The 57671-nt window shown below is 68.2% G+C and carries 48 protein-coding genes and 3 pseudogenes (2 of these 51 only partly in view); 29 read left to right on the top strand and 22 right to left on the bottom strand.

The features are described from left to right. Both O7617_RS33045 and O7617_RS33040 read right to left on the bottom strand, forming a co-directional pair. Positions 1 to 1439, bottom strand: partial view of a CATRA conflict system CASPASE/TPR repeat-associated protein gene (locus O7617_RS33045; protein WP_282260561.1) — the 5' portion only. Its footprint begins 229 nt before the window's first position; 1439 of the gene's 1668 nt are visible here — the first part of the coding sequence; its start codon is at positions 1437 to 1439; the stop codon falls past the left edge of the window. Then, positions 1420 to 1776: a CATRA system-associated protein gene (locus tag O7617_RS33040; protein ID WP_282260560.1), complete on the bottom strand. Its 357-nt coding sequence runs from the start codon at positions 1774 to 1776 to the stop codon at positions 1420 to 1422. Before O7617_RS33040 ends, O7617_RS33045 begins: the two co-directional genes overlap by 20 nt. Before the next feature lie 78 nt (positions 1777 to 1854). Between O7617_RS33040 and O7617_RS33035 the strand changes: the two genes are divergently transcribed. Continuing rightward, on the top strand, positions 1855 to 4794 hold the full coding sequence (locus O7617_RS33035; protein WP_282260559.1) for a CHAT domain-containing protein: 2940 nt from the start codon (positions 1855 to 1857) through the stop codon (positions 4792 to 4794). Here O7617_RS33035 and O7617_RS33030 read toward each other — a convergent pair. Further along, positions 4772 to 6211 carry a tetratricopeptide repeat protein gene (locus O7617_RS33030; protein WP_282260558.1) on the bottom strand — a complete coding sequence of 480 codons (1440 nt, stop codon included), beginning with the start codon at positions 6209 to 6211 and terminating at the stop codon, positions 4772 to 4774. The two genes, O7617_RS33035 and O7617_RS33030, sit on opposite strands and share 23 nt — an antisense overlap. Positions 6212 to 6507: 296 nt before the next feature. Between O7617_RS33030 and O7617_RS33025 the strand changes: the two genes are divergently transcribed. Further along, positions 6508 to 6636 carry a hypothetical protein gene (locus O7617_RS33025; protein ID WP_282260557.1) on the top strand — a complete coding sequence of 43 codons (129 nt, stop codon included), beginning with the start codon at positions 6508 to 6510 and terminating at the stop codon, positions 6634 to 6636. Positions 6637 to 6966: 330 nt separating this feature from the next. Here O7617_RS33025 and O7617_RS33020 read toward each other — a convergent pair whose 3' ends face one another. Then, positions 6967 to 7350 carry a hypothetical protein gene (locus O7617_RS33020; protein ID WP_282260556.1) on the bottom strand — a complete coding sequence of 128 codons (384 nt, stop codon included), beginning with the start codon at positions 7348 to 7350 and terminating at the stop codon, positions 6967 to 6969. Positions 7351 to 7531: 181 nt separating this feature from the next. On the opposite strand from O7617_RS33020, the gene O7617_RS33015 reads away from it, so the two are divergent. Both O7617_RS33015 and O7617_RS33010 read left to right on the top strand, forming a co-directional pair. Continuing rightward, on the top strand, positions 7532 to 7825 hold the full coding sequence (locus O7617_RS33015) for an NlpC/P60 family protein (RefSeq protein WP_282260555.1): 294 nt from the start codon (positions 7532 to 7534) through the stop codon (positions 7823 to 7825). A 508-nt stretch (positions 7826 to 8333) separates the two neighbouring features. Then, a complete protein-coding gene (locus O7617_RS33010) occupies positions 8334 to 9161 on the top strand; it encodes an aldo/keto reductase (protein ID WP_282260554.1) in 828 nt (275 codons plus the stop codon). Positions 9162 to 9356: 195 nt separating this feature from the next. Here O7617_RS33010 and O7617_RS33005 read toward each other — a convergent pair whose 3' ends face one another. Beyond that, positions 9357 to 9794, bottom strand: coding sequence for a DUF6188 family protein (locus O7617_RS33005; protein ID WP_282260552.1), 438 nt, complete (start codon positions 9792 to 9794; stop codon positions 9357 to 9359). A gap of 118 nt (positions 9795 to 9912) precedes the next feature. Between O7617_RS33005 and O7617_RS33000 the strand changes: the two genes are divergently transcribed. Next, a complete protein-coding gene (locus O7617_RS33000) occupies positions 9913 to 10881 on the top strand; it encodes a hypothetical protein (protein WP_282260550.1) in 969 nt (322 codons plus the stop codon). Positions 10882 to 11154: 273 nt separating this feature from the next. Then, positions 11155 to 11778, top strand: a complete 624-nt coding sequence (locus tag O7617_RS32995; protein ID WP_282260548.1) for an SDR family oxidoreductase — start codon at positions 11155 to 11157, stop codon at positions 11776 to 11778. Between the two features lie 452 nt (positions 11779 to 12230). On the opposite strand, the gene O7617_RS32990 is transcribed toward O7617_RS32995, so the two are convergent. Next, entirely contained in the window at positions 12231 to 12815 is a 585-nt protein-coding gene (locus O7617_RS32990) for a TetR family transcriptional regulator (RefSeq protein WP_282260545.1), read from the bottom strand. A gap of 132 nt (positions 12816 to 12947) precedes the next feature. Here O7617_RS32990 and O7617_RS32985 point away from each other — a divergent pair, with 132 nt between their 5' ends. The 3 genes from O7617_RS32985 to O7617_RS32975 all read left to right on the top strand — a co-directional run bounded on the left by O7617_RS32985 (position 12948) and on the right by O7617_RS32975 (position 15817). After that, positions 12948 to 14447: an MFS transporter gene (locus tag O7617_RS32985; RefSeq protein ID WP_282260544.1), complete on the top strand. Its 1500-nt coding sequence runs from the start codon at positions 12948 to 12950 to the stop codon at positions 14445 to 14447. 521 nt (positions 14448 to 14968) lie between these two features. Then, complete coding sequence (locus O7617_RS32980; RefSeq protein ID WP_282260543.1) at positions 14969 to 15292, top strand: PadR family transcriptional regulator; 324 nt, start codon at positions 14969 to 14971, stop codon at positions 15290 to 15292. Between the two features lie 3 nt (positions 15293 to 15295). Further along, entirely contained in the window at positions 15296 to 15817 is a 522-nt protein-coding gene (locus O7617_RS32975; RefSeq protein WP_282260542.1) for a PspC domain-containing protein, read from the top strand. A 145-nt stretch (positions 15818 to 15962) separates the two neighbouring features. On the opposite strand, the gene O7617_RS32970 is transcribed toward O7617_RS32975, so the two are convergent. The 5 genes from O7617_RS32970 to O7617_RS32950 form a co-directional block, all read right to left on the bottom strand. Then, positions 15963 to 16307 carry a hypothetical protein gene (locus O7617_RS32970; protein ID WP_282260541.1) on the bottom strand — a complete coding sequence of 115 codons (345 nt, stop codon included), beginning with the start codon at positions 16305 to 16307 and terminating at the stop codon, positions 15963 to 15965. Between the two features lie 315 nt (positions 16308 to 16622). After that, positions 16623 to 16757, bottom strand: coding sequence for a hypothetical protein (locus O7617_RS32965; RefSeq protein WP_282260540.1), 135 nt, complete (start codon positions 16755 to 16757; stop codon positions 16623 to 16625). A gap of 82 nt (positions 16758 to 16839) precedes the next feature. Next, positions 16840 to 17343 carry a hypothetical protein gene (locus tag O7617_RS32960; RefSeq protein ID WP_282260539.1) on the bottom strand — a complete coding sequence of 168 codons (504 nt, stop codon included), beginning with the start codon at positions 17341 to 17343 and terminating at the stop codon, positions 16840 to 16842. Between the two features lie 610 nt (positions 17344 to 17953). Continuing rightward, positions 17954 to 18493, bottom strand: a complete 540-nt coding sequence (locus O7617_RS32955; protein ID WP_282260537.1) for an RNA 2'-phosphotransferase — start codon at positions 18491 to 18493, stop codon at positions 17954 to 17956. A gap of 485 nt (positions 18494 to 18978) precedes the next feature. Beyond that, positions 18979 to 19644, bottom strand: a complete 666-nt coding sequence (locus tag O7617_RS32950; protein WP_282260536.1) for a DUF998 domain-containing protein — start codon at positions 19642 to 19644, stop codon at positions 18979 to 18981. A 138-nt stretch (positions 19645 to 19782) separates the two neighbouring features. Here O7617_RS32950 and O7617_RS32945 point away from each other — a divergent pair, with 138 nt between their 5' ends. Further along, entirely contained in the window at positions 19783 to 20982 is a 1200-nt protein-coding gene (locus tag O7617_RS32945; protein ID WP_282260535.1) for a histidine kinase, read from the top strand. Next, positions 20946 to 21608: a response regulator transcription factor gene (locus O7617_RS32940; protein ID WP_282260534.1), complete on the top strand. Its 663-nt coding sequence runs from the start codon at positions 20946 to 20948 to the stop codon at positions 21606 to 21608. The genes O7617_RS32945 and O7617_RS32940 overlap by 37 nt, the downstream gene beginning before the upstream one ends. Before the next feature lie 448 nt (positions 21609 to 22056). Here O7617_RS32940 and O7617_RS32935 read toward each other — a convergent pair whose 3' ends face one another. Next, positions 22057 to 23223 (bottom strand): PucR family transcriptional regulator, encoded by a 1167-nt coding sequence (locus O7617_RS32935; RefSeq protein WP_282260533.1) that lies wholly within the window; start codon positions 23221 to 23223, stop codon positions 22057 to 22059. Positions 23224 to 23538: 315 nt separating this feature from the next. Here O7617_RS32935 and O7617_RS32930 point away from each other — a divergent pair, with 315 nt between their 5' ends. Beyond that, positions 23539 to 23943, top strand: a complete 405-nt coding sequence (locus tag O7617_RS32930; RefSeq protein WP_282260532.1) for a hypothetical protein — start codon at positions 23539 to 23541, stop codon at positions 23941 to 23943. A 148-nt stretch (positions 23944 to 24091) separates the two neighbouring features. Here O7617_RS32930 and O7617_RS32925 read toward each other — a convergent pair whose 3' ends face one another. Next, positions 24092 to 24490 carry a hypothetical protein gene (locus O7617_RS32925; protein WP_282260530.1) on the bottom strand — a complete coding sequence of 133 codons (399 nt, stop codon included), beginning with the start codon at positions 24488 to 24490 and terminating at the stop codon, positions 24092 to 24094. Between the two features lie 424 nt (positions 24491 to 24914). Here O7617_RS32925 and O7617_RS32920 point away from each other — a divergent pair. Further along, positions 24915 to 25520 (top strand): annotated as a pseudogene (locus tag O7617_RS32920) (serine hydrolase domain-containing protein); the annotation flags it as partial. 10 nt (positions 25521 to 25530) lie between these two features. Here O7617_RS32920 and O7617_RS32915 read toward each other — a convergent pair. Beyond that, a complete protein-coding gene (locus tag O7617_RS32915) occupies positions 25531 to 26313 on the bottom strand; it encodes a transposase family protein (RefSeq protein WP_282260527.1) in 783 nt (260 codons plus the stop codon). Positions 26314 to 26425: 112 nt separating this feature from the next. On the opposite strand from O7617_RS32915, the pseudogene O7617_RS32910 reads away from it, so the two are divergent. After that, a pseudogene (locus O7617_RS32910) lies at positions 26426 to 26821 on the top strand (serine hydrolase); the annotation flags it as partial. A gap of 247 nt (positions 26822 to 27068) precedes the next feature. Here O7617_RS32910 and O7617_RS32905 read toward each other — a convergent pair. The 3 genes from O7617_RS32905 to O7617_RS32895 all read right to left on the bottom strand — a co-directional run bounded on the left by O7617_RS32905 (position 27069) and on the right by O7617_RS32895 (position 31465). After that, positions 27069 to 29099 carry a hypothetical protein gene (locus O7617_RS32905; RefSeq protein ID WP_282260525.1) on the bottom strand — a complete coding sequence of 677 codons (2031 nt, stop codon included), beginning with the start codon at positions 29097 to 29099 and terminating at the stop codon, positions 27069 to 27071. Positions 29100 to 29103: 4 nt separating this feature from the next. Further along, positions 29104 to 29421, bottom strand: coding sequence for a hypothetical protein (locus tag O7617_RS32900; RefSeq protein WP_282260524.1), 318 nt, complete (start codon positions 29419 to 29421; stop codon positions 29104 to 29106). A 361-nt stretch (positions 29422 to 29782) separates the two neighbouring features. Beyond that, complete coding sequence (locus O7617_RS32895; RefSeq protein WP_282260523.1) at positions 29783 to 31465, bottom strand: hypothetical protein; 1683 nt, start codon at positions 31463 to 31465, stop codon at positions 29783 to 29785. 667 nt (positions 31466 to 32132) lie between these two features. On the opposite strand from O7617_RS32895, the gene O7617_RS32890 reads away from it, so the two are divergent. From O7617_RS32890 to O7617_RS32880, 3 genes and pseudogenes are all read left to right on the top strand, one after another. Next, positions 32133 to 32375, top strand: coding sequence for a hypothetical protein (locus tag O7617_RS32890; protein ID WP_282260522.1), 243 nt, complete (start codon positions 32133 to 32135; stop codon positions 32373 to 32375). A 281-nt stretch (positions 32376 to 32656) separates the two neighbouring features. Next, positions 32657 to 32818: pseudogene (locus tag O7617_RS32885) on the top strand (IS5/IS1182 family transposase); the annotation flags it as partial. A 317-nt stretch (positions 32819 to 33135) separates the two neighbouring features. Further along, the gene (locus O7617_RS32880; protein WP_282260520.1) at positions 33136 to 33585 is read left to right on the top strand and encodes a hypothetical protein; all 450 of its coding nucleotides are present in this window, start codon (positions 33136 to 33138) and stop codon (positions 33583 to 33585) included. Positions 33586 to 33699: 114 nt separating this feature from the next. Here O7617_RS32880 and O7617_RS32875 read toward each other — a convergent pair whose 3' ends face one another. Continuing rightward, complete coding sequence (locus O7617_RS32875) at positions 33700 to 34608, bottom strand: META domain-containing protein (RefSeq protein ID WP_282260519.1); 909 nt, start codon at positions 34606 to 34608, stop codon at positions 33700 to 33702. Between the two features lie 649 nt (positions 34609 to 35257). Here O7617_RS32875 and O7617_RS32870 point away from each other — a divergent pair. Beyond that, positions 35258 to 35842 (top strand): transglutaminase family protein, encoded by a 585-nt coding sequence (locus tag O7617_RS32870; protein ID WP_282260518.1) that lies wholly within the window; start codon positions 35258 to 35260, stop codon positions 35840 to 35842. Positions 35843 to 35991: 149 nt separating this feature from the next. Here the strand turns inward: O7617_RS32870 and O7617_RS32865 are convergent, their stop codons facing one another. Together O7617_RS32865 and O7617_RS32860 are read right to left on the bottom strand one after the other, a co-directional pair. Then, the gene (locus O7617_RS32865) at positions 35992 to 37197 is read right to left on the bottom strand and encodes a GNAT family N-acetyltransferase (protein WP_282260516.1); all 1206 of its coding nucleotides are present in this window, start codon (positions 37195 to 37197) and stop codon (positions 35992 to 35994) included. A 66-nt stretch (positions 37198 to 37263) separates the two neighbouring features. After that, positions 37264 to 38229 carry an alpha/beta fold hydrolase gene (locus tag O7617_RS32860; protein WP_282260515.1) on the bottom strand — a complete coding sequence of 322 codons (966 nt, stop codon included), beginning with the start codon at positions 38227 to 38229 and terminating at the stop codon, positions 37264 to 37266. 202 nt (positions 38230 to 38431) lie between these two features. On the opposite strand from O7617_RS32860, the gene O7617_RS32855 reads away from it, so the two are divergent. Genes O7617_RS32855 through O7617_RS32825 form a run of 7 tightly spaced genes read left to right on the top strand, consistent with a single transcriptional unit; the run spans position 38432 to position 50291 of the window. After that, entirely contained in the window at positions 38432 to 38689 is a 258-nt protein-coding gene (locus O7617_RS32855) for an acyl carrier protein (RefSeq protein WP_282260513.1), read from the top strand. Between the two features lie 46 nt (positions 38690 to 38735). Then, positions 38736 to 40580, top strand: coding sequence for an asparagine synthase (glutamine-hydrolyzing) (asnB, locus tag O7617_RS32850; protein ID WP_282260511.1), 1845 nt, complete (start codon positions 38736 to 38738; stop codon positions 40578 to 40580). After that, positions 40580 to 44494 carry an amino acid adenylation domain-containing protein gene (locus O7617_RS32845; protein ID WP_282260510.1) on the top strand — a complete coding sequence of 1305 codons (3915 nt, stop codon included), beginning with the start codon at positions 40580 to 40582 and terminating at the stop codon, positions 44492 to 44494. The genes asnB (O7617_RS32850) and O7617_RS32845 overlap by 1 nt, the downstream gene beginning before the upstream one ends. Beyond that, a complete protein-coding gene (locus O7617_RS32840) occupies positions 44491 to 45759 on the top strand; it encodes an MFS transporter (protein ID WP_282260509.1) in 1269 nt (422 codons plus the stop codon). The genes O7617_RS32845 and O7617_RS32840 overlap by 4 nt, the downstream gene beginning before the upstream one ends. Continuing rightward, positions 45756 to 47276, top strand: coding sequence for an amino acid adenylation domain-containing protein (locus O7617_RS32835; protein WP_282260508.1), 1521 nt, complete (start codon positions 45756 to 45758; stop codon positions 47274 to 47276). The genes O7617_RS32840 and O7617_RS32835 overlap by 4 nt, the downstream gene beginning before the upstream one ends. Then, entirely contained in the window at positions 47260 to 49428 is a 2169-nt protein-coding gene (locus tag O7617_RS32830; RefSeq protein ID WP_282260507.1) for a condensation domain-containing protein, read from the top strand. The genes O7617_RS32835 and O7617_RS32830 overlap by 17 nt, the downstream gene beginning before the upstream one ends. A gap of 26 nt (positions 49429 to 49454) precedes the next feature. Continuing rightward, on the top strand, positions 49455 to 50291 hold the full coding sequence (locus tag O7617_RS32825; RefSeq protein ID WP_282260506.1) for an aspartyl/asparaginyl beta-hydroxylase domain-containing protein: 837 nt from the start codon (positions 49455 to 49457) through the stop codon (positions 50289 to 50291). A gap of 107 nt (positions 50292 to 50398) precedes the next feature. On the opposite strand, the gene O7617_RS32820 is transcribed toward O7617_RS32825, so the two are convergent. Continuing rightward, a complete protein-coding gene (locus O7617_RS32820) occupies positions 50399 to 52132 on the bottom strand; it encodes a fatty acyl-AMP ligase (RefSeq protein WP_282260505.1) in 1734 nt (577 codons plus the stop codon). Between the two features lie 195 nt (positions 52133 to 52327). On the opposite strand from O7617_RS32820, the gene O7617_RS32815 reads away from it, so the two are divergent. After that, the gene (locus O7617_RS32815) at positions 52328 to 53935 is read left to right on the top strand and encodes a methylmalonyl-CoA mutase family protein (RefSeq protein ID WP_282260504.1); all 1608 of its coding nucleotides are present in this window, start codon (positions 52328 to 52330) and stop codon (positions 53933 to 53935) included. Here the strand turns inward: O7617_RS32815 and O7617_RS32810 are convergent. Further along, positions 53905 to 54906 (bottom strand): helix-turn-helix transcriptional regulator, encoded by a 1002-nt coding sequence (locus tag O7617_RS32810; protein WP_282264934.1) that lies wholly within the window; start codon positions 54904 to 54906, stop codon positions 53905 to 53907. The two genes, O7617_RS32815 and O7617_RS32810, sit on opposite strands and share 31 nt — an antisense overlap. A gap of 52 nt (positions 54907 to 54958) precedes the next feature. On the opposite strand from O7617_RS32810, the gene O7617_RS32805 reads away from it, so the two are divergent. The 3 genes from O7617_RS32805 to asnB (O7617_RS32795) form a co-directional block, all read left to right on the top strand. Then, positions 54959 to 55378, top strand: coding sequence for a hypothetical protein (locus tag O7617_RS32805; protein WP_282260503.1), 420 nt, complete (start codon positions 54959 to 54961; stop codon positions 55376 to 55378). Positions 55379 to 55422: 44 nt separating this feature from the next. Continuing rightward, complete coding sequence (gene ccrA / locus O7617_RS32800; protein WP_282260502.1) at positions 55423 to 56742, top strand: crotonyl-CoA carboxylase/reductase; 1320 nt, start codon at positions 55423 to 55425, stop codon at positions 56740 to 56742. A 144-nt stretch (positions 56743 to 56886) separates the two neighbouring features. Further along, on the top strand, positions 56887 to 57671 hold the beginning of the coding sequence (asnB, locus tag O7617_RS32795; protein ID WP_282260501.1) for an asparagine synthase (glutamine-hydrolyzing). 1051 nt of this gene lie beyond the right edge of the window; 785 of the gene's 1836 nt are visible here — the first part of the coding sequence; the start codon lies at positions 56887 to 56889; the stop codon falls past the right edge of the window.

The following is a 57671-nucleotide window of genomic DNA, read 5'->3' as shown; positions in this document are numbered from 1 at the left end:
CCGGAGAAGCCGATCGTGCCGGGACCGAACGTTCCGACCGCTGCCGATGCGCGCAGGCGGATGTGGTCCCGGTAGGTCTCGTTGTCAGCCATGAGTTCCTGGCACAGCCCGTCCAGGAGACGAGGTAACGCGTGGTGCAGTTGCTCTGTTGCCGGGAGGATGACTTTCTGGTCATCACCGAGACCCTGTCGGGGCAGGCCGTTCAGGTCCAGGTTCAGCCGGCCGAGGGTGCAGCGCATGATTTCGACGAGCCGCGTCTGCGCCTGTTGCTTGGCCGGGCCGGAGCGGCTGCTGAAGCTGACGATGTCGACCGCGAAGCACATCCGCACGTCGAGCCGGTCGGCGACGGCCGGCGCCGGAGGCGGCGGTGGCGCCACGAGTACGGACCGATGCGGCCCGGTCTGCCGCGACTCGCGCTCGGCCTGCACACGGCGGACGGTGCGCAGTCGCTCGGTAAGGTTCTCCAGGTAGGCGATGTCGTCGGGAACCCGTCTCACGACCGCCTCGGCGACCCGGTCGCCGACCAGCGCGGGAGAGAGCGCCTCCTGCATGTTGACGACCGCGATCTGCGCCGTATGCAGAAGGTCACGCAGATCGGCGAGAGTGCCGGCCAGTGTCAATTCGTCGTCGGCCAGCGCGTCCGTCGGCGGAGGCCGCAAATCGAGGCGGTCGCTGACGGTGGCGTGCAGAGCGCGCAGCCGCGAGCCGTCACCACGGACCCGGGATTCGTAGCGCAGTTTCGCGGCGTGCATCAGGTACCGCCCCAGCGGCGGAATCGTGACACTGCCGTCGGACCAGGTGAAGTCGCTGAGCACCCGGTCCTGGTCCGACCCGGCCAGCACGACTAGCCGCCGGTCCGCGCCGTCCCCGGCCGGCGACGTCTCCCATACGACGAAGCCGTCATCGGTGCGGCGCGCGGAACGCCACCAGCCCGGCGCGTCGCCGGCATCGGCCGGCAGCGCCGCCCTGACCTCGTCGGCGAGGGGCACCGGGTCGGCGTCCGGTGTGGAAGTCTTGCCCTGGAAGATCAGCGTGACGCCGAGCATCGCCGTGGTCCCGTTCACAGTGAGCTGCCGCCACCATTGGGCGAAGTCGGCCCACCCGAACGGGACCGCCGGACCGAGCCGCTCCCGGCCGTCGCCGATCGGCGACGCGAAGACCACCGACAGGTTGAGGACGTCGTGGCTGCGCCGCAGGATGGCCTGGCGGTCGGATCCGAGATCCTGCTGGGCGGCGATGACGTCGAAGGAACCGACGCCGGGCCACCGCGCGGGAAGATCGGTGGCCGGTACGCCTCGGATCGGCTCGGTCATCTGGAGCTCGCTGCGGCACTGTCGCCAGATCCCGGCGAGCTGCCGGCGGGCGGTGTCAGCGTGCAGGCCGTCCACTGGTGCGAAGAGGTGGGCGACGAACTCCTGCTCAGCCGGCCGGTCGGTCATCACGGCCGCCGTCCTGATCTCTGCTGCGGCTCGCCGAACGCGTCGGCACGGCCTTTCCGATCTCGTCCACTAGACGGTTCTGACGTTCTGTGACCGACGGATCGGGCCCGTCGACGTCCTTGGTACCGATTCGGTTGGCGCGGACCGGCCCGTACAGCTCGAGCTGGGTAGTGGCGTCGCGCAGCTCCTCGTCGTCGCCGGCCGCGAACGCCTGCCCCATCTGGTCGAGGATCGGCCCGATCCGCTCCCAGTGTGGCGCGGGCAACCGCCACTGCGGGAGGTCACTGAGCACATCGAGTGCGTCTTCTAGCGTTTCCATATCCCAGCGTCCGTCCACGATGACCCACTGTAGAGGAGGTGCGGAGCACACACGGCACGCAACCATGGACCGTCACTGAAGGTAGCTTTGGATCCCATGACCGCCGATCAGTCCGATGTCGATGTAACAGACGAGTTCCCGGCGGTCATGGAGCTGGTTCAGCGGGCACACCGCGACAGCGATACCTCGACACTTGCCCGCGCCGTGGACCGGCTGACGGCGCTGACCGACCTCGGCGCGGCGCCGGCCGCCCGGGCCGCAGAGCTCGGCTATGCCCTCTACCTGCTCTCCGAAAGGACCGTCGACCCGGGGCCGCTGCCTGCCGCCCAGCGGGCGTATCGCGTAGCCCTGGCCCGGGGGGACCATGCGCGGGCACCACTCTGGCGCACCCATCTCGGCATGTGCCTCGTACGAGAGAGTGAGCGGAGCCACCGGGCCGAGGCTCTCGACGAGGCGTTGCCGCTCCTGCGCTCCGCCGCCGCCGACCTGCCCGGCCACCTCGCCGCCCACGCCAACCTTGGGCTCGGTCTGATGCGCCAGATGGAACGTACCGGCGACGTCACACTGCTCCCCGAACTGCTAGCCGCCGCGCGCACCGCCGGCGACGCTGCTCTGCGCCTGCCATCGTCGCGGGCCCAGATCCTGAGCAACACCAGTAGCGCCCTGATGGCGGCCTGGGAGCTCACCGGGATCCGGGACCACCTCGACGGAGCCGTCGACGCGGGCCAGGCCGCCTGCGATCTCGTACCGGCGGGCGACCCCGCCGTGCCCGGCTGCACGTCGGCGCTGGCACGCGCGCTCCTCGGCCGGGCCATCTTCACGGGTGACCGGACCTCGGCGGCGGAGGCAGCCCGCCGTCTACGCCGCAGCCTGCGCAGGGTGAAACTCGACGACCCCGACCGGCCTATCTACCTCAACCAGCTCGCCATCGCCGGCCGGCTCACGTTCGCCGGCACCGGTGCCCTCGCCGCCCTTGACGAGGCGATCCGCGACTGGGGCGAAGCCGTCCGACTGCTCCCGGCCGATCATCCCGACCGGGACGCGTACCGGGTGAACCGCGCCGGCGCGCTCCGGAACCGGTTCGAGGCGGTCATGGACACCGACGCGCTCGACGAGGCGGTGCGGGAGCTGGAGGAGGTGGTCGCCGGCGATCCGGAACGCGGCGTCCACCTCGCCGGACTGGCCAACGCGCTGCACCGCAAAGGCGTCAGCGCCGACGACCCGCAGTCGCTGCACCGTGCGGCGGACCTGCTCCGGACCGCCGTCGCGCTAACCCCGGTCGGGCGGCCGGAACACCGGGCACACGGGGCCAACCTCGGCGCGGTGCTGCTGGCCAGTGCCCGATTCGGACCCGTCATCGACGAGGCCGTCGACGTGCTCACCCAGGCGACTACCGGCGTAGGCCCCGACGATCCAGAACTCGCCGACACGCTGCTCAACCTCGGTGCCGCCAGAGAGCTGCGGGACGGCCCCGGCGACCTGGAGGAGGCCGCTGCGACGTACACCCGACTCGCCGACACCGAGGTGGCGCCCGCTCTGTCCCGCGCGATGGCCGCCCAGAACCTTGGCCACCTGCGGGCGCGTGCCGCGGACTGGCCCAGTGCCCGCAACGCGCTGGGCCGGGCCGTTGAGCTGCTCGACCTCGTCGCCTGGGCCGGCCTCGACCGTGACGACCAGGAACGCCTGCTGACCCAGTTCCCTGCGCTGGCCACCACCGCGGCCGCCTGCGCACTCGAACTCGACGACCCGGACGGCGCCGTCAAAATCCTGGAACAGGGCAGGGGAGTGCTCTATGCCCAGGCACTGAGCAGATCGGCCGGCACCGACGAGGTGCGCGCCAGCGCATCCGATCTCGCGGACCGCCTCGGCGCGGCCCACGACCTGATCGAGGCGTCGCAGCGCAACGAGCGATCCGCCGTCTACGACCGGCACCGCGCGGTGCGGGAACGTGACGCAATCCTCGCGGAGATCCACCGTACCCCCGGTCTGGAACGCTTCCTTCGTCCGCCGCGCATCGGGGACCTGCGGGCCGGGCTCGGCCCCGGCACGGTCGCGATCATCAACGTGGCTGCTCACCGCTGCGACGCGCTCCTGGTGAACGGCACCTCGACCCACCACGTTCCGCTCCCCGACCTCACGAACGAAGACATCACTCGGCATGCGGCGGCGTCGATCCGGCCCACCGACGCCGGCCTGACGGAGACGCTCGGTTGGCTCTGGGACACGATCGCCGGTCCCGTCCTCGACCGCCTCGACCGGGTTGACCCCACCGGCCACGTATGGTGGATGCCGACCGGCGCGCTCTCCTTCCTGCCAATCCATGCTGCCGGTCACGATGACACGACCCGTTCCGCGCCCCATCGCGTCGTGAGCTCGTATGCACCCACGCTGCGCAGCCTGACGGCCGTCGGCACGCACCGGGTGCCGCAGTGGGCTGCAGTGGTGGCACCGGACGACCCGCACGGTCCGGGACTGCCCGCCTCGCTCCGTGAGGCGGACGAGGTACATCGCCGCCTCGGTGCGGCCGCCGAGCTGGTGTCGGGACAGCAGGCCACCACGGCGCGGGTACGGGACATGTTCGCCGATGCCGACTGGGTGCACTTCGCCGGCCACGCAACGGCGGACGCGGCCCGGCCATCGGACAGCTACCTCACGCTGCACGATGGCCCGCTGCGGGTTCGCGAACTCCTCCGCCAACCGGCCGGGGTGAGGACGGCACGCACCCTGGCCTACCTGTCTGCCTGCTCGACCGTCCAGGGCGGTGCGCGCCTGCCGGACGAGAACATTCACATCGCGTCGGCGCTGCAACTGGCCGGATTCGCCCACGTCATCGCCACGTACTGGCCGGTCCCCGACCCGGTTGCGGGCCGCGCCGCACGGCTGATCTACGACGGATTGCACACTGGACGGCCGGCCCACGCCGTGAACGCAGCCACCCTGGCCCTCCGGGATCGATATCGGGGACGGCCGTCCTGCTGGGCGGCGTACGTGCACGTCGGACCGGACGCCGAGGTCACTTTCCCCCCCACCGGATGATCGCCTCCCGGAGCGCCACAACATCCTCGGCGTCCGTGTCGAACGCCCGCACGAAATCGGGGAGCAGCCCGATGAACATGGCCTGCGCGGCTGTCGCGTCCCCGGCCGTGCCGGTCCAGTGCGCGAGTTCGCCGCGATAGAACAGCAGGTCCACATCGTCGGGGACGGCCAGCCGCGTCCTGAGCCTGACCAGCTCCGCGAAGGCGTCGCGGGCGGTGGCGGCATCCCCGGCCAGGCCGGTCCAGCGCGCGAGCTCCGCGCGCAGGTTCAGGAGTTCCGGGTCGTCCGGGCCGAGCAACCGGGTCAACAGGGGCATCAATTCCGCGAACGCGTCCCGGGCCGCGACGGCATCTCCAGCCACGCCGGTCCACCGGGCCAGTTCCGTGCGGTCGACGAGCAGCTCTGGGTCATCCGGTCGGGTCATCAGCGTCCGCAGCGGCACCAGTTCCGCGTACGCGTCGCGGGCTGCGACGACGTCACCGGACTTGGCTGCCCAGTACGCTCGGTTGGCGAATGCGACGAGGCCGTCCGGGTCGGGTATCGGCCCGTAGGCGGCAGCGACTTCGCAGAGCAGCTCGTGAGCGGCGGCCGGGTCCCCCGCCTCGCCGGTCCAGCTGGCGAGGAAGGTGGTGCCGAGCAGCGTGCGGTGATGGGTCGGCCCGAGCAGTCGCCGCGTGCCCGCGACTACGGCCTCACCCAGCACTCGCGCCTCGCCGAATCGCCCATCCGAGGCCAGCGCGTCACCGACGAGCAGGCACGCGTCGGCCAACACGTCGACCTCGCGTGGATCGCCGCTCTCCTCGGCCACGATCCGGAAGACGTGAGCAGCCGCGGCTGCCACCTCGCTACGCGGCGAGCGGATGATCAGTTTCGCCAGCAGCGCGACGTGCGCCGGCCGCTGACCCGAGTCTTTACCGTCGTGGTTGGCGAATTCGCGAATCTCCGGATCTACCGAAAGCGTCCCCGCCACGGTTCTCTCGACCAACGCCAGCCCGACCAGCCCGTCGATCAACGCCTCCAGATGCGGCCCGGTCAGGCCCGCGAACAGCTCCGAATCGGCCAGCAGTACCGGGTCCAGCAACAGCTGGTACGGCACTGGTGCATCCGGCAGGACGCCGAACAGCCGCAGGAGCGTGTGCGCCTGCCCCAGCCCGTCGTCGTCCAGCCGTTCCAATGCCAGTCCGATCACGGCGTCCCGCCGCAGCCCTGCACCCGCCCGCAGCAGCACCTCGGTCCGATACCCGGTGAAGGTGCCGAGCATCGGCTCCTCAGCACGGCCCTCCTGCGCCCTCGCCAGATAGGCACCGGCCAGCCGGCACAGCAGCGGCACACCATCGAGCTGCGACACCAGCGCAGCGGCCTGCCGCGGCGACCCGGCCTCCGGGCACAACGCGATCAACTCAGGCGGGGTCTGCACGGCTTCTCCATGTTGGACATGTAATCCCCGACTGATGTGGGAGGAGCCGCCCAGATGCTCGGACTTCGCGGGAAGTGCTGGCGCAGCCGCGTGTTGCCGTCAACGTGCACCACGGCGGCCAGCGCGGGGCGGCCCCGCTCTTCGCTGGTGCGGTCACCAGCATATGCGGAAGGTTTCGAGCGCCGACGGGGTCAATGGCGTCAAGCCCTCTCCGCCAGCAGGCTGGGAGCCAACGGGCGCCGGGCCTCGCACTGCTTGACAAGATCGACACGGTCCCGGATCTGTCTCGTCCCCGGGTGCGCCAGCAAGCTGCGGTTGCCGAGCGCCTGCAGGTCGAACTCGGCGCGGCGCTGCCGGGGGAATGTTGCGACGACCCCTTTACTCGGCTGGTTTACACTGTCGGCGACCTGGACAAACGTGCGTGAGCATGCCGCTGGGCCACCGGACTACTGGGGGTCAAGGGGTCGTCGGTTCGAATCCGGCCGTCCCGACTGGTATTCACCAGCGCATATAGAAGATCATGTGTGATCTTGCGGTAACGCTGGCGGTAACGGAGATCGCTTAACGTGGGTTGCATCCCTCGATCCCGTTACTGCGGAGGTGCAGCCGCATGGCTGTCTACAACTACCGCCTCGCCAACGGCCAGATCCGCTGGTTCTTCGTCATCGACCTCCCGCCCGACGCCAACGGGCGACGTCGCCAGCACAAGCGGCAGGGGTTCCCCAACCGAACCGCGGCCAAGACGCCCGCGCCGCCTACGGCGGTGCGGACCTCGGCGCCGACGGCAGCGTCGCTGCCGAGCTGGAGAGCTGGCTCAACGAGCGCGAACCGTTCGGTGCCTCGGTCAACAGGCGCAGAATGGCCTCCTCGTCGGTGTAACTGACGATCCGGTAGCCGAGCAGGTTGGCGTTCAGACGTCCGACGGGCTGCCCGTCCGCCACGCCTGTCTGGCGGCGCAGCTCGTCGTACGCCTGCGCGATCTGGGCTCGCATCGCGACCGCGTCAGCCCCGACGACCTGGGTGCGCCGCTCACTCGAGCCGCGCAGGCCGTGCAGCGGTCGGCGTTCCCCGACGCGTACGCGGAGTGGCAGCCCCGAGGCACGGCAGCTGGTCGTCCTGATCAGCGACGGCATGAACATCGTCTGCACCAGCGATGGCGGGGACGGGTTACCGCCCCCTGGACGACGCCGGCCTTCCCGACGGCTTCCGTCTGCCGGCTGACCCGCAGCTGAGGGCAGTCGTCTCCTCGCCCTTGCCCAGCGGGGCGAGCCCTACGTCTGGGGCGCTGAAGGGCCGGACAGCTACGACTGCTCCGGCCTGATGATGGCTGCCTGGGCCGAAGGCAACTTGCGAATCCCTCGGGTCACGGCCGACCAGGTGCGCAGCGGCGTTGCCGTCTCGTCCCTGGCCGCGATGCGACCGGGGGACCTGATCTTCATCCCCGGCTCGGACGGCACGATGAGCCGACCTAGCTACGTCGGCATGTACACCGGTGTTGATCGGAACGGGCGGCAGTACCTCGTTCAGGCAGCCAAGACTGGTGACGTCGTAAAGGTCGTCGCGGTCAGCAACTGGAGCCGCCAAGTTGCTGCTATCCGTAGGCCGACGCCGTGACAAGTCCTGTACTCGGTCGGATGATCTGCAGCGCGCATGGGGACAAGCTGGGTATGTCCAGCAGCGCCTTGGTCAAGCCGATCCGCTTCTAGCCGATGAGCGTGCGTTGACTGCCCTGCATGTCGATGCAGGCTGCCTTGATGGAACCGATTTTACTTGACCTGGTGGTACGTTGTCCCGAGACATGTCGTCGAGGCTGGACGTCGACACTCACGCCACGCGAACGATCGGCGCCCCCGGGCCGCCGATAAGCGTAGGTGTCCCGGATGGCGGCCCTGCGCGGAATGGTCACGTGACGGGTCGTACGGGATACCCTCCGCGCTCAGGTCATCTGAGCTGCGGCGCCCCGTATGGGGGTCCTTGTTCGGGATGACACAGACCGGGCACCGTTAATGCACTGGACCTCAATTATGGTTGAGGTTTTAGGGTGTGGGTCATGCCAACTGCTGAGACGGGAACGCGTCTATCCACGGGTCGGGATGCTTTCGGCCGTCAGGGATTCGGCGCGATGAGGTTGCGCGATGGATCCGCCGACGGCACTGACCGCGACCCGGTGGCGGTGGTCCACGCCGCCCTTGATGCGGGCATCACGATGGTGGACACCGCAGATGCCTACCAGAATGAAGAGCTGGTCGGCCGGGCAATCCGAGGGCGCCGTGATGAGGTGCTGCTGGCCAGCAAGTTCGGGTTGGTATGGCGAGATGAGCTCGCCGGCGGCTTCGACGTACGGGCTGACCCGTCGTACGTGCGGCAGGCGAGCGAGGCGAGCCTGCGACGGCTCGGTGTCGACGTGATCGACCTCTACTACCTGCACCATCGCAGTGAAAAGGTCCCGATCGAGGAAACCGTCGAAGCCATGGCCGAACTGGTCGATCAGGGGAAGGTGCGCGCTCTTGGCCTGTCCAACGTGACGGCGGACGACCTACGCCGCGCACACGCCGTTCACCCGATCGCGGCGCTACAAGAGCAGTGGTCACTGGTGCAGCGCGACATCGAGCAGGAGCTGCTGCCTGCCGTGGCCGACCTCGGAGTGGTCGTCGTGGCCCACTCCCCGAACGGTCATGGACTCCTCCACCAGCCTCCGAGCGCAGCCGGCGAGCAAGTAGCGAGCGGCCTACGCGCCGCATTGGGCGAGATCGCCAGTAGACACGACACCACGAGCGGGCAGGTCGCACTGGCCTGGGTGCACCACCGGCAGCAGGCACACGGCGTGCCTGTCATCCCGATCCCCGGGACCACCAGCGTCCGCCACCTACGTTCCAACGTCGCCGCGGCCGACCTAAGCCTGTCCCACGACGACCTGCGCCGGCTCGATGCCCTCCGAGCTGCATCGTGACCCGCACACCGTGTCCGATAGCGGATCGTCTTACCGGACGGGTTGGACGGGCTTCATGGGTCAACAGAGCCAGGCTGCCAACTCCCCGGTGACCGAGCCGCGCAATCGCCCACGCTGCCCCCGGACTGAATGAGGATGCAGTCCAAGGTCGGCGTTGGACATCCGCTCATGTCGCTGGTCGTGAAGGCGTGTGCATCACTGTCGGTGTTCGGCTACCCAGTGGGCGAGGCCGCGGCCGGGGACAGCGACGAAGCGGAATCCCCGGAATCCCGGCGGCGGCATACTCGTGACAGTGAACGCCTCGTACTGATCGTCCGGCTCGACGACGAGGACTACGTCGTCGGCGAAGGTCAGAGTCAACCGACCGTCCTTGCGGATCTCGGCGGCCGTGATCTGCGCCTGGTGCCGGTCGAGCAACGGTGCCAGACCTGTCGACGTCGACGGGTCGAACCGGCTTTCGGCGCCGGGTGCGCCGTAGGAGAACTCAGTTTCGATGCGGATCTCGATCCACGACTCGACTATGAGCGTGAATGCAAAGTCGATCCGTAGCTGTGTCACGACGCCGTCGCCGACCGGTAGCAGCCACTTGCCGGTCTGCTCGATCAGCCCGGTGGAGTTCACGCGCTCGGTCATGGACCCATGCTTCTGGATCCTCCAGGTCGTCGCCGAGTATCCGGATCTGCCGAGGCGGCCCAGACCACGACCATGTTCCGGTTGCCGCGGGCGGTAGGTGGTGCGGGATCATGTTGGGGTGGGCAGTGTCGTGGAGGTGCGGAGCCCGGTCGACGTCACGCAGCTCCGCGCCCGGCTGGGTGATGCGGATGTCGTCCAGTTCAGTGAGCCGCTCACCGAGGCCGAGTATCGGTCGGTGGCCGCGCTCCTGGTGGATCAGCCGATGGTCCCACTGCGTGTCTACGGGTTCGATGACGATCTTGCGACGCTGCGGTTCCTGCGTTGGTTTCCACATGTTCGCCGGTTCAGTGTCGCGGGCCTGTGGCACCTGACCGATCTGGCCCCGTTGGATCAGTTGAGCGCTGATGTGGAGTTCCTTGACATCGGCGAGACCCGAAAGTCTCTCAACCTCGCTCCTGTTGCCCAGTTTCGTCGGCTTCGCCGGCTGAGGGTCGTCGAGCACCGGCGTGGTCTTCCCGAGCTGCTGCACGCCAACCCGGGTCTGCGGGACCTGTCGCTGTGGCGGCTCCCCGTCGACCACGTCCTGCCCGTCATTGCCTTGCCACACCTACAGGCCTTGGCGCTGACCCTCGGCTCGTTGACGAACAGCGAATGGCTCACCCAGATCCTCACACTTCGCTACCTGGCACTGCGCCAGGTGCGAAAGCTCAGCGACCTCACTGCGGTGACACGGTTGCGCGCACTGCAGTGGCTGTGGCTGGAAATGCTCACCGTCGAGCGGCTTCCGGACTTCGGCTCCAACACGATGCTGACGCGGGCCGAATGCCTCGGGATGCGTCACCTCCGCCATCCGGCAGCCCTCCAGGGCCTCGCCGCGGCACCACAGTTGCGGGAACTCCTGGTTGCAGCGCCGCATCTGCCAGTCGACGCCGTCGTCCCCTTCGTTGGTCACCCGACACTCGAACGCGCAGAGATCGTGCTGGGCAGCCAACAGCGCGACCGCGACGCCGATGACGTTCTGCGTCTGCCACCACCACGTCCGGACACGCAGTTCGCCGCGATGCACGAGCTGACCCGCATCCTGTAACCCAGGCACCTGCACATCCGCGGGTGACCTGCCCGCTCGGACAGCCCCGCAATTCCTGCACCGACCGCAAAGCCCGGACTGGTCGCGACGATCCGAACGCTCCCCGGCGCCACCGGTCACTCTGGGTGATGTCGCTGCCTGCGGTGAGCGCCGAGGTTGCTTCTCCGGAAGTGCCTGACTAATCTCAACGCTTGTCTAGTTTTTGATTGCCGGTGCGGCTTCCGCCCTTGCCGGGGCCTGCCCGCGATGAACCCACCAGGTTGAGGAATTCGAATGAAGCTGATCGTTTTCGGGGCCAGCGGCGGCACCGGACGCCTCTTGGTCTCCGGCGCGCTCGACCGCGGTTACCAGGTGACCGCAGTGGCCCGCCACCTCGACGGGCTGCCGTCACATCCCGATCTCGCGTTGCAACCCGCCGACGTGCTGGCCGGTGGCCGTCCGTTGCGGGAGATCGCCGCCGGGCACGACGCGGCGATCTCCGCGATCGGCAGCACGGCCCGGAATCCGAACGGCATCTACTCCAAGGGTGGCCAGGCGGTAGTCACTGCGCTGCAGGACGCGCAGGTGCAGCGGTTGATCGTTGTCTCCTCCGGCGGAGTGGAGCCCAAGGACCCCGGGTTGCCCTGGTGGTTCCGGCTGATGATTCCGCTGTTCCTGCGTGAGCTGTACGAGGACATGGGCGTGATGGAGGACATCGTGCGGTCTAGCCGGCTCGACTGGACTCTGGTCCGCGCCGGTTACCTCACCGACAAGCCGGCCACCGGGAGGTTCCGGGTCGAGGACGGGAAGAACCCGCCCGGTGGGTCGCGGCTCAGCCGCGCCGATCTGGCGAACTTCCTGCTCGACCAACTCGACACCAGCCGGTGGAGCAAGGCTGCCCCGACGCTGACCTATTGATCCATCGTGGGTTCAGGTTTCTACGTACGGCGAGAAGGCGCGGCGAGGATTTGATGCGTACGACGGCCAGGCATTCCGAGCAGGCGAGCCCGGAGGATCTGCTGACGCTGGGGGAGGTCACCGCCTGTACCCGATGGCGGTCCCCGCTCTGCGTCTCTATGAGAGCGAAGGGCTGATCGTCGCAGAGCGCAGTGAGGGCAACCAGCGTCTCACCGCAGGGACACGCTGCGCCGCGTCTCGCTGATCCTCGTTGCTCGGTGACTCGGCATTCACCTTGCCGGTGAGGCCAGCCGCTGATCCCCGGCACGCCACGCTGCGTGCCGGGGGGCTTCATGACGCGGTGTGCCGTCGCGCAGCTGCCGACAGGGTGAGCGAGAGCAGTTCGATCAGACGGCTTCAGCATCATTGCAGCCGAGCAGGTGCCGGCGGTCTTGGGCGCCGACGCGTAGGCGTCAGGCTGGCGGGGCGATGACGCTGCGAATGGCCGGGCCGGCCAGGCGCAGGACGTCGTCGAGGTCGGCGTCGGCGATGTAGGGCATCCGCAGCAGGTAGCGCTGCGCGGCGATGCCCATCATCATGGCGCCGGCCAGGGAAGCGCGCAGGTGGGCCTCCGGATCGTCGACGGTCGCGGCGATCGCGTCGACGACCTCGGTGGTGATGTGACGCCGCAGCAGTTCGGCTGCTTCTTCGCTGGTCATGCTCGCGCGCACGAGCACCGCCATCGGACTGTTCGGGTCGGCGGCCCAGCTGCTCAGCATGCCGTGCATGAAGTTGTGCACGCTCTGCGCCGGATCGTCGGCGGTCAGCTCCGCGATCGGGATGCGCCAGTGCACCGCGGCCCGGAACAGCTGCTGCTTGCTGCCGAAATACTGCAGGATCGACGACTTGTCGACCTCGGCCGCCGCGGCGATCCCACGGATCGTGGTGCGCTCGTAGCCGAGCTCGGCGAACAGGGCGCGAGCGGCCTCCAGGATGCGCCGCCGGGTTCGCTCGCCCTTGCGTTCACCCTGCGGCGCCTCTGCGGCGGCCTCGGTCATCGTGCAGCACCTTCCGTACGTCGGCGTCCGATCGTACAAGCCGGCACATCCCTACTTGAAAAACTGGACAACCGTTGAGATATTGTCGCGGCCTCACGAAAACTCAACACCTGTCTAGTTTCGGAGTTTCTGATGTCCATCCCCGCACAGTCGGCTCCGCCGCGCACCTCCACCCATCCGGCCCTCGCGCTGATCGTCATCGCGGCCGCGCAGCTGATGGTCGTGCTGGATAGCACGATCACGAACATCGCGCTGCCGAGCATCCAGAGGGACCTCGAGGTGTCCGCCTCCGGCCTGTCCTGGATCGTCAACTCCTACGTCCTGGCCTTCGGCGGGCTGCTGCTGCTCGGCGGGCGCACCGGCGACCTCTACGGCAAACGGCGGGTGTTCCGGATCGGCCTGACCGTGTTCGCCGGCGCGTCCCTGCTGGGCGGCCTGGCCCCGAGCGTGGAGTTACTGATCGCCGCCCGGGTCCTGCAGGGCCTCGGCGCGGCCGTCATCGCGCCGACCGCGTTGTCACTGATCGCGACCTCGTTCGCCGAGGGCGCCGCCCGTAACCGGGCGATGGGTGTCTACGCCGCGATGTCCGGGCTCGGCGCCACCGTTGGCCTGCTGCTCGGCGGCGTGCTCACCGACTACCTGAGCTGGCGCTGGGTGATGTTCGTTAACGTCCCGATCGGCGTGCTCGTACTGCTCGGTGCCCGCGTGCTGGCCAGCGGCGAGAAGCTGCACGGCGAACTGGACGTGCGCGGCGCGGCCACCGCCACCGGCGGCCTGACCGCCCTGGTCTACGCCATCACCCAGGGCGGCGACCGCGGCTGGACCGACCCCGCCACCCTCGGCATGTTCACCGTCGCGGCAATCCTGCTGACCACCTTCCTGCGCTCGCAGAGCAGGAACCGGCACCCGCTGGTGCCGTTGCGGCTGCTGCGTAACCGCAACCGGGCCGGGTCCTACGTCACCATGCTGCTCATCGGCGCGGCCATGTTCGCCACCTTCTACCTCCTGTCGCTTTTCATGCAGCAGGTCAAGGGCTACAGCCCGGTTCGTGCCGGGTTCGCCTATCTGCCGTTCAGCCTCGGCATGGGGATGGCCGCCGGGATCGGCTCACGCCTGGCCGGCCGATTCGCGCCACGCGCGCTCGCCGGCCCCGGCCTGGTCGTCGCGGCTGGCGGGATGCTCTGGTTCAGCCTGCTCGAACCGTCCTCGTCGTACTTCACCCACCTGATGCCGGCCATGTTCATCACCGCCCTCGGCCTGGGCGCCAGCTTCCTGCCGATGACGCTCGGCGCGATCTCCGGCGTCGACCGCAACGACACCGGCATCGCCTCGGCCATCCTCAACACCGCCCAGCAGATCGGCGGCGCCGTCGGCCTAGCCGTCCTGACCACCGTCTCCACCAGGGCCGCCGATGACAAACTGCCGCACGCCGACGTCGCGTTCTTCCGCGCCCTGGCCACCGGCGACCAGCCTCTGATCCAGCGGGCGGCCGAGGCGCTGTCCCACGGCTACACCGTCGCGTTCGCCTCCGCCGTCGGCTTCCTGCTGGCCGCGCTGGTCATCACCGTCACCACGCTCAACGCAAGCCCCCAGCAGCGCACCGAGGACGCGGTGCCCGCACACATCGGCTGACACGCCCCTGCGGTGTCGCTCCTTCGGCGACACGTACGGGCTGATAAGGCGCGGCGATCGTGCGCGGTCTCCCCGATCGACCGATGCGGCTGCGGGAGCCAGCGCTGGTGCCCAGCAAGGCCCTGGGCTGGCAGCTAATGGTCGGCGGTCTGGTACGAGCCCGGTTTGCGGGAGCAGGTTGGGAGCAATGGGCTGCTGGAGTCCGTCACGGTTCCGTCATCTGAGACGCCGATCCCACGGGCAGCGCCCTGACCAGGCCCTTCAGTTTGGGGACCTCTTCGGCGCACCCGAAGAGGTCGGCCAGTTTGCTCCTGGTCGTCAGTCGAGCGGCGTCCGCTCATGCCGAAGAGCGGTCATCGACTGGAAGTCCAGCGCATGCCCGGATACCTAAATGCTGTAGCGGCCGCCGGTGCTGCCTCGGTTGATGTGAGGGCCCGGCGTGGCCAGCCGTCGGCCTGCGGAACGGAGCCCGCATGAGATCCACATTTGCGATAGGTACCTTGCTGTGCAAAGGTAGCAGCATGCAGTCCGATCCAAAGCTCGTCGCGTTGCGGCGCGGCCTGCTTGAACCACTCGTACTAGCTGCCGTCGAGTCCGAGCAGCGGTACGCGGCGGAGATCCTCGCCGCGCTACAGGAGGCAGGCTTCCCCGCCCAGGAGGGGACCCTGTATCCGCTGCTGAGCAAACTCCGGCGAGACGGGCTTGTGCACCACGAGTGGCGTGAGTCGCCGTCAGGGCCGCCCCGGAAGTACTTCTCCCTCACGGATACCGGCAGCGGCCAGCTCGCCGCGTTCCGCGAGTACTGGAACGAACTGACCCGCATGATCAACACGATTGGACGATGACCCATGGACGAGCGGATATCCATCCGCCTCACCGGGCATGTCGCGGCCTTTCCAGCCACCCGCGAAGCACGCGACGCCCTGCGGCAGTACCTCGATGATGCGCGACGCGCGCTGCGATCCGACCCGGACGCTGACGAGATCGTCCGAGACCTCGAGTCCGCGATTGGCGACCGTTTGAGCACTCTCACGGGCTCGGGCGACGACTCGCTGACCGGTGCCCAGATGGCAGAGATCCTGGCTGAGCTCGGGCCGGTGAGCCCAGCACGCCCCTCGCCGCCTTCCGCCGAGGGGAGGCCGCGTGGCCGGTTCTGGTGCCGGATCAACGAGGGCAAATGGTTCGGCGGCGTCTGCCTCGGCATCGCGGCATACGGCGGGTTCCGCGTCGACTGGGTACGAACCGTCGTGCTGCTGCTGACCATGCTCACCGGTGGACTAATTGCCGTGGTGTACCTGGTCCTGCTGCTCGTGCTCCCCGTCGTCCCGACGGTCACCGACTATGAGCGCCAACGGGACGCACCGCGATAGACCTGAACCGAAGCGCATGGCGAAGCGGGACTCCAAGCTCCGCTGTTGTCGATCAGCAAGCCACCTTGCCACACCCCACCAGGCCTGCCAGCGGAGCTCACCACTACCGAACATGCACTCTTCTGCCGCCGGGCGGGCGCGCTGGTTAGGCATTCTGCTCGTCAAACGGCTCGTCACTCCACCGCCACCACGCCTTGTTGCCATCGATGTGGAGAAGGAACTCAGGAACCTCCTGGCCATCCGGGTACTGAAGCGTCACGGCGTTTCGGACGGCCTCGTACGCGTGCTCCCAGGACTCGACATCTTCGTCGATGCCATCGAGCAGCCGCAGTTCCGCGGCGAAGAGCGGCTGGATCTCCGCGAGCCCTTCCCTCGGGTCGACACGGGCGTTCAGCCACGGGAAGTCGCCACCAGTCACCACGAGATCAGCAAGTACCACGCCGTCGTCGCGCCGGTGCAACCTCCAAGTGCCGCCGTGATGATCGCTCACGATGACGACATTAGCGACCGCCGAAGCTTCTCTGCTGAACTACCCGGCTTCGCCACTGGTCGCACCTCGGCCAGCAGATGCACGCTTCTGCCGCGTACAAGGCGCGGTTACGCGGCCTGTTGCGCCAGGGATCACGGAGTGCCAGCTGAGGGATGGCCGGTCGATGACTTCGACGTACATGATCAGGTTGTCGACCACATCAAGGGCGAGTCGGCCCGGCCGGCCCGGGCTGAGCCCGACGTTTCGATGGCCGGGGCCGTAGGTACCGTCCGGTGGAGGCTGCGTGTAGAAGCTCTGGCAGAAGGCATCGGGCAGTCATTGCTGGGGGATCCGGAGGTCGGCGGCCTGCTCCGCCAGGTCGTCCTCGTCTGCTTCGCGCAGCGCGCTGGCAAGTTCCGCTGCGAGTCGCGGCCATCGGTCGCTGACCAGTGCTGATTCTTCGTGCGTCATCGCTGGCGACGATAGTCGGCGAAACCCTTTTCGTCGCTCTCGTTCTCGCCGCGCGTGTGCGGGTGCTCGGCGTTGTTCACGCTCAGCCGGCCGCCGGCTCGGCGTCCGCTGCGCGGAGGCGCAGCTCGGCTACGAACTCGGAGAAGGTTTCGGTGACCGTTCGCCAGGTGGAAGGCGCAGAGTTGGTCCAAACGTCGCTGGCAATGACCCGTGGATCAGCCGAACTCGTTCGGTAGTCGAGCGCAATCGCGGTGTCGTCACCGGCGTACTGCGCCACGGCGATGAAGAAGGCGCGGTCGACGTCAAGCCACGGGAGTTCGACCGGACCGGTTGCCGTCGGTTCTCGCGCGAATCTGAACAGCTCCGCCGTTTCGTCATCCTGGATCAGGCGGTCGAGCGACTGTGACTCCCGCTCCATCTGCTCGGTGCTGCGGAGAAAGTCCAGCGGATCGTGGAACCAGGGCATGACCCGAGCGACAGCAGGCTGGCCCGGATGGTTCCACCTGCCCTCGCGCAGGAGAACGAGTAGGAGGTCAGGAACAACAAGACCGCGGACCCGAATCGTCGCCGGATAATCGTCCTGCACGCTCGTCCCTTCGTGGTCGGCGCGGGCTCCTCGTCGTCTCGTCGATTATCCGCTCATGCCGCGAAGCGCTCGCCACCGAAAGGTGGTGTCGGCCGGTGTGCGCGGTCCGAACGAGCCGACGAACGGGTGTCGGGGGCGCTCGTGAGAGGTGACATCTGTCGCCGGTAGGTCAGGCGAGCAGGGCCACTGTTGCGCGCCGTCGCGTCCGTGTTGCGGATCGACGCCAATGAAGCGGCTTGCGCTGACGCGGGTGAACGTGTGGCGGGCGTCCCAGTCCACTGTCGCTCGCTGGCGGATCTGTTCGCCGCACCGCCACGCTCGGTGGCGAAAATCGGCGATTGTCGAGTGTCCGTGCACTTGGCCGAACGGCGGGGGTTCCGCGGCGTGTAACCAGGACGCTCAGCTCTTCCAGGCCGCAGCTCTTCGTGTCCGCACGCTGCAGGCCGGCGGCGTGAACCGCGGCGGGGGTGAAGCGGGCCTTCGCAGAGCGGTCCTGTTGGCCGCCGTCTCCTGCTCCCGGCCCGGGGGCGCCGCGCCGGATGTCTCGTGCCGCATCCCGTTCGAGGCCGTACGCAGGCCGCCGGAACAGCGGCCCGGGCCAGGTCGGGGCTCAGTCGAGCAGATAGCCGGCAGGGACCGCGTCGGTGAGCCAGACGCCGTTGGCGCTGCGGTGGAACACGTGCCCGTCGGCGGCCATCGCCGCCGCGTCGATGGTGAGGATCACGACCCGACCGGCCCGTCGGGCGCCGACCCGGTGTGCGGTCTCGGTGTCAGCGGAGAGATGGACGTGGTGCCGTCCGCCGCGGTGCAGGCCGGTGGCCCGGATCGACTCCAGCGCACTGGCGCTGGTGCCGTGATAGAGCCGCTCCGGTGGGGTCACCGGCGGCAGCCCGAGGTCCACCGGGACCGAGTGGCCCTGGTTGGCCCGGATCCGCAGCACCCCGTCGATGCCGGGCTCGACGGCGAACCGCTGCTTGTCGTTGCCGGCGACGACCGCGTCCAACTCGGCCCGCTCGATCCGTAGGGCGGCGAGCAGAGCGTCGACGGGAGTCCAACCGGCCGGGTCGAGCACCAGGCCGGCCCTGTCGGGGTCGTGCCGGAGTGCCTTCGACATCCGTTTGCTCAACTTCACCAGGTGCTCGCGTTCCACGGTGGCATTGTGGTCGATCCTCATCGCTCGAATCGAGAGGTTTCCGACGACGCCGAACCCGACTTTCTCCGGTGGGCCTGCGCCACTGCTCCCAGGACGGCTGCCGCCGGCCGGTCGCACCGTTGATCGGCGGGCTCGGCCTGCCCTTCGTCACCGTGGACCTCGCTCTGCGCGCGGACGCCGCATAGCGGGTCATCGATCTTGGCGACGGGCAGGTCAGCGATCGTCCAACCTTCGTCGAACCTCAAATGATGATCGAGGTCGTGCTTGCCCAGACCCGCTGATCGGCGTTACTGGGTACCACGATTCCGCTCTCACCGCCGACCGAGCGCCCGCGCAGGCCGAATGAGAGCCACACGACCAGCGTGGGCAGCCGATGAGAGAGCGACAGCCCGGGCGCCTGGACCGAAGCCTGGCCGGGCCGCGGTCGCAGGTCAATGAAACAAGTAGCCGATGAGCGCGCATCTGATCGTGTCGAATTGCGCTCAGCCTCCGCGTCGGAACGTGCGAGTGATCACGTGCTGGTGATCTGCTGCCTCACTTGGGTGAGTGGGCGTTGTGCGACGGAGGTGCAGGGCGAAGGCGGTGATCCAGGTCCAGCCGAGTCCGATGGTGAGGCGCTGGTACAGGCCGCGGTATTCGGAGACGGCCAGACCTTGGATGAGTAGAAGCATGGTCACGCCGGCTATTGCGCTGGTCATCGCCCAGATCCAGGACCGACGCCGTGCAGAGTGAAGCGCCCAGGTGAAGGTCAGGAGCGGCAGGGATAGGAACACAACGCTGCCGGCGGCGTTGTGAGCTGTGCCGTGCCAGGTGTGCCGGGCCTGCCCGGCGACGTCGGTGATGAACAGCCCGGAGGCGATGAGGGCAACACCGAACAGCCCAGTGAGAGTCGCCGCGATCCAGGCGGCCGAGCGGGGGCGCAGGGCGCGGCGTATACCGAGGGCGAATGCCACGAACAGTGAGCCGCATACGAGGAAGTTGGTGATCTGGATCCATCCGGTCGACCCGAGTGCCAATTCGCTGGCGGCTTGGCGAATCGGGCGGTATTCGGGCTGTAGCGCGCCGCCAACGAGGATCACGATGACGAACAGAGGCCCGGCGGCGGCGCCGCACGCGAGGAGCCGCCGGGTGGTGACGTTTTCCTTCATGGCTCCATTGGGCGTGCGGGACCGGATTCGTGGTAGCGGCCGCCGTCGGTCGATGTGGCGACGATGGTGGCGGTTCGGAACCTACTTTCGTCGGTATGGGCAGGACGGGGTGCTTGGTCCCGGCCTACCGTTGTCGCCGTGGTGGGAGCCATCTGGAGTTGGACGCAGCCTGTCGTGGAGCGGCATGATTCGCCGAGGCGGCGGGTAGTCGACGCTGTAGTGGCGGCCGCCGCGTTGCTCGCCGGTCTGGTGTTGTTGGCCGGGCCGGCCGGCGACCTGCGGGGCGGCTACGGCCTCGCACCGGTGGTCTTCGCGGGGACGGCCGGCGCGCTGTGGTGGCGCCGGAGCGCACCGGTAACGGTGGCCTGGCTTGCTTTCGCTGGCAGCGCCGTCCTGGCCGCCGTCGAGACCCTCGACCCGGGCGACTCGATCCGGCCGGGCGAGAACACGATCATGTTCCTCACTCCAGCCGCCCCGTTCGCGGCCTACGCGGTCGCGGTCTACGCCGCTCGTCGCGTGTCGGGCTGGGCGGCGGTGGTCGCCCTCGCGGTTGCGGCCACGGCACCGTTGCCGCCGCCCTGGGCGCGGCTACGCTCCGGTCTGGTGCTGCTCGGTGTGCCGGTCCTTCTCGGCCTCTACCTGGCAGCGCGTCGCCGCATGGTCAACATGCTGCGCGAGCGGGCCCGGTGGGCCGAGGCTGATCGGTACGCCGCAGCCGAGCGGGCCGCCGCAGGTGAACGTGACCGGCTCACCGCCGAGATGCACGATGTGGTGACGCATCAGGTCACCCTCATCGTGCTGGAGGCCGGGGCGCTCGGGCTGACCGCAGCCGACGAGGCGACTCGGGTGGCCGCCGAGCGGATCCGAGAGGCCGGTTGCGCGGCACTCGACGACCTTCGCGACCTGGTCCGGGTCCTTCCTGAGCAGCCGCCAGCCCGGGAGCCGGCGCCGATACTGCTGCCCGATTGGCGACCACTGGTAGGCCCGGCGGCTCTGGAGGTGACGGGTACCCCGGTGCCGGTGTCCCCAGCGGTCGGGCAGGCGGTGGTCCGGGTCGTCCAGGAAGCGCTGACCAACGTGAGGAAACACGCGCCGGGTGCCCATGTAGAGGTGGTGGTGCAGTACGAGGACGTCGGCGTGCGAGTCCTTGTCCGCAACGGCGTCGTTCGGTCGGCGGCGGACGCGCGGCTGGCCGCTTCCGGGTCGGGAACCGGGCTGCACGGGTTGCGGCGTCGGGTCGAGTTGCTCGGCGGCACGTTCATGGCCGGGCCCGAGCCTGGCGGCGGTTTCACGCTGCGGGCGTGGCTGCCGGGCGTACAACACGACGGGTCGTCATGATCCGGGTGGTGGTGGCCGATGACGATCCGCTGGTCGGCGCTCACCTGCGGACAATCCTGGCGAGCGCCGGCGACATCGAGGTGGTCGACACCGTGGCAGACGGGGCCGCGGCGGTCGAGGCCGTCATCCGGCACCGTCCGGACCTGGTCCTGATGGACCTGCGCATGCCGGGCGTCAACGGACTGGTCGCCACCGAACAGATCGCCGCGCTGAACCCGGCCCCGGTCGTGGTGGTGCTGACTACGTTCACGGCCGATCGGTATGTGGCTGCCGCGCTGCGCGCCGGAGCCAGCGGGTACGTGCTCAAAACCACGCCGCCGCGCGAGTTCGCCGACCTCATCCGCACCGCAGCCGCCGGCCACACGATCCTGCCGCCCGGTGCGGCCCGGGTCCTGCTGCCCGTCGCCCCGTCGGTGACCCTGCCGAACGGCCTGTCCGAACGGGACCGGGAGATCTTGACCGGCCTGGGCCAAGGCCTGACCAACGCCCAATTGGCGGCCCGACTGCACCTCACCGAAGCCACCATCAAGGGCTACGTCTCGCGGGTCCTCACCCGACTCGGCTGCACCAACCGGACCGAGGCGGCCCTCCTCGCCCAGCGCGCCGGACTCGTCAAGTACGGATAGTCCGAGCCCAGCGGCACGTGGGATACGCTGGTTGACCGCATGATCGAGTGCACGTTCATGCCGCGAGCCGCGTTGCCATGAACGAGGTCGTCAGGTCTGTACCGCGGCGCGCCACAGACGAGACGCCCGGTAGCGAAGCTGCTGGGAGAGTGCCCGAGATTCCTTCAGAAGCCGCCACCGGCCCGGATCTTGCTCAGCTTCGGTCTGCTCGTCCGGCCGCAGGCGGTGTGTTGCCACATCCAGCCGGTCACGGAGTTCGTGTACGCCTCGAGCGCCTTCATCGTGTCAGCCAGGTCGATGTCGAGCGAACTGCAGCTCAGCCGGCGTAGCCCGATTCTCGAGCCCCACAGACCCGTCCGGCGTGCAGCTCGCGACAGGTTTCGATGGGCTTCGGTAACAAGCTGAGCTACATCGGCATGAAGAACATGTAGCTCACCCGGCTGCCGGTCTAGCCGGCGAGGATTCGGGCGACGGCGGTGCTCAGCACGCGTACGCCGCGAGTCGAGCCCGCCTCCAGCCCGGTCAGGTCGCGCACCCGGCTCAGCCGGTAGTCGAGCGTGCGCGGGTGGATGCACAGCGCGGCCGCGGTGTCGAGCCGGTTCATGTCGTGTTGGTAGTAGGCGTCCAGCGTGGCGACCAGGTCGGGGCCGGCGTCGAGTTGCGCCGCCACCACCTGGAGCCACTGCCCGACCTCCGCCAGCCGGGCGGCGCCCAGCTCGGCGAAGACGTCGGTGACCGTGTACGCGTGGCGCGGCACGGCCCGCACCGGTGCGACCTCGCTGACCTGCCGGGCCAGCGCCACGGCGTCGCCGAACGCGCGCACCCGCCCAGGCGCGGTGCCGGCCGCGCACGGCCGGCCGGTCATCGAGGCCACGTCGCGGGCCAGCGCGAGCCCGCGCTCGACCGCCGGCTGCCGGCCGCCCGGCGAGCTGGGGATCAGCGCGACCACCTCGTGCGGCTCCGGCCAGCTCAGCGGCATCCAGTGCGTCTTGAGCAGCGCGCCGGCGAACTCGTCCCGCGCCGCCTGGTCCGGCCCGGGCGACCCGCCGGCCACCCGGACCACCGTCGCGACGACGTGGTCGGGGACCGGCATGTGCAGGCCGCGCGCCAGGTCGGTCGCGCTGTCGTCGCCGGCCAGCAGCATCACCGTCAGCAGCCGCACCTGGGCGACGGTCGCCAGCGTGCGCCGCTGCCCCTCGATCCAGCCCCGGGTGTACGCGCCCTGGGCGGCCAGTCCCGCGGGGGCCAGCCAGGCGAGCGTGTGCATCGTCGCGGCGATGTCGTTCGGGCCGGCCGCCTCGTACACCTCGCGCAGCGTCAGCCGGGTGTGCACGAGCAGCACCTGCCGCTGCGCGGTCAGGGTGAGTCCCTTCTCGCCGCGCTGGCGGCCCATCGCGGCCATCAGGTCCAGATCCTGCACGTGGAACGGCGCGCTGTCCGCCGCGAGGTCGACCGTGCGCTGACGGAGGAAGACCGCGAAATCGAGCATCTCCGACCGCACCCGCGGCACGGCCGCGAGGTTGCGGTATTCCAGCAGCTCCTCCTGGTAGGCGTCCACCGCCCGGCGGGCGTTGTCGGCCACTCGCTGCCGCCAGAGGCTGAACAGACCGCCCATACCGGTCGACGGTAATCGATGCGTTCCGGCCAGGCCGCCCGGTTGACGCGGACCGGACAGCCTTGCGGACATTCACAAGAACCGGGGTACGCCCGCGACCAGGTTCTCGCCCTGTCACGAAGACCCGGCCACCGGCACCCTGGAACGCTTCGCCATGGACGTCGGACGACGGCCCGGCCGGGTCGGGCGCGACCAGGTACGCGCCCCGGCATCCGCAGATCGCACAGCACTCGAAAGGTGGTTCTGGTTATGACATGGCGTAGTCGACCCTCCGCCGGAACACGATCCGGCATTCTCCGCGCATCCAGTCTGCTGTTGGCCGCGACGGCGATGCTCGCCGCGTTCATGGCCGCACCGTCCGCGGCGGTCGCGGCACCCGCGTCGAGCGGCGACGTGGCTGTCGCCGCCATCGGAGCCGAGCGGGCATCGGCGAGCTCCGCCGGCACGTTGAGCGTCACGACGTCGACGGCGGCCGCCACCTCACCGGCGAAGGGCGGCGGTTTCTCGGTGATGTCGGGCTCCTGCCCGTACGCCGGGCAGTACATCGACCCGTGGCTGATCGTGTTCCAGGGCTGCACCCTCACCGGCCAGCCGACGACTGCGGTCAGCGCCCGGTGCTCCAACGGGGCCACCCTGGGCCCCGTGCACGTGCCGCCCGGCGTCTACGACATCTATGTCGACTGCTACCCGGCGTTCTTCAGCTCGCTCACGTTCATCTGATCGGCCCACCCGGCACGGATCCCGTCGCGGGATCCGTTCCGGCGGTGCCGGTCTCAGGGCAGCGCGTCCAGGTGCGGCCAGGTCAACCACACCGAGGTGATCGGCAGGCTCTCAGCCGTCGACTCCCCACCCTCTATCACGCTGCGGGTCAAATCGGCACGTCGGTGTGGATCGCCGGCTGCGCCTGCTGGCCACGTCGGGGCAGCCGGTCGACCGCCGCGATGTGCTGCAGGTACGCCAGCCCGGCCCGCTTCGCGGCGACGACGACATCGACCGGCACAGTGACGTAGCCGTGCGCCAGCAACACCGCCACGCAGCCACCCAGCAGCAGATGAGCGCGGCAGCGGAGGAAAAAGTCGACCGGAGAGGCGTCGGCAACCGGCCAGCCAGTGACGATCAGCGTCGCCGACTCGCGGCCCCAACCGACGGGAGAGCGGGCCGCCTGCAGATGACTACGGCGATGTGCCGCGATGATCGCGCGCGCCGACTGCGGTCCCTCGGCCAGATCGATGATGGGGTCAGACGGGTGAATGAGGTTATGGACCAACCGCACACCTATCGCGTTGGACATGGCCTCGCCCTCCTGCGGGCGGGGACCGGCCAGACAGTGATCGGCACCGGCGGGTCGCCGGGCACCAGGTCCCCACGGGAACCGGCGCACGGCGATGGTTTCTGTCGGTCATAGGCACGGTGGCCCCCGGACCAGCGGGCGTACTGACGATCCCCAGTGCGCCACTGACAGGTCGATCGAACCCATCCCTGACCTGACAGCTTCGGTCAATCGGGCCGATCTGACAGCCACATCTACAGGTCGGGCGTGGTGAGCACAGTGGCGAACCAGACACGACCGGTCACGACTTATCCGGGTCTGACAAACGCTCGTGCTGTCAGGACCGTGTCGCTGTAGTAGCGAAATTCCGCTATAACGAGCAAGCTGTTCCGCTGGCCGACATCGCCCCCTCGGAGTGCCCATGACGACGCAGTTGCGTGACCGTCTCGACCACATACTCCATGCTGGCCAGGTCGGCGGTCTGCACGCCGTCGCGGCGGTTCGCGGTGGTCAAACCGTGCTGGAGGACTACCGGACCGGCGAAGATTTCGCCTGGGGCGACTCGCTGGGCGTCGTCGAGTTCGGGCCCGGGGTCCTGCACGACATCCGGTCCGTCACCAAGAGCGTGACCGTCCTGTTGTACGGCATCGCGCTCGGCGCAGGACTGGTCCCGGCGCCAGCTGAGCCGCTCCTGCCGCGGTTCCCGCAGTACCCCGACCTGGCGGCCGACCCCCGGCGTGCCCGGCTCACCGTCGAACACGCCCTGACGATGTCGTTGGGGGTGGAGTGGCGCGAAGATCTTCCGTACAACAGCCCGGCCAACGCCGAGATCGCGATGGAGCTGGCGCCGGATCGATACCGGTACATCCTGGAGCGGCCGATCCTCGAGCCGCCCGGCACCCGTTGGACCTACTGCGGCGGTGCCACGGCTCTGCTCGGCCGACTGATCGCCGAGGGCACCGGGCAGTCGCTGCCGCAGTACGGGAAGGCCGTCCTGTTCGCACCGCTGGGCATCAACAGCTTCGAGTGAGCCATTTTCATCCTGCGTAGCGGTTGGCTTCGATGTGGTGCAGGACGAGGATGGCCTGCACGATCGCGGTGGCGCGGCGCGGGCAGCAGCGCAGCTTGGTCAGGATCTTCCAGGTCTTGAGCGTGGCGATGGCTCGTTCACCACGGGCACGGATTCTCGCGTTGGCGCGGTTGACCGTCTTCTGTCGGCGTGACAGCTTCGGCCGGAAGCGGCGCCGTTTGAACGGCGTGCGCACGCTGCCCCGGGCGCCTTGGTAGCCCTTGTCGGCGAAGGTCATCACGTCCGTGGTGGTCAGCGCGTCGATGATGCCGTGGACGCGGGCGGCGGTGAGGTCGTGCGTCGAGCCTGGCAGTGCCGGTGAGGCCCATACGAGCCGGCCGGCGGCGTCGGCTACGACCTGCACGTTCACGCCATGCTTCTTGTGCTTGCCGGAGTAGTACGGCTTCTGGTCTGCCACGCGGTCGATCGGGATCAGCGTGCCGTCCAGGATCGCGTAGGCCAGTTGCCGGATGCGCCGCATCGCCGTGGCCAGGTTCTCGGCGGCCGCGGCGAGCAGCACGATCGCTTCCTGCACGTAGCGCCAGGCGGTGGCGACACCGATCTCGAACCCGGCGGCGAGCCGGGTGTAGGTGTCGCCGTTGCGCAGGTGGGCCAGGGCGAGCAGTGCCTGTCGGCCCGGCGCGAGACGACGCCACCGGGATCGACGCTGGTTACGGTGCGCTCGGATGCGGTCGGCGAGGTGGTTCAGGGTTCGGCTGGACAGCGGGATCGTGGAGGGGTAAGACAGCACAGGCGAGGCTCCCGGTCGGGGCATCGGATCTTGGTCGACTGCTGTCTTACCTGGAGCCTCGCCCTCATCGATCTCCGGGCTCGCCGCACCCACCCTGAGCTGCAAGGTCAGCTTGGAAAAGGCTCAGTGGATGACCGGCGCGGACGGAGTGGCCTCCGCCGCGTCCGGGCTGCGACTCGCGCCCCGCGACCTGGCCAGGATCGGTGAGCTGGTGCTGGCCGAGGGCGCCTGGGACGGTCAGCGGATCGTCCCCGCCGACTGGATCCGCACGATGCTCCAGCCACGCCTGCAGACCAGCTGGGGCGCGCAGTACGGCTACCAGTGGTACGTCGAATCCATCGAGGGCCATCGGCTGCTGGCCGGCATGGGCAACGGCGGCCAGCGCCTGTTCGTCCTGCCCGACCTGGACCTCACCGTGGCGGTCACCGCCGGCAACTACGACGACCCCGACCAGTGGCGGACCCCGCTCGCGGTGCTGGAACGGGTCATCCTTCCCGCGATGGCTTGAGGCACCGCGCCCGCCGGTCAGCCCATCGGCAGGGCGCACATCTGGGCCGGACGTCAGCTCACGCGTCCGGTTGGGACAGCTTCTGCGTGCGCCGGAAAGGCACCCGCGTCACGGCACCCGATCGACATCCGGTCATTCGCATGAGCGCGCACCACGTCGGGTCGTGGATGCGCGTCCGGTGGGAGGACCCCCGCCTCAGAGATCCGCTGACGTGGGAGCGCCTACAGATCTTCTTGGCTGCTCTCGATCAGGGCAGCGCGACACCGCTTCGCCCAACGCGGCGGGCCAAATGTTCTATCAGCGTATCGAAGGAATCATCCTTGGGGCTGGCGAGGCGGTCACACCAGGGTAGAGACGGTTGAGATGCCCTCAGGCCCTCCGCTGCCCGCCGAATCGCCGCGAGCAACGCGTCCGTACCGCCGTACGGACGCGGCGCGATGCCAAGCTGCTGAAGGTAACGCGTCGGATAACGCTTGCCGTCGAATAAGGCCGAACCAGGAGCGCTGGTCAGTGCCTCCACCTCGACCAGCAGATCGAGGTAGTCCCGCCGCTCCGCACCCTGCTCGCAGACCAGCTTTGCGTTCAGGGCCAGTTGATTCAGCGCGATCGGCACGTTTCGAGAGTCTATTCCGCTGGCCGGGCGATCCGAAATGGAGACCTGCGCCGCCCAGTACGACGGCCACTGGTTCCCGGATGTCCCGAGTGCGGTGGATAGCTCGGTCCAGGCACCGCGCACATGGTTGGCGTAGTCGCCCCACACGCTGCGGTCGTCCAGCCGAGTCGCTTGGCCCTCCCAAACCTCTGTTATCGCCGCCTGGGGTCGGCCTAGCTCACGAAGCGCTTGGGACAGCGCGATGAAGTTGCTTAGCTCCCGGGGTTCCACGGTGCAGGCAATACGGCATAGGTGGAGCGCGAGCGGGGCGACTAGCTCGCGTGGGAGGCCGCTGTTCATCAAGCGCCGCCCCAGGTCGATCAGCTGGCCGAATCCGGGTCGGAAACCGCTTTGTTCACCGGCTTCCCGTACGTCGCCGATGAACTTTTCGAGACTCGACTCGACCCGCAAATCTGACTCGTCGCTGAGGGCCAACTCCAGCAGCGCCCTCGAGATGCTGGGATGCCGGGCGAAAAATGCTCGCGAGGAGGCTCCTAGAGAGAATTCCCGCTTCATCGGAACCTCGACCGACGGCCGCAACTCCGATTCTGGGATGTCGAGAAGACGCGCAGCGATATCGCGCGGCACGCCCTCGATGCCGCTGACGTCCACGGTGGCGAGAACGACCAGGAATTCCGCCAGGGAAATACCCGGGTCGCCCGGACGAACCGTTGCCAACCTGGACAGCAGCGATAGCAGACGCGGCCGTAGGCGCTCCGAGTCGAAACGCATGGACAGCAGGGCGCCCATAAATGCCTGCCGCCCCTCGGAGGCACGGCTTGCATCGAGCATGCCCTCCGCGATCTTTCCAATGTTGTTACTGGCGAGCCTCGCCGGTCGGCTCGATGAGCAATTGATCCAATTCTCCGCGACGACGCGGGCGTCGGCTGGCGCAACTCCCCCCAACTGGATGGGTGGCAGAACCCGGAAGGACGGTGCCCACCGGTCAGCCGTGCTGAATTTCCAGCCGAGCCGATCGCGCTCCCCGTTCCAGTCCACATCGCGACTAGCCAACAGGAAGTGAATGAAAACATCCTCTTCATGCAGCTTGGTATGAGCAAATCTGTCGATATCCATGAGGAGCGCTTCGGCGTCATCTGAGGCGATGAGAATTGTCCGTTGCGATGCGCGCATGGAGGCCAGGGCATCCGTACCGAGTCGGCCGTCCGCCGTGCTCCGCCAGTAGATCGCGTCGAAGCGATTTTCTTGGACCAGCAGCGCAACGGCCTGCAAAAGGACCGTGGACTTGCCGTCGCCGGTAGCTCCAGCTATGCGGAGCAGGATGCTCCGGTCTTCGAGATCGTCGTTTTGGAACGCGTGGGCGACCTTTGTCACCGCAGGACGAGGACGGAGCTTGGGGTGGCAGACGTCCTTCCAGTCCGGCGCTAGGCCGTCGAAGTAATCCGCAAGGTCCGCCCGTGGCTTGCGGTTGGCTAGAAACTGCGGTGTGATGCGTACCCATCCCAGTAGCGGAGCGGGCGATCCCGGCGGTCGCGGCCTGAGGGCATCAGCGACGTGCTCGATGAGTCTGCCGGCTTCTTCTGCATCAAGGCCTACGCGAATGTCCCCGACCGCCTGATAGTTGGTCGATCCCATTCCGCCGCGCAGGTCCTGATTCGCCTCCACGGCGTTACTTCTTCTCTTGCTTGCTGACCTGTCCGACCGAGATGTTTCCGCCAGCCTGATAGTTGGTGGACCGGCGGCCACCCCTCTGCTTCTGCCGGACCTGGGTCCGTGTCTCGCCCGCATCAGACTTGGGTGCGAGGAAGCCAGCGATCAGTGCGAGAACGCCGACAGAGAGGATCACCAGACCAACAATTCCCGGCCAGCGCCAGAAGGAGCGCGACGATTCCTGTAGGCAGTAGATCAAGTAGCCAACGGTCAGCGATCCACCCAGACCCGAAAACGCAGAGCCCAGCGGCGTCAGCCGATCAAGCCTGGTCGCCATGGGGGAAGTGTACATCGACGCGCAGCAGGGTCGAACGGATGACCTCGCCGGGCATTGACAACCCAGGGAGAGGTCGGACCGGTGCGGACGAGCCCGAAGTGATGTCTCTGGTTTCCGCGGATGGTGGCGGCGTGCCAGCCACGCGCCAGTAGCCGAGGAACGGGCAAGCGCCTCTGACGTGAACAGGCGTTATGTGGCGGTGTCAGCGTCGTGTCGACGTACCCGGTAGTGGTCCAGGCCGACCTTGGTCTTGGCGGTCTGGATGCACTCCTCGATCGCCCACCGGTCCCGGTGATACGGATCGGGTCTTCGTACTGGATGTCGGCCAGGCCGAAGCACCGCGGCGAGGACACGCCCACCATCACTTCGTGGTGGTGTCGATGGTGTAAACCACGTCTGACCCGACGTCGTGGCGGGTGATGCCGGGTACGTCGGGGGTGTTGAGCAGTGGTTCATATGGGGTGCCGTAAACCCGGTCGCGCAGCAGGACGACGCTGCGGATGCCGAGCTGGTGCAACCGATCCAGGGCCTGCTGGCTGGGGAAGGTCGTCATGACGTCGCGGATCGCCTGACGGTTGGGTGTGGTGTAGCTGGCCGCACCGTTGACCATGGTGGGAAAACCGTCGGTCGACCACAGTAGGACGTGGAGGTCGATGCCGTCGTTGGACGGCAACACCATGGTCGGAGCGTGCGCGGAGGCTAGCGCCATCGCGGCCGGCTTGGCCGGGGTTTGGGGGTGGGCCAGGTTAGGCAGGCCCTCAGCCAGCACGAGGACCAGCAACGGAACGGTCAGTAGCCGTGCCTCTCCCACCGACCATTTCGGCTCGGCGCCCCTGCGAGCCACGTCGGCCAGGTGGGTAACCAGGCCGGCCGCGAGGATGGCCAGGCAGATGGTGGGCCACAAGATCAACCGGCCTGGGGTACGGGATCCATCGAACCCGGGCACGTAGAGATAGAGCAGGCGGTAGATCGGCCCGTTCGTGCCCAGCGCGAACAACACTCCGACGACCGCCCCAGACAGCAGCAGAAGCCGTTGCACCAGTGACCAGCGGGATAGGAAGAGGCCGGCGAAGGCCAGTAGATACAGTGCGTACCCGCACAGCAGCACTTTCTCAGTGGGTGCGCCACCAAGAGCGATGCGGGCGTCGGTGTGCAGGGTGCCCCAGGGCAGCGAGGACTGTGGAGCCACGAGAAGTCCGCGCAGTGTCGGGGAGAAAAACGCGACGTAGTCCCAGTCCCGCGTGACATGTGGGTTGAGCTCGCGGACTTGTTGGTACGCGTACGCGAAGTATCCGGTCACCGCGGTGAAGACCAGCCCGCCGATCAGATCACCGACGATCAGCCGGGGGCTGAGGCGTGGGCGGTGGATCAGCCACGCTGTCAGTGTGATCAGGCAGAGGGCAGCGAGGACGTATACGAATCCCAGCCCCACGCCGAAGCCTAGGCTGACCTGCCAGGCCGCGACGAGCCAGCCGGCGAACGCCCATCCCGGCCGGACTCGCTCGGCACGGTAGCCGCGGGTGAACGAGAATCCGTGGCCGCGTGCCAGCATCGCCAGGGCCAGAGTGATACCACCGGTGGAGAGAATATTCAAATGGCCGTCGTGGCCGTAGCGCCAGGGCGCATAGGCGAGGGCAGCCCCGGCTACCGCGGCGGCGACCTTGTTCGCGCCAAGTTGGCGCAGGAGCGCGTAGCCGCCGAAGAAGGCGAGCGCGAAAGCCAGCACGAACAGGATGTTGTAGCGCAGCACGGCGCCGACTACACCGCTGCCTATCAGCCCTGCCGGGGCATAGCCGAGCAGGCTGTCGTTCAGGGCCAGGCCGTACTCGTCGGGATAGAAGGCGTTGGTATCCCACAGGCCACGCAGACCGTGGGTGAGAGCGTGGCCACCCCATCCCACCAGCCATGCCTGGGCCGTCGGGTCACCCGCGTCACCGACGATGGTGTGGGCCGGGTCAGCGATCGGCGCAGTCTTGGCGCCGTCAGTCATCACGCGAACCGCGTACGGCGGAATCAGCCAGATCATCGCGACAGCGAGGAGCACTGAACCGAGGCTCGCGATGCTCAGTTCCCGCCGATGGGCCCCACGGTTCAGCCAGTCCCTCGTGCCTGACCTGGCACGCGCGAGTCGGCCATTTGGTGCAGGCTCGCTGAGAGTGGCGGCTGATGTGGGGCCTCCTGCCGGTGGCTCTACCTGCGTCATGACATTGACCCTCACTGTTGGACCGCCGCAGTAAATCATGAGTAGGGCGGCGTATAGAGTCAAGACCGCGATCAATGCCTTCCAGGTGGCCGGCCTTGCGCGGTTATCAAAGGCGTCTTGTCACGCAGGAGTCGCGATCGGGGGCTCCGCCCCGAACCCCGGCCTCCCCTCGGAGATCGGCGGCCGGGGGATCTCCTCGGTCAGGTACCACGAGGGCTACGCGACGACCCTCGGCCGCGCCAAGGCCAAGCCGCTTCGCGGTCGCCTACGGCGAGCCTTGACACGACTGCGGAACCTCGCGCAGGGACGGGCCTGCCTGACGGAGGAGATCCGGCAGACGCGCCGGTTCCTGCCCATGATGGGCCATCCGTGGGCCAGTAACCGGAGCGCGTAGCGGTCACGGGCGGGCACGAGACGGAACCTTGCGGGCCGTCGCCCGCAGGCGTTTCAGGCAGCACGACCGCTCGAGCACGCACTTCCGAACTGAGGTATCCGTACGTTGCTGGGCGTGGCAGAGGACGAGGTGGTCTTGCGGCTCAACCGCGACGAGGCGCTGGTTCTGTTCGAGTGGCTGTATCGCACCGACGAGACCAGCAACGACTTCGCTGACCTGGTCGAGGATCAGGCGGAGCAACGGGCGCTGTGGAATCTCACCTGCCTACTGGAACGGGAACTGGTCGAGCCGTTCTCGCCGCAGTACGCCGAGCGGGTCGAGCAGGCACGAGCCCGGTTGCGGGATGAGGGTGGGTGACCGTGCCGCGTGCCCGTCGGAACGGGTGCCGAGAGTCAACGGCGGTCGCCCCGTGGACGTGGCCGCCAGCGTGGCGACGCAGGTTTCGCCAGGTCACTGCCGAGCGACTTCCGCCCGTGTCCACACTTCCCAGGCCGTGTGGCTGTACAGCCATCCGTACAGCCAAACCGACAGATCGAGCCGGTAACACTGTCGCGTTATCTGTCGTCGGCGGTGACGGGTGGTCGTCCGCGTGCCGATGACCGGAGGAGGCTCAACGGGTCGTGTGGAAGATCCGCGCCGACGCAGATACGGCCGAGGACATCGACTCGCTGGTCCCGGTCGACTCGACCATCGTGCGAGCCGACCAGCACGCCGCCGGCGCTGAGGGGGCCGGTGAATCCGACGAACCACAAGATCACGCCCCCGGTCGAAGTCGGTGTGGACTGACCAGCACGATTCACCCTGCCTGCGACTGCTTCGGTCGCACTGTGGCGTTCGTGCACTCCGGCGGCAACGTCAACGACTGCACCCGCTTCATCCACGTCATCGCTGCCATCCATGTCGACCAGGCCACCGTCACCGGGAGCTGCGCCTGACCGCCGCCTTCCCCGGCGCGACCCGTTCGATCGGCCCGGCGCAGCGACGCCGTACGCGGTTGTTCGGCGTTGTGCCGGGTTGATTGATCGACGCCACCACCAGCGGCGATCAACTTCGCTGTTCCGTAGAAGGGGACGGCGGGACGGCTCTCAACCAACCCCGTCCCGGAGGAGCGGAATTCATGATGCTGCGCAAGGCGCTCGGAGCGCTGCTGGCGTTGCTGACCTTCGGCACGGTGCTGGTCGTCACGGCGGCCCCGTCGCAGGCAGCGGTGGCCTGCTCGGGCACGGTCACCTACAGCTACGCGTACCCGCCGAGCAAGCCCGTAGTCGAGCTGGTCATCTACTACAACAGCAGCAACGGCGGCACGAACAGCGCCTGCATGTACCACCGCGGCGCGGCGTACGGCTCCTCGGCGCGGACCTCCGTGCAGATCGCCCGGTGCGCGGAGACCTCCGACACCGGCTCGTGCACCCCCACCGCGGTCTCCACCAAGGACGACGCCGACTACCTGTACTACGCCGGGCCGCGCGGAGTGACCGGCACGGCGAACAACTGCGTCGACGCCTACGGCGAGACGGACTGGGCCGGCACCACCTACTGGATCCGCTCCGGTCGCCAGGGCTGTTGAGGTCGGTGACGTACGCACTCAGTCACACCACATCCCGTGCGACACAGCGGCGATCGTCGTAGTGATCGCGCCTGCGTGACAGGCCCTGTGCTAAATGCTGGTACATGACGGCGTTCAGTTCGAGGGCCGCAGCCGGCCTGTCTCGTCGCCGTGGGCGTTGAGAAGCACGAGGGCCTTGCCGTCGAAACCGGCTCGTCTGGCCGTCGTGACCCACTGTTCGATCGGCACGCTGTCGGTGCAGAACGCCAATGTGGCTGCTCGTGCGGTGGCGAGCAGGGTGCCGCCGGCAGCGGTGATCCACCGGCCGCTCTGGTCGTTGCAGCCGTTGGATCCGTGCCATTCCCCGTCGGCTGTGAACTCCAGGTAGGCCGCCTTGTGTCCGTTCTTGGGCGCCCAACGGCCTATCGGCTGGCGCTGGTCGGCGGGAACGAGCGTCGCCGGTAATGCGACGGCTGATGCCAGGGCCCGTCGCGCTTCGTCGGTGACCACCGGTGGCTCCAGCACGGAGTCGGCTTTGTCGGGCTCGGGAGTCGGCGTCGCTCCGGGGATCAGCCGGGCGACCGTTTGCCCTCGTCCGTCCAGAAGGACGGGCAACCCCGCCGCGTCGAACTGGTAGGCGGTCACGCTCCGCAGCCACCCGGGTGTCTCTTGACTGGCCTTCTCACAGCCAGGAGTGCTTTCGATGACGGCGGCGGAAGCCGACCAGACGTCAGCGAGGAAAACGCCTTCGTCATTGGCCGACCAGGACCCGCCCAAGGTGCCGCAGCGGCTGCCGATCAGGTGCAGCTCACCGCCAGCAAGGCGCAAGATCGTGCCCGCGCCGGGATCGGCAACGTCGACGAGCGTCCAGGATCCGATCAACATCTCCGGCGCCAGCGGTACGGTGGCCCTCGTGTTGCCCGTCACCGGCGGCTTGGGGTCTGCCGCCTCCCGGTGGCCCTGCCTCGCGCACCCGTTGAGCAGCAGCACGCCCATCACTACCAACGTCGCGAGGCGAACCTGGGGCGCTTTCTGGCTGATCATCCTGGTCTCCCGGCTCCTGCAGGCACCGGCAGGCCGGGGCTGTGGCATTCAGCGAACGACAGGTGCACTTCTTCTGTCAACGGCTGGTAGGAGCGTCGGATGCGCCCGCGATCTCATCGAAGGACGACGTGCCGCACTGGACGCGCCCCAAGTCACCACATGGGGCAGTGCCACGGTTTCCCTTAGGAAGATCCGCACGGAACTCCGGGCCGCTGACCTCGCCGACGACGCGGTCCTCGTCGTCGGGCGAACACCGATACGCGGCGATCAGGTCGACGTGGCCGGCGGCACGTGTGTTCTGGATAGGACCGGGGTCGTGGCGTGCGGGGCGGGAGGCTCAGGACAGAAAATCGTATAGCGCTGCGGTCAGGTCGACGGGGTTCTCCTCGGCGACGTGGTGGCCGGCCTCGATCGAGTGGCCGCGGAGATCGGCGGCCCACGGGCGCCAGACGGCCAACGGATCGCCGTACAGTCTTCAAGGTCGTCATGGGTCGTCCGCGACAAACGGCCGAGCGGTAGGCGTTGCCGCACCTGTGTCCGGGAATGAGGGTGACACGAGACGCTAGCGCCGTGACCGTAACGCGATGGGTCGTGGCGCCATGGTGCAGCCTCGAACCCGACTGGACGGGCGGCGGGGAAAGGGACAGCTATGCAACTGGTCGCGGGCGAGCCGATGGAGTACCTGGGCGGTGACTTGGTCATCGAGGTGGACCATCCGGCGGTGCGGGCGTTAGCTGGTGAACTGCGCGCGGCGCATCCGGACGACGTCGACGTCATGCGGGCCGCCTACGAATGGGTTCGCGACCGGATCCGGCATTCCGTGGACGCCCAGGATCCGCGGATCACTGTCACCGCCGGCGAGGTGCTCAGCGCCGGCGTCGGCCTCTGCTATGCCAAGTCCCACCTGCTGGTGGCCGTGGCCCGGGCCGCCGGCGTTCCGGCCGGGTTGTGCTACCAACAGCTGACCGACGGGGGAGAGCCCTTTCTGCACGGCCTCGTCGCCGTGTACCTTGCAGGCCGCTGGCATCGCCAGGACCCGCGCGGCAACCGCGCCGGCATCGACGCCCAGTTCCGGCTGGGGCGTGAGCAACTGGCCTATCCGATCACCGACGGGGCGGTTGGTCTCGACTTTCCTGAAGTGCACGTGCGACCCTCGCCGAATGTGATCGCAGCCCTGCGCGGTGCTCGAGACGCTCTTGAACTGTGCCGCGCCGGGTTGCCCGCTACGCCCTGAGTCGGGACAGCGGATGTGGCTATTCGCCCTCGCGCTCTCCTCGGCTCTCGCGGCAGGGCCACAGGAATTCTGCGGCCTGTATCCTCATGCGATCCGATCGTCGAAGCAGCGCAACGCTGCCTCGACGGTGCACCTGTTTCGGCCGGAGGTCAGGTGGCCTCCACGCGATCCTCACGCGGCTCCACGCCGTCACCAGCGAGCAAGGTGGCGACCACCTTTCGGGCGGCGGCACCGGCACGTTCGCCAAGAAGCTCTCGTTGCCGGCGGTTGAATGTCAGGATCGCGTCTTCCCACGCCGCCGCACGATCCGCAGCGGTCACCGTGACACCGTACTTCACGGACAGGGAGCAACCTCGCAACACCTTGGCGCTCAGTGCCTCGATACCGAGATCCACCTTCTTGAGCCCGTGCTCCTGCGCGTAGCGCAGCGGCTCGTAGAAGCAGGTGTTGAAGTAGGGCGCCCCGGCGCGGTCGGCTTCCGCCCGCACACCGAACCAGGGTATGACGAGCGTGTCGTTCTGGACGAACCCCGTCGAGGCCGCGGTCAACGCGCCCGTTGTGTCGTGCACGAGGAAGTGGACGCATCGCTCACCGAACCGCGCCTGCAACGCCTCCAGCATCGCCTGGAACTCCGCTGGAGGCGATGGTGGGTAGCCATGGCGTCGGTAGGTCTCCTCGGCCAGCACCGCGATGTCGGCGAGTGGCTCCGGCCCGGTGGACACAGTGCACGTCAGACCGGCCTGGGCGAACATCCTCCGCTCACGCCTTACGTCAGGCCGCCGACTGTGCGGCAGGTGCGCCACATAGCCGTCGAAGTCATCGCCGACGACGTCCAGTCGTGCGGTGACGTTCAGGACGGCCGCCGGAACGTGCGTTGCGAAGCCGGCGCGGGCGAGCGCGTCGATCGTGCCCCGATCGACGTTCATGAGGAAGGCGCCCACGACATCCCGGGCCTCCACGGACTCGCGCAGGAATCCGCTGAGCGACGCACCGACGGCCGCGCGATCGTCCGGTCCCAACCACGAGGCGAGGAGCAGGCCGTCGTTGTGGTAGCCGTATGCCGCGCCGAGCAGGATGACCGTGCCGTCCGCCGGTGATCCCTCTACCGCGGTTGCCTGGTCCTGCAGAAGGGCCGGCAGGCTGAAAGTCTGGCCGGTGTTGCGCAGGGGCCCTCGGTAGAGCGGCAGCGCGGCGGCCAGCCGCCCTTCGTGGTGCCACAGCAGATAGCTGCAGCGAAGCCGGACACGTTCCTCAACGAACCGCAGCCAGGGTTGACAGCTGAAGGCCGATTGCGATTCGGTCAGCTCGTTCCAGTCGTCCTCCGGAATGTCCCGCAGCGACCGAACCTGCGTCATGACAACCAATTGTCTCCCCCACGCCAAACGTCGATTCGACTCCGAAACGGGGCGCTCGGCCCGTCGTCACAGCCACCCATCCTGGATTCTTCTCACCACCTCGGCACGCAGCCGGTCGGACAGGGCGTGCCCCTCGGGCAGTTTCACGAACCCGACGTCGCCGGTGAGCACCTCGTGCCAGCCCTGTACCTCTTCCACCGTCGTCACGGCGTCGTGCTCACCCGCGATCAGCGTGACCGGGCTGGAGAGTGTCAGGTCCTGGTGCTCGTAGCGGCCGAGCAGTTCGAGGTCGTGGCGCAGCAGCGGCACGAGGAGATCGACCAGGTCGACGTGCTCCAGAACTCCCGGCGGCAGCAGTTCGGCGGCCACCAGCTCGGCGGGGGTAGCGGACGCGAGGTGACCGTGCAGCGCCGGCCGGTTCGGCGGACGGCCGGCGGACAGGAAGACATGGCTGCTGGGCCGGCCCGCCGCCTCGAGTCCCCGCGCCACCAGGAATGCGGTCAACGCACCCATGCTGTGTCCGAAAAGGATTACCGAAGCGCAGTCGACAGTGCTGATGCTCGTCACGATGTCACGGACCAGGCTCGTCCAGTCGCCGACGGGTCGCAACGGCTCACCGCGCAGAGAACCTCGTCCGGGTAGATCCACACCCGCCACGATCAGGCGCTCCGGTACTTTTCGGGCCCATGGACGAAACAGGGCGGCGCCCGCACCCGCCGGAGGCAGGCAGACGAGAAGGTGATCTGACGGCCCGACAGGACGGGTGATGTCGAGTCGCGCCCGGGTTCCGACCCTCGCCGGCGATGCCTCACCCGCCGTCCAGCTGCCGCCCAACACGCCACCCCCAGGTGCAATCGGCTCCGGGCGACCATACTGGACATGGCAATCGGCGCCGACCGTGGACAAGCCACTCGATCGGTGCTGGGGTGGGGACGATACTGTACATCCTCCGGTCGCCTCCGGAGGGGTGCGAGCCAGTGGACAACACCACACCCGCAGTGGTCCCAGGGAATCCCCGCCCGCTTCATCCATGAGGGGCAATGACCGGGGGTCAGTATGGCCTATCATCGATGCGGATCGGATGAAGGATCTGGATTCACGGCGCCGCTTTGTGGTTGACGGACATCCATCATCCTCTTAGTGTCCAATGGAAGCATGATCATTGTTCGCGGCGTACCGGCCGGCTTGGGCCGCTATGCCGCCACCCGTCTCGAACTCTGAGGTGCATGTGACCGTGACCGATTCCCAGCAGGATCTCGAAGAGATCGTCATGAGGCTGCTGCGCAAGGCGTTGCAGTCCGACGAGCTGACCGTCACCGACAATCTCGTGGAACACGGTCTGGACTCGCTCGTGGCCACCCGATTCATCGCGGACCTCCGCAAAGAGCTCGGCATCTCGATCCCGCTGGTGGAGATTTTCGAGGTCGACAACGCGCAGGAGTTCACCGAGTCGCTGCGAGAGCTTCTGGCGGAGCAAGCCGCGACTGCCTGACTGGCCGTCAAGGCGTACGCATATCACACGGGGGAGTTCTAGATCAATGTGCGGCATCGCAGGCATCTGCAACTTCACGCGCGATCTGTCCCAGGAACATGATCTGGCCGATCGCATGGGCAAGACGCTCGAACACCGTGGGCCGGACTCGGACGGTTTGTGGCTGCGCGACCACGTCTTCCTGGCCTTTCAGCGGCGCGCCGTGATCGATATCGCGGGCGGCGGGCAGCCGATGATCGCGTACGAGGACGGGCGAACTCAGTGCGTACTCGCCTACACCGGTGAGATCTTCAACTTCGTTGCGCTGCGTGACGAGCTCCGGGCGCGTGGGCACCGGTTCGAGACCCAGAGCGATACCGAGGTCGTCCTGCGCTCCTACCAGGAGTGGGGGCCCGCATGCGCGGAGCGCCTCCGCGGCATGTTCGCCTTCGCGGTATGGGACGACATCACTGAGAAACTCGTCCTCATCAGGGACCGATTCGGCATCTACCCGCTGTTCTACAGCACCACGCACGACGGCGAGTTCGTGTTCGGGTCCGAGACGAAGGCCATCTTCGCCAGCGGACTGGTCGATCCGGTCGTGGACGCGGACGGCATGGCGGAGGTGCTCGGATTCACCCCCACGCCCGGCAGGTCGCCCTTCCGCGACGTTCGGGAGGTCGCTCCCGGCGAGGTGGTCTGTTTCAGTCGTCAGGGCCTGAAGGTGACCCGCTACTGGGATGTGCCGGTGCGGGAGCACACCGACGATGAGCAGACGACCGTCGAACGGGTGAAGGAGATCCTCGCAGACACCGTAGCGCGACAACTGGTCTCCGACGTGCCGTTGTGCTCGCTGCTCTCTGGTGGTCTGGACTCCAGCATCATCACCGCGCTCGCCAGCCGTGGCGGCTCACCAACCGGCCGGGCGCTCAAGACCGTGTCCATGGAATACGCCTACCATCTGGCCTCGTTCCGGCCGGATGAGGTGCACGCCGACCCTGACTCGACACACGCCAAGCGGGTGGCGGAGCTGCTCGGCACCGACCACACCGAGTTCCTGCTGACCGCTGCGGATCTGGCGCTGGAGGATCGGCAGCGGGCCGTCGTGCACGCCATGGAGCGCCCGGTCGTCGGGCTCGACATGTATACCTCCCTGTTCGACCTGTCGACCAAGATCCGACCCATGGCGACGGTGACGCTGGCCGGCGACGGCGCCGATGAACTGTTCGGTGGCTACATCTGGTTTCATGACGCCTACTACAGCAGCGGTGACAGCTTCCCCTGGCTGGTCGCCTCACAGGGCACCGAGATGTTGAGCGGCCTGCTGGATCGCGACCTCGTCGGCAAGCTCCATCTCGACGAGTACACCCGCGACCGGTATGTGGACGCGCTGCGGGAGACACCGCTGTCCGGTGCCGAGTCGCCGCAGGAGAAGCGTATGCGGCAGCTCACCTACCTGGCTCTGACGCGGTATCTGCGAGTCGTCCTGGACCGCCGGGACCGTTTGGGCGGAGCGGTCGCCGCGCTCGAGGGGCGGGTGCCCTTCGTGGACCACGAGCTGGTCGAGTACGTCTACAGCGTGCCGTGGTCGCACAAGAGCGAGAACGGCGAGAGTAAGACCCTGCTGCGCCGCGCCGCAGCGGGCTTGTTGCCGCCGTCGGCTCTACAGCGACCCAAGTCGCCCTATCCGGTGGCGCAGGACCCGGCCTACCGCGCCCGCCTGACACAGCAGCTCGCCGCCCTCGCGGACGGCGGTAGCCCGGTGCTGCCGCTGCTCGATGCCGATCGGCTGAAGGCGGTACTCCACGAGCCGTCCGGCGGACTGCGTCTCGGGGTCACACGGACCAGCATTGAGGCTGTCATCCAGCTCCACTACTGGCTCACGGACGCGAACGTCACCATCGCGGTGTGATGGGCGTCCAGTCGACCGGGCACTGGGTGCCCGCCAGCGCCACGCAGCGCGGCATGTTCGTACTCAACGCGCTCGCCGCCGGTCATGCCTACAACGTGCCGACGGTGCTGCTACTCCGTGGTGACCTGAAGATCGATCGCCTCCGGTGGTGCGCGACGACTCTGGCCGGTCGGCACTGCTTGTTGCGCACCACTCTGCACGAACGGGATGGCGAGGTGTGGCAGCGCATCGGCGACAGGGCCGAGGCCGCGCAGGCCTACGAGTTCGTCGAGGAGTCCGGCGCCGATCCTGTGGACCGTGCGATCCGGCACGCCAAGCGACGCTTCGACCTTGCTGCCGGGCCGCTGTGGCGCATCGTGATCGTCCACGATCCCTCCGACCCGACCCGGCACGCCCTGGGAGTCACCTTCCACCACGCGATCGTGGACGAGGTGTCCGCGCAGATCTTCGGCGCGGAGCTGTCGGCTCTCTATGAGGACCCGGGCAGCCGGCTGCCGGAGCAGGTTCCCTCGTACGCCGAGTACGCCCTGGAGGAGGCGGCCGGCGGGGAGCACGCGGCCGAGCGCGGTTTCTGGCGCCGGCAACTGCGCGAAGCCTCGCCGTTGGAGCTGCCGTATCAGCAGGTCAACAGGGCGGCCATCGATCCGTTCACGGGCGCTCAACATGTGTTTCACCTGGACGGCGCGGCCGCTGAGAGCCTGCAGCGGGCCGCGACACGTCATCGAACGACGCCGTTCGTCATCGCCTGCAGCGCGTTCGGGCTGGCTCTGAGCCGCGCCTGCTCGACCGGTGACGTGCTGATCGGCAGCCCGGTAACGGCACGCCCGGAGAAGTACGCACAGACCTTGGGGATCTTCTCCAACACCGTGCCGATCCGGTTCCGCCACGAGGCGAGGGACAGCGTTGCGGATGTCCTGGCCAGGACTCGCCGGACGGTCTTCGCCGCGCTCGAGAACGCTGCTCTCCCCTTGGACCAGATTCTGTCGGTTGCCCGCCTCTCGCAACTGCCGACAGCGGTTCCCGCTCTGCAGGTCGCGATGTTCTACAACCGCACGGAGTTCAGCGGGGACTGGCGGTTCAGCGGGCTCAGCGCTCGACCGGCCGAGTTCGGCTGGGACGCCACCGGCTTCGACCTGTCACTCAACGTGGCCCGGCAGGGCCACGGTTATCGATGCGACCTGACCTACAACCCGCTGCTCCTGGAGGCCACTCCGATCCGCACGCTCGCTGGGCTCTTCCGGCGGGCGCTTGCCCACCTGTGCTCGGCCGGGGCCGGCGACCTCGCCGAGGCCCCGCACAGGGACTCCGACGTCACCCCGGAAAGGCAGGCCGCCGTACCCGCGCCGGTCGAGTCCGGTCGCTCGTCTCTCGCTACCGTGCCGGCCCGGTTCGGAGACCTCGTCGAGAGGTTCCCCGAGCGCACGGCGGTGGAGACCCGCACGTCCGCGGTGACGTATGCCGAATTCCACCGGTTGGCCCGTGCTCGGGCGGCCACGCTGCGCGGCGCCGGTGCCGGCCCCGGCGCCGTGGTCGGGGTCTGTCTGCAACGGGATGTAGAGCTTCCGCTCGCAGTCATGGCGATCTGGCTGAGCGGCGCCGCGGCGCTGTTGCTGGAGCCTGCGGAGCCGCCGCGGCGCCGGGCGGAGTTGCTGGCCCGTGCCGGCGCGCAGTTCCTGGTGCAGGACGGCCCCACCGTTGCGGCGGAGGTTGCCGCCACCGGTGTCCGGCTCGTCGACCTTCGGGACGGTCCCACGGCACCCGGGCGGCTGCCGGCCCAGAAACTCGACGACGCCGCGATGGTGATCTTCACTTCGGGTAGCTCCGGTGCCCCGAAGGGAGTGGTGCTCACTCACGCGAACCTGGCGGATCATGTCGAGCACCAGCTCGGCCCGCTGCTCCGGATGCACGACGCGGGCCGCCCGCACCGCGTCGCCGGGGTCGCGGCAGTGTCGTTCGACATCTTCCTGAGTCATCTGCTCGCCAGCTTCGCGCTTGGCAACACGCTCGTCCTGCTCTCGGACCAACAGCGCGGCTCGCCCTCGGCTCTAGTGGAACTCAACGAGGACCCGGCGACGGCCCTGACCTTCTACGAGACCACGCCACGCCTCATGGCGGTGTTGGTCGAAGCCGGCCTGCTCGGCAGCGCGGTGCCTCCCTCACTCGTCGTCATCGGCGGGGAGGTCCCGTCCCGGACGTTGTGGGACAGCCTGGCGGCGTCGAGCGTGCCGGCCTACAACACCTACGGCCCGACCGAGTGCACCATCGACTGCACCATCGGATCCGTACGCGAGCTGGCCACACCGTCCACCATCGGCAGGGCGTACGGCCGTAACCGGATATATCTGCTCAACCGGGCCGGGCTGCCTGTGCCGCCCGGCTTCATCGGTGAGATCTGCGTCAGCGGACCGGGTGTCGCGGACGGATACCTGGAGGCCGACCCCGCCGACGCGCAGCGGTTCCGAACCCTACCGTTCGCCCCCGGGCAACGCGCCTATCTGACCGGGGACCTGGCTCGCCGCCAGGACGGTGGGGCGCTCGAGTTCCTCGGGCGCCGGGACGACCAGGTCAAGATCCGCGGATACCGGATCGAACTGGGCGAGGTGGAGGCGGCCCTCGAAGCGCACCCTCTGGTCCACAGCGCCTCGGTCGTGGTCCTGGACGGCGTGAGCCTGGCCGCGCTGCTGGTGCCCGAGGGGCCCCAGCCGGAGACGGATGAGGCTACTCTGCTCGACATCGTCGCCGAGCGGTTGCCCGCGTTCATGGTGCCGAAGTGGATCCGGTGGGCCACCGACTTACCGCAGCTGCCGAGCGGGAAGGCCGACCGCTCGGCGGTGGCTTCGATGCTGCGACTGCGGCTCGCCGAAGACGGCACGCCACCCGCCACGATGGCCCCGCTGACCGCGGAGGAGCAGACGGTCGCCGACTGTATGCGCGGGGTGCTCGGAGACCGGCACATCAACGCTGCCACCGACTTCTTCGACAGCGGCGGAAACTCCATACTGGCGCTGACGTTGCTGGTCCGTCTCGAACAGGCGACCGGGGTACGGCTGCCCCTGGCGCACCTGATCCGGCATCCCACACCAGCGGGTGTCGCTCGACTGCTGCGGGACGCGGCCGTCGCCGAGCCGGGAACCCCGACGCTGCTGCGTTCCGGGGACCCGCGTCAGCCGGCCGTGCTCCTGGTCGCGCCCCCGACCGGAACGATGCTCGCGTACCGCGACCTCGTCGCCGCACTGCCCGCCGGCGGAAGCGTCTTCGGGCTCCCCTGGCCCGCTGGTCCGGCGACTCCGACGCTGAACGACGCTCTCCGGCTGGTTGCGGGCCACCTGCTCGAGACCGTCGCCGCGCCGGGGTGGACGGTGGTCGGCTGGTCGCTGGCGTGTGCGGGCGCGCACACACTCGCCAGGCTCCTCCACGCCGGCGATGAGCGCAGCGTCTCCCTCGTGCTGCTCGACGGACGAGCGCTCGACTCCGCGGATCGCCAGCACCTCTCCGAACTCCGACGGAGAGCGGTGAGCGCCGGTGAGCTGGCGCACTCGATCGGCCCGGAACCGCGGATGGGCGAGTTGCTCGGCTCGCTCGGTGTCGGTCCGGCGGTCATCGAGACCATCGAACCGGACGAGGTACGGCGAATGCTGCCGGTCTGGGCGCAAGGGCTGCAACAGCTCGCGTCACACGACCTGGGCCATCATCACGGTCCTGCGTTGCTGCTCTGCGCCGAGGATGCCGGCCCAGGCGGGCTCTCGGCCGCCGAGATGGCGCAGACTTGGCGGGCCAGAACACCAGCGGTGGTCGCCATGACGACCCCGGGTGACCACTTCAGCATGCTCAAAGGCGAATTGGCGCAGCGTACGGCGAGCCGGATATCGGAGTGGCTGGTCCAGGTGACGGCCGGGGGAGTAGCCGCGCGATGACGGAGAAGACGAAGGTCGCCGTACCGGGCCGGCATTCCGTGTGGGCCCTCGGGGCCAGCCTCTCCTTCTTCGGCGACGAGATGCTCGTCCTGGTCTTCGCCATCTGGATCGAGAAGCTCACCGGCTCGATCACGTCAGCGGGCATGGTCTTCTTCGCCTACCTGGTGCCCGCTCTGCTCGCGCCGGCGACCGGGTTGCTGGCCGACCGCCGCAGCCGAACCTGGTTGCTGATCCTGAGCGACATCCTGAAAACGGCCTGCATCCCGCTGGTCCTGCTGGTCCACGGCGCCGACGACGTGTACATCCTCTACGCCATCATCATCGTGATCGGCATCTGCGGATGCCTGCAGGGCGCTGCTGCCAGCGCCTTGCTGGTAAACACCATCGCCTCGGACAAACTCGCCCGGGTGAACTCGATGTTCCGGGCCGGACGAAACGTCGCACTCTTCGCCGCCCCGGCCGTCGGTGCCGTGCTGTACCAGCAGTCGGGCATCGCCCTGGCCGGCGCTGTCGCTGCGGCGTGCTACCTCGGGTCGGCGGCGGCGGTGGCGGAGTTGCGCCACCTCGAGACGCCGCCGAGTCCGAGCGGTGACAGATTCATCCCGGAACTGACCGCCGGCGTGACCTACCTACGGGCCAATCGACCGGTCGGGCGCATCGTCGTACTGGTCAGTGTGGTCCTGCTCATCGTCGGTGGTATCGACCCCGTCCTGCTCGACGTCGCCAAGGACAGCTTCGGCAGCGCCGCTTCGGTCGGTTGGCTGTTCAGCGCCAGCGGGATCGGGTCGGTGCTGGGTGGGTTCGCGTGCGTACATCTGAGTTCACGGACGACGTCACTCAGGTTGCTGCGTGGAGGCCTGCTCGTCGTCGGGGTGGGCAACCTGTGCCTGATCTTCGGCGAACGTATCGTGGCCCTCCTCGGCTGCGTGGTCATGGGCGCGGGCTTCCCGGCAGTGCTGGTCGGCTTCTACACCATCCTGCAGACCGGTAGCCGCAACGAGGTACAGGGGCGGGTCTTCGCGGCGGCGGACACGCTGCGCACGGCCGCGCAGGCAGCCTCCGTCGCTCTGGTGGCATTCCTCGTCACGCGAGTGCCGTACCAGGCCGTTCTGATCGGCATGGCCATCGCAGCCGCGGCCGGGGCGATCGTGCTCTCTGCCGGCCGGGCACCGAAAGACGAAGGGCAGACATCGATGATGACGAGACCGGGTCCGGGCGTCGAGGGCGACGGCGCGGCGCCGGCACCGGCCGGAGGCGGCGCATGAGCCTGGTGTCGAAAATCCTGCAGTCGTGCCGTGACCACGCGGCACAGCCCGCCGTGATCGACGGCGACGAGGTACACACCTACCGCGACCTGGAGCAGATGTCCGCTCGGGTCGCCGCGGGACTGCAGAACGTGGGATGCCGGGCCGGCGACATCGTCGCCGTCGAGATGCCGCGTTCCTTCGAGTTGTACGCGAGCATCCTCGGCGTCTGGCGGGCCGCATGCGGGGCGAACGCGATCGCGCCGTCGGGTCCGCCGGACCGGCGCCGTCTCGTGCTCACGCAGTCCGCGACGAGGGTCGTGCTGGTCCGACCCGACGACGTCCCGCAGTCCGCGCCCGTCGCGGATGTCCGTTATCTGTCGACTGAGGACCTGCAGGAGGGTGGCCACCTCCCGCGCGATGTCGACGGTGCCAACTCCTACGTCGTCGCCACCTCGGGCTCGACCGGGCAGCCCAAGTGCGTCGTCCTCGGGCCCGCCGCTCTCGACGGCCTGGCGGTCTGGCATGCCGACACCTGGAAGCACGACGTCGCGCCGAGGACGCTGGCGTTGGCATCGGTCGGCTTCGACGTGTGCTTTCAGGAGATGGCGGCCACCCTCACGGTCGGCGCGGCCCTCGTCGTGGTGGACGACCAGACCCGTCGGGACTCGTTCGCTCTGCTCAGGCTGATTGAGAAGCATGAGGTGGTCCGGGCTTTCATGACGGTCGCCTCGCTGCAGATGTTGGCGATCGCGGCCGACGCCGTCGGCGGACCACCCGCCTGCCTGCGGGAGATCGTGCCGTCGGGTGAGCGCCTGGTGCTCAACGACGAGGTCCGCGAACTCTGCGCGGTGCACGGCATTGTGCTGGTCAATCAGTACGGGCCCAGCGAGACGCATGTCGTCACCGAATACCGCCTCGATGGGCCGCCGGCCGGCTGGCCGGTGTATCCGCCCCTGGGCACTGCGGTGGGGGAGGCTGACCTGCTCGCTCTTGACGGCGACATCGTTCGGCCGTTGAACGAGGGGGAGGAGACTGAGCTTGTCATCTCCGGGCCCATGGTCGGGCACGGCTATCGCGGCGACCCCGAACTGACCTCGGCGAAGTTCCGCGAGTATCAGCACGAGGACGGCAGCCGCCGCCGGTGTTACCGCAGCGGCGACACGGTGCGGCTGGAGGACGGCCTGCTGCACTTCACCGGACGAGTCGACGAACAGCTCAAGATACGCGGTTACCGGGTGGAACCCGGTGAGGTGGAAGCCGTGCTGTTGCGGGTGCCCGGTATCCGGCAGGTGGCCGTGCTCGGTGTACGGACGCACGGCACGCTCGGCCTGGTCGCGGTCGTCACCGAGAAGAAACCCGGCGCCGTCACCCGTAGCGCCCTGGCCGCAGCCCTCACTGACACACTGCCCGACTACATGCATCCGCGCCGGTTCCTGCGGTTGAGCGAATTGCCCATGAACACCAACGGCAAGGTGGCCCGGAGGACTCTGACGGAACTGGTCGAATCCGGCGGCGGCAGTGACGTCGACGCCTGAACCAGGTCTCGCGCTCACTCCCGCCCAGGAGGCGATCTTCGCGGAGCAGCAGGTGCATCACCAAACCGTGCACGGCGGCTTCCTGGCGGTCACGATGCGGGGCCCGGTCGAGCCGGACGAGGTGGAGCAGGCCTGCCGTCGGGTATGCGCGCGGCACCCGGCGCTGCGATCTGTGGTGGTGTGGGGTGATCGGCCCAGCTGGGCACCCCCGACCGCCGACCTGCCCCCGATCGCGGTCGCCGATCTTCCCTGTGCCCCCGGCGACGAACGCGAATCCGCGGTGCGCTGGTACGTGGCCCACGGCAGCACCGCGGCGTGGGACCTGGAGAAGGAGGTGGCGATCCGGTTCACCCTCCTGCGCCACGGCGGGCAGAGGTTCACCCTGGTCGTGGGCGTACACCACATCGCCTTCGACGGCCGATCCAAGTTCGTCTTCGCACGTGACTTCAACGAGGCTCTCGGCCGGGTAAGAGCGGGCGAGGCCGCGCCGCCACCGGTGCTGGAAGTGCACCGCGGCGTCGAGCCCGCACCGGTCGATCGCACCCTGAACAGCTATTGGCGTCGTGCCGCGATATCGTCCCTGCCGGAGCTGCTCCTGCCGGACGCGGCACCGGCTGTTGGCCATCGAGTGGGTAGCACCGGCCGCTACGACGTCGCACTGACCGACATCGAGCAGTGGCGGGACCTGGCGCCCGGCTCGAAGCCGACCCGCTTCACCTGCCTGCTGGCCATTCTCGTACGGCAGCTGCACGAGTACGGCAACCGGAATTTCGTGCTCGCGGTCCACACCGACACCAGCAGCCCGGCGAGCCGCGGTGACATCGGATTACAAGTGAACACGGTGCCGGTACACGTACGGCTGCCGCGGCGACTGAGCCCTCGACAGGCCGTCGCCCGAGCCGTCACTCTCGCCGAGCACGTCCGCCGCTACCGCCATGTGCCGTTCTCCTGGCTCGGCCGCGCCCTCAAGACCGTGGACGGACCGGTCGCCGTGGGCAGCGCGCTGACCTGGCTGTCATTGTCCTACACCCGGCCGCCGGTAAGTCTGCCGGCCGTACCGGACATCGATCTCACCTGGGACTTCTTCGCTCCGAACTCGTCACGGTCGTTCGACCTCGTGCTGCAGTTCCGCGATGAGGGTGACGCCCTCTACGGCCGACTGGACTACAACGACGGCGTCCTCTCGCCAGCGGGCGCGGACCGGTTCATGCGGGCCTTCCGCGCCGGGTCGGCTCCGGGCCGTCGGCACGTCGGCCGGCCCGGGGTGCCGCCAGCCGTCCCGTCCCGCGGCTGGTCGACGGCGGAGCCGGACCGTGTTCTCAGCCTGTCCTGCGACGGGCTCGCACCCGCCACACGGCAGCACGATCGGGCGGTCGCACAGCTGCGGGCCGCCAGGGAGATCAGCCCTGCGGTGAGCTGGTGGCTGCAGGTCGAGACGAACGATGGTGACCGAGATGCCCGGGCGGCTCTCGGCCGACACGTCCGCACGTTGCGGAGCAGCACCGGGGCGCCCGGAGTGGTGTGGAGCGATCCGCACACCTGCGGCGGTCTCACGACGGTGCCGGCCGAAGGATCCGTGCTCGTGCTGCCGTTCGCTGCGTCCGGGGCCAACGCCATGATCAACGACCTGATGGCCGCAGGCTGGGCGGTCCTGCTCGCCTACGACCTCGGACCGGATCGTCGGGCCACCGCCTACCTGCGATGGGGATCCGAGCGAGAGCATCGGCTGATCGTGCCGACCGGGCACTGGCGGGTGCAGGCGCCGGACGGTGGCCCGTGCCCACTGTTCGTGGTCGGTGAGATCACCTGGCGGCCGGTTCCGGATGCGGACTGGCGGAGTACGGGGTTCCTGGGCCGTCAGGTCTCCACCGACGAGCTGCGCGTCACCGGTCTGGTAGCACGCCGGGTGCGGTACGCCCACCGCGCCCTACATCTGGAACACGTCGAAAGGGTGGCGCTCGGTTCGCCCGCAGTCTCCGCAGCGCATGCCGTCGTCACCGACGAATGGGGGGATAGGAGCCCAGGCCCACATGTCATCGTCAACTGTGAATTCCATCATCCCCCGGAGGTGCGCGAGCTCAGGGAAATCCGGCGGGCGACTCTTGCCGCGATGCCGCGCAGCTGGTCGCCTCCGAAAATTGTCACGGTTTGATGCCCTCAAGCCAAAGAGGTAGAGAAATGAGTAGTAACCACGCCGCACTGCTGAACCAGATCTCGCGCCTCGGGCCGCTGGACCGCGACCTCTTGGTCGCCGTTGCCGACGAGGTCCGTGGAATCAGAACCGGATGGGCGGCCAATTACGGTGACTATCAGTCCGGTGGCTGGTACACGCTATCCCTGATCAACCCGAGCGGACAATCCGAAGATGTCACGATCCACGACGGACACGGGGTGCCCACCGAAATCTTGGAAGGCATGCCGAACACGAGGGCTCTGCTGGCGTCCCTGCCCCTGGACATCATGTGGGTCCGGCTCGCCCGGCTGGAGGCGGGCGCCTATCTATGGGAGCACCGCGACTACGGTGAACTCTCCGAGGTGGACCACTTCCGCCTGCACGTACCCCTGGTGACGAACCCGTCGGCGGTGCTGGCCATCGACGGCCACACCATCAACATGCAGGTCGGCGACCTGTGGCGGCTGGCCCCGGTCTTCCGGCACGGCGTATGCAACGTCACCGGTCCTGAACGTATCCACATCGTCATCGACTGTTACGAGACCGAGGAGTTGTCGAAAATCCTCGCTGCCGGCCATCTGCTGCCCGACGACGTCAAACCGCTGCCGCCGCTGGAGCCCATGGCGCTGAAGCGGGAGTTGGCGATCGCGTCGGAGCTGCTGGCCGGCGGTTTCGCCGAGCAGGCCGAAGAGCACCTGCTGAAGCTCTTCTTCCGCTTCGACACCGACGACGCACAGGGCTACCACCTCATCACACAGATGTACGCGCAGGCTGGCGACGCCAAGAAGGCCGACGAGTGGCGCGAGCGCCGGGCCGTCCTGATGGGCGAGGGCGTGGAGTAGCTCTCGTCGTGCCGGCCTCCGGTACGGCGGCGCGTTCGCCACCACATCGGAGACCGGCCCGTGGTGTGGTCGGTGCGGCCGCTCGCGCACCGCCTCGGCCGGGCCGTTCACGGCGCCGGCAGCGACGGCAGAGCCCCGGTGAGGTACAGCTCGCGAGAGCGTCGGCGTTGCACCTTGCCACTCGACGTCTTCGGGATCCTGCCCCGCCGAACCAGTCTCACCTCGTCGGGCTGGATGCCACAGGCGTCGTGCACCCGGCTCGCGATTCTCGTGGTCAGTTCGGCTGCCGGAATCCGGCGCAGCAGCCGCCCGTCGACCTCGACGACGAGGATGAGCTCCTCGTACTCCTGCCTGTCCACCGAGAAGGCCGCGGCACAGGACGGGCGTAGCGCCGCATCGGCGGACTCTGCGGCCAGTTCGAGATCCTGGGCGTAGTAGTTGCGGCCTGACCGGACGATCACGTCCTTCCAGCGGCCCGTCACGTACAACTCACCGTCCTGCAAGAAGCCGAGATCGCCGGTACGCAGATACTCGCCGCCTCTTTCCGCGTCGGCCAGTCGCGCCCGGAACGTCTCGACGGACTCGGCCGGGCGTCGCCAGTAGCCGCGCGCCACGCAATCGCTCTGCACCCAGATCTCACCCACCGTGGCGGGTGGGCATTCGCGGCGGGTGACGGGATCGACGATCAGGATCACCGAGGAGCCCTGCGGGGAGCCGCAACTCGTGAGGTGTACGACGCCGGGATCCGACGGCGGGCAGGGCGTCACCCGTCCGACACCGAGCTCGGCACCGGCCAGATGCAGCGCCTTCGGAGCTTCCCCCGGTCTGCTGCCGGTGAGTTTCAAGGTGTTCTCGGCCAGGCCGTACGCGGGTGACATGGTGCCTGGGTCGAACCCACGCGACGCGAACGCCTCGGCGAACCGGGTGACGGTTCTCCACCGCACCGGTTCCGCACCGTTGACCGCGACCCGCCAGGAGCTCAGGTCGACCTCGGCTTTGGCGGCGTCCAGCAGGCACAGTTCGTAGGCGAAGTTGGGAGCTGCCGCATGGGTTCCGCCGAACTTCTCGATCGCTTCGAGCCAGCGAGCCGGGCGCCGGATGAACGCCTCCGGCGCCATCAGCACCGCCGGAATGCCACTGCTGATCGGCATCACGAAATTGAAGAGCAGTCCCATATCGTGGAAGCTCGGCAACCAGCTGACCACCGTACCGCCGTCCGTCGGCCAGACCTCCTCGATCTCCGCCGCGTTCGCCCGGAAGTTCCGGTGGCTCACCATGACGCCCTTCGGCGTGCCAGTGGAGCCGGACGTGTATTGCAGCAGCGCGATGTCGTCGGGCCCGACCGCCGGCAACTGCGGCGTGCCGGCGGGCTGCGGCAGGCCGTCGGTGGCGATCCACACCAGTTCGTCGAAGCCCGGCTCGGCACCGTAGCGTTCGGTGAGCCCAGCGTGCACGTCGGCGGTGGTGAGCACGACGGCGCTACCGGCGTCGGACGCCACGGCGCGGACCCGTTCCCAACCGACCCGGCTGTGCGGCACCTTGACCGGTGCGGCCAGCAGACCGGCGTACATGCAGCCGAGCAGGGCGCGGTGGAACTGGAGCCCGGCCTCGTAAAGCAGCACCACCGGACTGCCGACCGGGATGTCGGTGGCCAGCCGTGCGGCGAGGAGCGCCGCGGCCTCATGCAGCTGCCGGAAGGTCAGCCGGTCACATTCCACCTCGCCGTCCCGCAGAAAAACGTACGCCGAGTCGTCGGGCTGCTCCTGCGCCCTGGCCTGAACAGTGGCAACGAGTGTGCCCAGCGCCGCCACCGCATTCGAGCTGTCAACGACGACACCCATAGACGCGAAATCCCCTCTGTCGACCGACCGTCGATCCCTTGAAATGTATTCCCGTGATAGACGCCAAGCGATCGTTCGAATATTAGCCACCGGGGCTCAGGAGGGCGCAAGGGTAGATCACCGCGACGTGGGCCATGGACGTGGACCCGGCCACCTTCCTCCAGCCCGACCGTTACGACGTCCATAAAGACCCATTTGTGCGGCATTTCAGGTTTTCTTTCACCCTCGGCTTTGCGCCAACACGAAATGCGAGTCCCGATCGCCCTGCGCGCCCGAAGTCATGCATGCGAAAGTGAAGACGCGAGTCAGCTGGAGGAGAGCATGGGAAAACCGGGGGATTATCCCTTCGATGCCGGCATCCACCCGACTGGTTACACCACCAAGTTGTGGACCATGCGGCAATTGGCGGGGCTGCGCAGCGCCGAGAGCACCAACACCCGCTTCAAGTACCTGCGGGAAATGGGCGAGACCGGCTTGTCCCTGGCATTCGACCTGCCCACTCAACTCGGCCTCGACCCGGACGATCCGCTCGCCGACGGCGAGGTGGGCCGCACGGGTGTCTCCATCGTCACCGTGGACGACTTGGCCGGTGTCTTCGCGGACATCCCCCTGGATCAGGTGTCGGTCTCGATGACCATCAACGCCACCGCTCCGATGCTGCTCGCCATGTGGGCGGTGGTAGCGGAGGAGTCCGGTGTCGAGCCGAAGGCGCTACGCGGCACACTCCAGAACGAGATGCTCAAGGAGTTCCTGGCCCGCAAGGCGTACATCTTCGATCTGGACACCAGCATGCGCTACTCGCTGGACGTCATGGAGTACTGCATCCGCAACCTGCCGGGGATCAACCCGGTATCCATCTCCGGCGGCCATGCCCGGGAGGCCGGCGCCTCGCGCAGTCTGGAGATCGCCTGCGGTATCGCCGACGCCGAGGAATTCCTGGCCGGGCTGTTGAGCAGGGGTCTGAACCCGGACGAGATCGCCCGCACGTTCAGCTTCATCTTCGGCACACACATGGAGGTGCTGGCCGAGGCTGCCAAGTTCCGCGTCGCCCGATCGATCTACGCCCAGCGCCTGCGTACCCGCTGGGGTGTCACCGAGCAACGCGCTCTGAAGATGCGCATCCAGGTCAACACCTTCGGCTCCGCCCTGGCCCACCAGGAGCCCCTGAACAACGTCGTACGGTCGACGCTGCAGGCGGTGGCCGCGGTGTTGGGCGGGGTGCAGTCGCTACACATCTGTGGGTTCGACGAGGCTTACCAGACACCGGGCGAACTCGCCGCCCGCATCGCCATGCGCACCCATCAGATCCTGGCCGAGGAAACCGACCTGGCCCGGCACGTCGACCCACTCGGCGGCTCGGACGTGATCGAGTCGATCGTGGCGGAACTGACCGATGAGGTCGAGGACTGGCTGCGGCGGATCGAGGAGCGCGGGGGGATGGTGGCGTGTGTACGGAGCGGGTGGCTGGAGAGCGAGATCGAAGATCTTGCCTTCCGCACCCCCGGTCCGACCGTGGGCGTGTCCAACACGATTCGGACCGTCACCGAGGACGTCCTGGTCCGCAACGAAAGGCACGAGCCGTCCGAGCCCATGCGGCGTGTGGTTCCTCGGGCGAAGGCCGACGCCGAACTCGGCCGGCTGCATGCTGACGCCGCAGCGGGGCGGAACATCATGCCGGCCCTGATCGAAGCCGCGCGGGCACGGGCCACCATCGGGCAGATGCGAGCGGCGCTGACGCTCGAGCCTCCCGGCCGAGCCTCGGTGACCGGGCCTCACACCAGCCCGTCACGTCCGATCAGATAGCCGGCGTGCAGACGGTTACGCGCCCCCAGCTTGGTCATGATCTGCGACATGTGCCGCTGGTAGGAACGCAACGACATGCCCAACCGCTGAGCGATGACACGGTCCTCCAGGCCCTCGGCCAGAAGCCGCAGGATGGTGGACTTGATGTCGTCGGAAGTCCGCGCCACGTCGTCCCTATTGGAACGGATCGGCAGGGCGGTGGCGTCGCTCCATGCCTGGTCGAACGTCCGGCGGACGAAGGCGACCATGCTCGGCTCCCGGACCAACAGCATGCCGGCCGGGTTGTCACGAAGACCGATCAACGCCGCCTGGTCGTCGAATACCAGCATGGCGCTCATGCCCTCGCTGCAGGTTCGGACCTCGGAGCCGCCGTGCTGCAACTGTGTCAGGTGGTAACCGGTCGACGCCTCGAACCGGGCGGTGTGGTGGTACAGGGCCCGCACCGCGACGCCGCGCTCCAGGAGCTTGTCTGCCATCGCCTGATGGTCCCGGATCGTCTTCTCCGGCTGGACGCTGCCCGGTTGGGCGATCATCACCTCCCGGGTGGTACGTGAGGCCTGCGACAGCAACATGCGACTCACCGCCTGCTCGTCGGCGAGCACCTCGACTACCTGCCGGCTCTCCCGGCTGGCCGCACTCGCTTCGTAGACCGAGGCGAGCGTGTCGAGGTCGGAACGGATCCGGTCGACAACCCGTTGACCCGCATTGATCACTTGTGCTGCGGCATCGAGCAGTTGCGATCGGGCGGTGTCCGGAGGAACGACGGTGAGGTGTGAGGACGTCGGGGACAGCGGACGCATCAACTGCAGGGCGCAGAGCCGCTCGACAGAACTTTGGGCCTCCTCAGTCGTCATCCCGGTCTCGACGCACAGCTCCTCGAGACCGACGGCGGACCGCTCGGCGGCCAGCGCATAGACCCGCGCGTCCTGAGGAGACAGTCGTGGCAGCCCCTGCAGGGCGGCGATCACCATTTCCTCCAACTTCACTCCCTCGTATCGACGCCTGGCGGAACTATGAAACACCATGAGCCTGGTGCATCCGATGATCAGGGTGCAGGGTGGACAATGCGAGCGGATTGCTGAGGATCAGCGGCAGAGTCCGTTCGTAACGGGGATCTGGCATCGACACCGCTGCACGGCGTCGCTCGTCTGCGGCGTGAGCGTCGGCACCCATGACCCCGGCACGCCGGTGGGGAAGCCGGCGCTGCAACGCCACAGCGGAAGGACACGGCGCGGAATGGCATCGGCGGGGAATCACCGCGGCATCGGGATGCCGACGGCCCCCGCCCGGCGGAATCCCTTCCGGGCGGTCGCCTCGACTACGGCAACGTTCTTGGTGGCCGTGCGTTGCTCGCAGTCGCACCCCGCAAGCGAGCACCGCCTTGATGCCGGCGATGACGAATCGGGCCGCAAGCCTGCCATCGACGGACACCCCAGCAGCTGACACAGATGTCCGGACATCCGGATTTCACGGGAGGAGTGGACCGAATGGATTCCCTTGCCGCAGCGGTCGTCGCCGGCGCGCCGGCCGAGGAGCTCGAGCGCCTGCCCGTCCCGGGGAACTATCCGGCGGCGCACCTGCGCGTCGAGGACTCCGAGATGTTCAAGGAGACGGCTGACAAGGACGTCCGCAAGTCCATCCGGATCGGGGAGGTACCGATGCCGGAGTTGGCCCCGGACGAGGTCCTGATCGCCGTGATGGCAAGCGGCATCAACTACAACACGGTCTGGTCGGCGATGTTCACGCCGATCTCCACCTTCGCCTTCCTGCGGAGCTTCGGCAGGCAGGGCGGCTGGGCTGCCCGGCACGACCAGCCGTACCACGTGCTCGGCTCGGACGCCGCGGGTGTCATCGTGCGCGTGGGCTCGGGGGTGAGACACTGGCGGATCGGTGACCATGTGCTGGTCTCGGCGCCGTACGTGGACGACCAGGACCCGCTGACTCACATGGACGGCATGCTCGGCATCGACCAACGTGCCTGGGGATTCGAGACCAACTTCGGCGGGCTGGCACACTATGCCGTCGCCCGTACCAACCAACTGCTGGCCAAGCCGGCGGCACTCACCTGGGAGGAAGCCGCCGCGACTCCGCTGTGCGCCGCCACCGCCTACCGCATGCTGGTCGGTGAGCGGGGCGCCCGGATGAAGCAGGGCGATCTGGTCCTGGTCTGGGGTGCCACCGGCGGGCTCGGCTCGTACGCGGTGCAATTCGTCCGCAACGGCGGCGGTGTCCCCATCGGGGTCGTGAGCAGCGAGGAAAAGGCCGCCAAGCTGCGCAAGCTGGGATGCGATCTGGTGATCAACCGGCACGACATCGGTCTGGTCGGCAGCGATCTGCCCGATCCCGCGGACGTCGGTAAGAAGCTGGGGAAGATCATCCGGGCCACGTACGGCGAGGATCCGCACATCGTCTTCGAACATACCGGCCGCGCCACCTTCGGCGTCTCCGTATTCGCCGTCCGTCGTGGCGGCAGCGTGGTCACCTGCGGCTCGACGACCGGTTACCAGCACGAGTTCGACAATCGCTACCTGTGGATGCGGCTCAAGCGGGTGATCGGCAGCCACGGCGCCAACTACCAGGAGGCGTGGGAGACGAACCGGCTGATCAGTCAGGGGCGGATCAGGACCGCCCTCTCGGTCAGCTACCGGATGGAGGAAACCGCCGAGGCGGCCCGGCTGGTGCAGGAGAACAAGCACGTGGGCAAGGTCGGCGTGTTGTGCCTGGCGCCCAGCGCGGGCCTGGGGGTCACGGATCCGGAGCTTCGCGCCCAGATCGACGACGTGGCGCCGTACGTCGGCCTGCAGTAGCTCTCGCGCCACATCGGATATTTGTGGACATCGCTCGAATGAACTGCCAGACTTCGATCGATGCCTCTTTCTGATGCAAATCCTGTAGTGCGGCTCTGGATGAGGCATGCAGTTTCCGGCCGTCGGACAGGAAGGAGCCCGTGAGTGTGCGGAATAGCGGGAACTGTCTCCTTCACCCGAGGTGCCGGTGACCACCACGTCCTGGGACAGCCCATTTCCTGCACCGTGCACCGCAGCGAACCCGGCTCACGGCGGAGCTGGTCGGCCCGGCATGCCCGAATCACGGCCACCGGGGTCACTGCCGTCGACCTGGTCGACGGCTTACACCAGTCGCTGACGGTCGACCAGGCGGCGATCGGCACGACGGTCCTGGCCGGTACCGGCACGCTGTTCAATGCCGCCGAGCTTCGTCGGCAGCTCTCCGCCCGGGGCCACTCCTTCGACGGCGCCGGGTGCGCTGAGGTCGTGCTGCGGGCCTACCAGCAATGGGGTACGGCCTGCGCCGAGCGGCTGCGCGGCATGTTCGCCCTCGCGATCTGGGATGCCAAGCGTGAGCAGTTGATCCTGGTTCGGGACCGGTTCGGGATCGAGCCGCTGTACTACACCGACACCGGCGACGGGTTCGCGTTCGACTCCACACCCAACGGGCTGTTCGCCGGCGGACTGGTCCGGCCGGTCGTCGACCAGGACGGCTTGCGCGAGCTCTTCGGCTTCACCCCCACGCCCGGCATGAGTGTGTTCAAAGGCGTCCGGGAGGTTCTGCCCGGCGAGATCGTGACGTACGGGCGTGACGGTCTCGCCCGCCGGCGTTACTGGACCATCTCGGCCCGTCTCCACACCGACGATCCGGAGACCACCACCGCCCGAGTGCGGCAGATCCTCCAGGACTCGGTACGTCGCCAGGTCGCACCCGGTGTGCCGTTGTGCAC

Origin of the sequence: Micromonospora sp. WMMD1155, from assembly GCF_029581275.1 — a bacterium.
Taxonomy (GTDB): Bacteria; Actinomycetota; Actinomycetes; order Mycobacteriales; family Micromonosporaceae; genus Micromonospora.
Note: the sequence above shows the minus strand (reverse complement) of the source record. Positions and strands in the feature narration are given on the sequence as shown.

Coding starts and splice junctions, on each gene's coding strand:
- O7617_RS32995 (WP_282260548.1), top strand. CDS start 11,155: ATGAAGCTGATCGTTTTCGGGGCCAGCGGCGGCACCGGACGCCTCTTG.
- asnB (WP_282260511.1), top strand. CDS start 38,736: ATGTGCGGCATCGCAGGCATCTGCAACTTCACGCGCGATCTGTCCCAG.
- O7617_RS32875 (WP_282260519.1), bottom strand. CDS start 34,608: ATGATCAGCCAGAAAGCGCCCCAGGTTCGCCTCGCGACGTTGGTAGTG.
- O7617_RS32935 (WP_282260533.1), bottom strand. CDS start 23,223: ATGGGCGGTCTGTTCAGCCTCTGGCGGCAGCGAGTGGCCGACAACGCC.
- O7617_RS33015 (WP_282260555.1), top strand. CDS start 7,532: ATGATGGCTGCCTGGGCCGAAGGCAACTTGCGAATCCCTCGGGTCACG.
- O7617_RS32965 (WP_282260540.1), bottom strand. CDS start 16,757: ATGACGCACGAAGAATCAGCACTGGTCAGCGACCGATGGCCGCGACTC.
- O7617_RS32810 (WP_282264934.1), bottom strand. CDS start 54,906: ATGGTGATCGCCGCCCTGCAGGGGCTGCCACGACTGTCTCCTCAGGAC.
- O7617_RS32990 (WP_282260545.1), bottom strand. CDS start 12,815: ATGACCGAGGCCGCCGCAGAGGCGCCGCAGGGTGAACGCAAGGGCGAG.
- O7617_RS32870 (WP_282260518.1), top strand. CDS start 35,258: ATGCAACTGGTCGCGGGCGAGCCGATGGAGTACCTGGGCGGTGACTTG.
- O7617_RS32845 (WP_282260510.1), top strand. CDS start 40,580: ATGGGCGTCCAGTCGACCGGGCACTGGGTGCCCGCCAGCGCCACGCAG.
- O7617_RS32980 (WP_282260543.1), top strand. CDS start 14,969: ATGCAGTCCGATCCAAAGCTCGTCGCGTTGCGGCGCGGCCTGCTTGAA.
- O7617_RS32950 (WP_282260536.1), bottom strand. CDS start 19,644: ATGAAGGAAAACGTCACCACCCGGCGGCTCCTCGCGTGCGGCGCCGCC.
- O7617_RS33010 (WP_282260554.1), top strand. CDS start 8,334: ATGAGGTTGCGCGATGGATCCGCCGACGGCACTGACCGCGACCCGGTG.
- O7617_RS32835 (WP_282260508.1), top strand. CDS start 45,756: ATGAGCCTGGTGTCGAAAATCCTGCAGTCGTGCCGTGACCACGCGGCA.
- O7617_RS33020 (WP_282260556.1), bottom strand. CDS start 7,350: ATGTTCATGCCGTCGCTGATCAGGACGACCAGCTGCCGTGCCTCGGGG.
- O7617_RS33005 (WP_282260552.1), bottom strand. CDS start 9,794: ATGACCGAGCGCGTGAACTCCACCGGGCTGATCGAGCAGACCGGCAAG.
- O7617_RS32865 (WP_282260516.1), bottom strand. CDS start 37,197: ATGACGCAGGTTCGGTCGCTGCGGGACATTCCGGAGGACGACTGGAAC.
- O7617_RS32820 (WP_282260505.1), bottom strand. CDS start 52,132: ATGGGTGTCGTCGTTGACAGCTCGAATGCGGTGGCGGCGCTGGGCACA.
- ccrA (WP_282260502.1), top strand. CDS start 55,423: ATGGATTCCCTTGCCGCAGCGGTCGTCGCCGGCGCGCCGGCCGAGGAG.
- O7617_RS32880 (WP_282260520.1), top strand. CDS start 33,136: ATGATGCTGCGCAAGGCGCTCGGAGCGCTGCTGGCGTTGCTGACCTTC.
- O7617_RS32805 (WP_282260503.1), top strand. CDS start 54,959: ATGAGCCTGGTGCATCCGATGATCAGGGTGCAGGGTGGACAATGCGAG.
- O7617_RS32975 (WP_282260542.1), top strand. CDS start 15,296: ATGGACGAGCGGATATCCATCCGCCTCACCGGGCATGTCGCGGCCTTT.
- O7617_RS32985 (WP_282260544.1), top strand. CDS start 12,948: ATGTCCATCCCCGCACAGTCGGCTCCGCCGCGCACCTCCACCCATCCG.
- O7617_RS32840 (WP_282260509.1), top strand. CDS start 44,491: ATGACGGAGAAGACGAAGGTCGCCGTACCGGGCCGGCATTCCGTGTGG.
- O7617_RS33035 (WP_282260559.1), top strand. CDS start 1,855: ATGACCGCCGATCAGTCCGATGTCGATGTAACAGACGAGTTCCCGGCG.
- O7617_RS32825 (WP_282260506.1), top strand. CDS start 49,455: ATGAGTAGTAACCACGCCGCACTGCTGAACCAGATCTCGCGCCTCGGG.
- O7617_RS32900 (WP_282260524.1), bottom strand. CDS start 29,421: ATGGCGACCAGGCTTGATCGGCTGACGCCGCTGGGCTCTGCGTTTTCG.
- O7617_RS32860 (WP_282260515.1), bottom strand. CDS start 38,229: ATGGATGAAGCGGGCGGGGATTCCCTGGGACCACTGCGGGTGTGGTGT.